General features: G+C 62.5%; 55 protein-coding genes and 1 riboswitch (2 of these 56 running past the window's edge). Of the genes, 30 read left to right on the top strand and 25 right to left on the bottom strand.

Annotated features, from left to right (window positions below; genetic code table 11):
- Nucleotides 1-225, top strand: the 3' portion of a protein-coding gene (locus tag J3456_RS11620; protein WP_349580388.1) for an ABC transporter permease. Its footprint begins 2307 nt before the window's first position; only the last 225 of its 2532 coding nucleotides appear in the window; the start codon falls outside the window, past its left edge; it ends in the stop codon at nt 223-225.
- A gap of 32 nt (nt 226-257) precedes the next feature.
- Here the strand turns inward: J3456_RS11620 and gcvP are convergent, their stop codons facing one another.
- The 3 genes from gcvP to gcvT all read right to left on the bottom strand — a co-directional run bounded on the left by gcvP (nt 258) and on the right by gcvT (nt 4730).
- Nucleotides 258-3104, bottom strand: a complete 2847-nt coding sequence (gene gcvP / locus J3456_RS11625) for an aminomethyl-transferring glycine dehydrogenase (protein WP_349580389.1) — start codon at nt 3102-3104, stop codon at nt 258-260.
- Between the two features lie 111 nt (nt 3105-3215).
- Entirely contained in the window at nt 3216-3575 is a 360-nt protein-coding gene (gene gcvH, locus J3456_RS11630) for a glycine cleavage system protein GcvH (RefSeq protein WP_349580390.1), read from the bottom strand.
- 21 nt (nt 3576-3596) lie between these two features.
- The gene (gene gcvT, locus J3456_RS11635; RefSeq protein WP_120350160.1) at nt 3597-4730 is read right to left on the bottom strand and encodes a glycine cleavage system aminomethyltransferase GcvT; all 1134 of its coding nucleotides are present in this window, start codon (nt 4728-4730) and stop codon (nt 3597-3599) included.
- A 150-nt stretch (nt 4731-4880) separates the two neighbouring features.
- Nucleotides 4881-4967: riboswitch (glycine riboswitch) on the bottom strand.
- 98 nt (nt 4968-5065) lie between these two features.
- Here gcvT and J3456_RS11640 point away from each other — a divergent pair.
- Nucleotides 5066-5656 carry a gamma-glutamylcyclotransferase family protein gene (locus J3456_RS11640; RefSeq protein ID WP_349580391.1) on the top strand — a complete coding sequence of 197 codons (591 nt, stop codon included), beginning with the start codon at nt 5066-5068 and terminating at the stop codon, nt 5654-5656.
- Nucleotides 5657-5728: 72 nt separating this feature from the next.
- Here J3456_RS11640 and gltX read toward each other — a convergent pair whose 3' ends face one another.
- Nucleotides 5729-7066 carry a glutamate--tRNA ligase gene (gene gltX / locus J3456_RS11645; RefSeq protein WP_349580392.1) on the bottom strand — a complete coding sequence of 446 codons (1338 nt, stop codon included), beginning with the start codon at nt 7064-7066 and terminating at the stop codon, nt 5729-5731.
- A 65-nt stretch (nt 7067-7131) separates the two neighbouring features.
- Complete coding sequence (locus J3456_RS11650; RefSeq protein WP_349580393.1) at nt 7132-8742, bottom strand: MORN repeat-containing protein; 1611 nt, start codon at nt 8740-8742, stop codon at nt 7132-7134.
- Nucleotides 8743-8946: 204 nt separating this feature from the next.
- Between J3456_RS11650 and J3456_RS11655 the strand changes: the two genes are divergently transcribed.
- From J3456_RS11655 to J3456_RS11665, 3 genes are all read left to right on the top strand, one after another.
- Entirely contained in the window at nt 8947-10419 is a 1473-nt protein-coding gene (locus tag J3456_RS11655; protein ID WP_349580394.1) for a nitrilase-related carbon-nitrogen hydrolase, read from the top strand.
- Nucleotides 10420-10652: 233 nt separating this feature from the next.
- A complete protein-coding gene (locus tag J3456_RS11660) occupies nt 10653-11333 on the top strand; it encodes a DUF1236 domain-containing protein (protein ID WP_349580395.1) in 681 nt (226 codons plus the stop codon).
- 103 nt (nt 11334-11436) lie between these two features.
- A complete protein-coding gene (locus J3456_RS11665; RefSeq protein WP_349580396.1) occupies nt 11437-11802 on the top strand; it encodes an antibiotic biosynthesis monooxygenase family protein in 366 nt (121 codons plus the stop codon).
- A 13-nt stretch (nt 11803-11815) separates the two neighbouring features.
- Here J3456_RS11665 and J3456_RS11670 read toward each other — a convergent pair whose 3' ends face one another.
- A complete protein-coding gene (locus J3456_RS11670) occupies nt 11816-13342 on the bottom strand; it encodes a cryptochrome/photolyase family protein (protein WP_349580397.1) in 1527 nt (508 codons plus the stop codon).
- Nucleotides 13339-14007, bottom strand: a complete 669-nt coding sequence (locus J3456_RS11675; RefSeq protein ID WP_349580398.1) for an SDR family NAD(P)-dependent oxidoreductase — start codon at nt 14005-14007, stop codon at nt 13339-13341. The genes J3456_RS11670 and J3456_RS11675 overlap by 4 nt, the downstream gene beginning before the upstream one ends.
- Before the next feature lie 299 nt (nt 14008-14306).
- Here J3456_RS11675 and J3456_RS11680 point away from each other — a divergent pair, with 299 nt between their 5' ends.
- Nucleotides 14307-15875: a 2-isopropylmalate synthase gene (locus J3456_RS11680; RefSeq protein ID WP_349580399.1), complete on the top strand. Its 1569-nt coding sequence runs from the start codon at nt 14307-14309 to the stop codon at nt 15873-15875.
- A gap of 232 nt (nt 15876-16107) precedes the next feature.
- Here J3456_RS11680 and J3456_RS11685 read toward each other — a convergent pair whose 3' ends face one another.
- A complete protein-coding gene (locus tag J3456_RS11685) occupies nt 16108-16689 on the bottom strand; it encodes a VOC family protein (RefSeq protein ID WP_349580400.1) in 582 nt (193 codons plus the stop codon).
- A gap of 179 nt (nt 16690-16868) precedes the next feature.
- Here J3456_RS11685 and J3456_RS11690 point away from each other — a divergent pair, with 179 nt between their 5' ends.
- The 6 genes from J3456_RS11690 (at nt 16869) to J3456_RS11715 (ending at nt 23468) form a co-directional block, all read left to right on the top strand.
- Nucleotides 16869-17915: a rod shape-determining protein gene (locus J3456_RS11690; RefSeq protein WP_040700660.1), complete on the top strand. Its 1047-nt coding sequence runs from the start codon at nt 16869-16871 to the stop codon at nt 17913-17915.
- Nucleotides 17916-17986: 71 nt separating this feature from the next.
- Nucleotides 17987-18889, top strand: coding sequence for a rod shape-determining protein MreC (gene mreC, locus J3456_RS11695; RefSeq protein WP_120350151.1), 903 nt, complete (start codon nt 17987-17989; stop codon nt 18887-18889).
- A complete protein-coding gene (locus tag J3456_RS11700; RefSeq protein ID WP_259947465.1) occupies nt 18886-19425 on the top strand; it encodes a rod shape-determining protein MreD in 540 nt (179 codons plus the stop codon). The genes mreC and J3456_RS11700 overlap by 4 nt, the downstream gene beginning before the upstream one ends.
- A gap of 15 nt (nt 19426-19440) precedes the next feature.
- Complete coding sequence (gene mrdA / locus J3456_RS11705; protein ID WP_349580401.1) at nt 19441-21390, top strand: penicillin-binding protein 2; 1950 nt, start codon at nt 19441-19443, stop codon at nt 21388-21390.
- Entirely contained in the window at nt 21387-22526 is a 1140-nt protein-coding gene (gene rodA, locus J3456_RS11710) for a rod shape-determining protein RodA (protein WP_067916467.1), read from the top strand. Before mrdA ends, rodA begins: the two co-directional genes overlap by 4 nt.
- Before the next feature lie 3 nt (nt 22527-22529).
- A complete protein-coding gene (locus tag J3456_RS11715) occupies nt 22530-23468 on the top strand; it encodes a 2-hydroxyacid dehydrogenase (protein WP_349580402.1) in 939 nt (312 codons plus the stop codon).
- Nucleotides 23469-23488: 20 nt separating this feature from the next.
- Here the strand turns inward: J3456_RS11715 and J3456_RS11720 are convergent, their stop codons facing one another.
- The 5 genes from J3456_RS11720 to J3456_RS11740 all read right to left on the bottom strand — a co-directional run bounded on the left by J3456_RS11720 (nt 23489) and on the right by J3456_RS11740 (nt 29202).
- Nucleotides 23489-25501 carry a M3 family metallopeptidase gene (locus J3456_RS11720; protein ID WP_349580403.1) on the bottom strand — a complete coding sequence of 671 codons (2013 nt, stop codon included), beginning with the start codon at nt 25499-25501 and terminating at the stop codon, nt 23489-23491.
- Nucleotides 25502-25549: 48 nt separating this feature from the next.
- A complete protein-coding gene (locus J3456_RS11725) occupies nt 25550-26587 on the bottom strand; it encodes a HesA/MoeB/ThiF family protein (RefSeq protein ID WP_349580404.1) in 1038 nt (345 codons plus the stop codon).
- Nucleotides 26587-27039 (bottom strand): dUTP diphosphatase, encoded by a 453-nt coding sequence (gene dut / locus J3456_RS11730; protein ID WP_349580405.1) that lies wholly within the window; start codon nt 27037-27039, stop codon nt 26587-26589. The genes J3456_RS11725 and dut overlap by 1 nt, the downstream gene beginning before the upstream one ends.
- 9 nt (nt 27040-27048) lie before the next feature.
- Complete coding sequence (gene coaBC, locus J3456_RS11735) at nt 27049-28242, bottom strand: bifunctional phosphopantothenoylcysteine decarboxylase/phosphopantothenate--cysteine ligase CoaBC (RefSeq protein WP_349580406.1); 1194 nt, start codon at nt 28240-28242, stop codon at nt 27049-27051.
- Nucleotides 28243-28323: 81 nt separating this feature from the next.
- Entirely contained in the window at nt 28324-29202 is an 879-nt protein-coding gene (locus J3456_RS11740; RefSeq protein ID WP_349580407.1) for an RNA polymerase factor sigma-32, read from the bottom strand.
- 98 nt (nt 29203-29300) lie between these two features.
- Here J3456_RS11740 and cobU point away from each other — a divergent pair, with 98 nt between their 5' ends.
- The 4 genes from cobU to J3456_RS11760 all read left to right on the top strand — a co-directional run bounded on the left by cobU (nt 29301) and on the right by J3456_RS11760 (nt 32737).
- Complete coding sequence (cobU, locus tag J3456_RS11745) at nt 29301-29822, top strand: bifunctional adenosylcobinamide kinase/adenosylcobinamide-phosphate guanylyltransferase (protein ID WP_349580408.1); 522 nt, start codon at nt 29301-29303, stop codon at nt 29820-29822.
- Nucleotides 29819-30400 (top strand): histidine phosphatase family protein, encoded by a 582-nt coding sequence (locus J3456_RS11750; protein ID WP_349580409.1) that lies wholly within the window; start codon nt 29819-29821, stop codon nt 30398-30400. The genes cobU and J3456_RS11750 overlap by 4 nt, the downstream gene beginning before the upstream one ends.
- A 57-nt stretch (nt 30401-30457) precedes the next feature.
- The gene (locus tag J3456_RS11755) at nt 30458-31150 is read left to right on the top strand and encodes a glutathione S-transferase (RefSeq protein ID WP_349580410.1); all 693 of its coding nucleotides are present in this window, start codon (nt 30458-30460) and stop codon (nt 31148-31150) included.
- A 69-nt stretch (nt 31151-31219) separates the two neighbouring features.
- On the top strand, nt 31220-32737 hold the full coding sequence (locus tag J3456_RS11760) for a YifB family Mg chelatase-like AAA ATPase (RefSeq protein ID WP_349580411.1): 1518 nt from the start codon (nt 31220-31222) through the stop codon (nt 32735-32737).
- Here J3456_RS11760 and J3456_RS11765 read toward each other — a convergent pair.
- From J3456_RS11765 to rsmI, 4 genes are all read right to left on the bottom strand, one after another.
- Nucleotides 32700-33560 carry an alpha/beta hydrolase gene (locus J3456_RS11765; protein WP_349580412.1) on the bottom strand — a complete coding sequence of 287 codons (861 nt, stop codon included), beginning with the start codon at nt 33558-33560 and terminating at the stop codon, nt 32700-32702. The genes J3456_RS11760 and J3456_RS11765 overlap by 38 nt on opposite strands.
- 53 nt (nt 33561-33613) lie before the next feature.
- A complete protein-coding gene (gene gshB, locus J3456_RS11770) occupies nt 33614-34549 on the bottom strand; it encodes a glutathione synthase (RefSeq protein ID WP_349580413.1) in 936 nt (311 codons plus the stop codon).
- Nucleotides 34550-34655: 106 nt separating this feature from the next.
- The gene (locus tag J3456_RS11775) at nt 34656-35033 is read right to left on the bottom strand and encodes a YraN family protein (RefSeq protein ID WP_349580445.1); all 378 of its coding nucleotides are present in this window, start codon (nt 35031-35033) and stop codon (nt 34656-34658) included.
- A gap of 46 nt (nt 35034-35079) precedes the next feature.
- The gene (gene rsmI, locus J3456_RS11780; RefSeq protein ID WP_349580414.1) at nt 35080-35937 is read right to left on the bottom strand and encodes a 16S rRNA (cytidine(1402)-2'-O)-methyltransferase; all 858 of its coding nucleotides are present in this window, start codon (nt 35935-35937) and stop codon (nt 35080-35082) included.
- Between the two features lie 87 nt (nt 35938-36024).
- Between rsmI and J3456_RS11785 the strand changes: the two genes are divergently transcribed.
- From J3456_RS11785 to murJ, 4 genes are all read left to right on the top strand, one after another.
- On the top strand, nt 36025-37206 hold the full coding sequence (locus tag J3456_RS11785) for a penicillin-binding protein activator (protein WP_349580415.1): 1182 nt from the start codon (nt 36025-36027) through the stop codon (nt 37204-37206).
- Between the two features lies 1 nt (nt 37207).
- Complete coding sequence (locus J3456_RS11790) at nt 37208-39988, top strand: [protein-PII] uridylyltransferase (RefSeq protein WP_349580416.1); 2781 nt, start codon at nt 37208-37210, stop codon at nt 39986-39988.
- A gap of 128 nt (nt 39989-40116) precedes the next feature.
- Nucleotides 40117-40668, top strand: coding sequence for a CHAP domain-containing protein (locus J3456_RS11795; RefSeq protein ID WP_259947436.1), 552 nt, complete (start codon nt 40117-40119; stop codon nt 40666-40668).
- A gap of 111 nt (nt 40669-40779) precedes the next feature.
- Nucleotides 40780-42321 carry a murein biosynthesis integral membrane protein MurJ gene (gene murJ, locus J3456_RS11800; protein WP_349580417.1) on the top strand — a complete coding sequence of 514 codons (1542 nt, stop codon included), beginning with the start codon at nt 40780-40782 and terminating at the stop codon, nt 42319-42321.
- Here the strand turns inward: murJ and J3456_RS11805 are convergent.
- Nucleotides 42318-43004 (bottom strand): rhomboid family intramembrane serine protease, encoded by a 687-nt coding sequence (locus tag J3456_RS11805; protein WP_349580418.1) that lies wholly within the window; start codon nt 43002-43004, stop codon nt 42318-42320. The genes murJ and J3456_RS11805 overlap by 4 nt on opposite strands.
- 75 nt (nt 43005-43079) lie before the next feature.
- Between J3456_RS11805 and trpS the strand changes: the two genes are divergently transcribed.
- The 5 genes from trpS (at nt 43080) to J3456_RS11830 (ending at nt 47246) form a co-directional block, all read left to right on the top strand.
- Complete coding sequence (gene trpS / locus J3456_RS11810; RefSeq protein ID WP_349580419.1) at nt 43080-44096, top strand: tryptophan--tRNA ligase; 1017 nt, start codon at nt 43080-43082, stop codon at nt 44094-44096.
- A 105-nt stretch (nt 44097-44201) separates the two neighbouring features.
- Nucleotides 44202-44672 (top strand): VOC family protein, encoded by a 471-nt coding sequence (locus J3456_RS11815; RefSeq protein ID WP_349580420.1) that lies wholly within the window; start codon nt 44202-44204, stop codon nt 44670-44672.
- Nucleotides 44673-44832: 160 nt separating this feature from the next.
- On the top strand, nt 44833-45939 hold the full coding sequence (locus tag J3456_RS11820) for a histone deacetylase-like amidohydrolase (protein ID WP_349580421.1): 1107 nt from the start codon (nt 44833-44835) through the stop codon (nt 45937-45939).
- A gap of 9 nt (nt 45940-45948) precedes the next feature.
- Nucleotides 45949-46521 (top strand): nitroreductase family protein, encoded by a 573-nt coding sequence (locus tag J3456_RS11825; protein ID WP_349580422.1) that lies wholly within the window; start codon nt 45949-45951, stop codon nt 46519-46521.
- Nucleotides 46512-47246 carry an EI24 domain-containing protein gene (locus J3456_RS11830; RefSeq protein ID WP_349580423.1) on the top strand — a complete coding sequence of 245 codons (735 nt, stop codon included), beginning with the start codon at nt 46512-46514 and terminating at the stop codon, nt 47244-47246. Before J3456_RS11825 ends, J3456_RS11830 begins: the two co-directional genes overlap by 10 nt.
- Here the strand turns inward: J3456_RS11830 and J3456_RS11835 are convergent.
- Together J3456_RS11835 and mce are read right to left on the bottom strand one after the other, a co-directional pair.
- On the bottom strand, nt 47179-47472 hold the full coding sequence (locus J3456_RS11835) for a DUF1467 family protein (RefSeq protein WP_349580424.1): 294 nt from the start codon (nt 47470-47472) through the stop codon (nt 47179-47181). The two genes, J3456_RS11830 and J3456_RS11835, sit on opposite strands and share 68 nt — an antisense overlap.
- Before the next feature lie 2 nt (nt 47473-47474).
- A complete protein-coding gene (mce, locus tag J3456_RS11840; RefSeq protein WP_067623753.1) occupies nt 47475-47879 on the bottom strand; it encodes a methylmalonyl-CoA epimerase in 405 nt (134 codons plus the stop codon).
- 126 nt (nt 47880-48005) lie between these two features.
- On the opposite strand from mce, the gene J3456_RS11845 reads away from it, so the two are divergent.
- The gene (locus J3456_RS11845) at nt 48006-48731 is read left to right on the top strand and encodes a response regulator (RefSeq protein WP_349580425.1); all 726 of its coding nucleotides are present in this window, start codon (nt 48006-48008) and stop codon (nt 48729-48731) included.
- Between the two features lie 21 nt (nt 48732-48752).
- Here J3456_RS11845 and J3456_RS11850 read toward each other — a convergent pair whose 3' ends face one another.
- Entirely contained in the window at nt 48753-49475 is a 723-nt protein-coding gene (locus J3456_RS11850) for a GNAT family N-acetyltransferase (RefSeq protein ID WP_259947417.1), read from the bottom strand.
- A 151-nt stretch (nt 49476-49626) separates the two neighbouring features.
- Here J3456_RS11850 and J3456_RS11855 point away from each other — a divergent pair, with 151 nt between their 5' ends.
- The 4 genes from J3456_RS11855 to J3456_RS11870 all read left to right on the top strand — a co-directional run bounded on the left by J3456_RS11855 (nt 49627) and on the right by J3456_RS11870 (nt 51796).
- Nucleotides 49627-49800, top strand: coding sequence for a hypothetical protein (locus tag J3456_RS11855; RefSeq protein ID WP_349580426.1), 174 nt, complete (start codon nt 49627-49629; stop codon nt 49798-49800).
- Between the two features lie 59 nt (nt 49801-49859).
- On the top strand, nt 49860-50336 hold the full coding sequence (locus J3456_RS11860) for a hemerythrin domain-containing protein (protein ID WP_349580427.1): 477 nt from the start codon (nt 49860-49862) through the stop codon (nt 50334-50336).
- 112 nt (nt 50337-50448) lie between these two features.
- Complete coding sequence (locus J3456_RS11865; protein WP_067623744.1) at nt 50449-51081, top strand: MT-A70 family methyltransferase; 633 nt, start codon at nt 50449-50451, stop codon at nt 51079-51081.
- Nucleotides 51065-51796: a BglII/BstYI family type II restriction endonuclease gene (locus J3456_RS11870; RefSeq protein WP_236627484.1), complete on the top strand. Its 732-nt coding sequence runs from the start codon at nt 51065-51067 to the stop codon at nt 51794-51796. The genes J3456_RS11865 and J3456_RS11870 overlap by 17 nt, the downstream gene beginning before the upstream one ends.
- 29 nt (nt 51797-51825) lie before the next feature.
- Here J3456_RS11870 and aspS read toward each other — a convergent pair whose 3' ends face one another.
- From aspS to urtC, 4 genes are all read right to left on the bottom strand, one after another.
- Entirely contained in the window at nt 51826-53601 is a 1776-nt protein-coding gene (gene aspS / locus J3456_RS11875; protein ID WP_349580428.1) for an aspartate--tRNA ligase, read from the bottom strand.
- Nucleotides 53602-53759: 158 nt separating this feature from the next.
- Nucleotides 53760-54455 carry an urea ABC transporter ATP-binding subunit UrtE gene (urtE, locus tag J3456_RS11880; RefSeq protein WP_349580429.1) on the bottom strand — a complete coding sequence of 232 codons (696 nt, stop codon included), beginning with the start codon at nt 54453-54455 and terminating at the stop codon, nt 53760-53762.
- Nucleotides 54442-55197 carry an urea ABC transporter ATP-binding protein UrtD gene (gene urtD / locus J3456_RS11885; protein ID WP_349580430.1) on the bottom strand — a complete coding sequence of 252 codons (756 nt, stop codon included), beginning with the start codon at nt 55195-55197 and terminating at the stop codon, nt 54442-54444. The genes urtE and urtD overlap by 14 nt, the downstream gene beginning before the upstream one ends.
- Nucleotides 55194-56138, bottom strand: partial view of an urea ABC transporter permease subunit UrtC gene (gene urtC, locus J3456_RS11890; RefSeq protein ID WP_259947403.1) — the 3' portion only. It continues 237 nt past the right edge of the window; 945 of the gene's 1182 nt are visible here — the last part of the coding sequence; its start codon lies beyond the right edge, outside the window; the stop codon is at nt 55194-55196. Before urtC ends, urtD begins: the two co-directional genes overlap by 4 nt.

Raw genomic sequence — 56138 nt, forward strand, 5'->3', positions numbered from 1 at the left:
GCGGCCCTGCTGGGTCTCTTTGCCGGGGGTGTCGCGCTGTTGGCAGGCATCGCCGGGGGCTGGGCGGTGAGCCATTACGTGATGGAGACCGATTTCACCGTGGTCTGGCCCAATGCGCTGATGATCATCGCAGGCGGGGTGCTGGCGACGGTCTTGGCGGGCTTGGGCTTTGCACTGAAGGCGCTGAACGCCCGGCCTGCGGATATGCTAAGGGCGCAGGAATGATCCCGCGCCCTTTGGCTGTCTTGGTGGTCTGATCACTCCGCCGCTTCGGCGTAGTCCTCCAGCGGTGGACAGGTGCAGATCAGGTTGCGGTCGCCGTGCACGTTGTCGACGCGGTTAACCGGCGGCCAGTATTTGTCGACCCGGAAGGCCCCCGGAGGGAAGCAGCCCTGCTCGCGGCTGTAGGGCCGGTCGCCCCATTCCACCACCAGATCCTCCACCGTATGCGGCGCGTTTTTCAGCGGATTGTTGGCGCGGTCCATCCGGCCCTCTTCGATCTCGCGAATCTCTTCGCGGATCGCCAGCATGGCGTCGCAGAAACGGTCCAGCTCGGCCTTGGTCTCGGACTCCGTTGGCTCCACCATCAGCGTGCCCGCGACCGGCCAAGACATCGTTGGCGCGTGGAAGCCGCAATCGACCAGACGTTTGGCGACATCTTCGTTGGTGATGCCCGCGGTTTCCTCATAGGGGCGCACGTCGATGATGCACTCATGCGCCACCCGACCGCTCGGCCCTTTGTAAAGCACGTCATAGGCCCCTTCGAGACGCTTGGCGATGTAGTTGGCGTTCAGGATTGCGGCGCGGGTCGCCTGCGTCAGACCGTCACCGCCCATCATCAGGCAGTAAGACCAAGAGATCGGAAACAGCGAGGGCGAGCCGTAAGGCGCCGCCGAGACCGCGGCCCCCTCTTCGTTCGGGTGGCCCGGCAGATGCGCGATCAGATGCGATTTCACACCGATGGGCCCCATGCCGGGGCCGCCGCCGCCATGCGGGATGCAGAAGGTCTTGTGCAGGTTGAGGTGGCTCACGTCGCCGCCCAGATCGCCGGGGCGCGACAGGCCCACCATGGCGTTCATATTCGCGCCGTCGATATAGACCTGACCGCCGTGGTCATGGGTGATCTTGGTCACCTCATGCACGGTTTCCTCGAACACACCGTGGGTCGACGGGTAAGTGATCATGCAACCGGCAAGGTTTTCGCTGTGCTGCTCGGCTTTGGCGCGGAAATCGTCAAGGTCGATGTCGCCATTCGCGGCGGTCTTGATGACCACGACCTTCCAGCCCACCATCTGCGCGGAGGCCGGGTTGGTGCCATGGGCGCTCATCGGAATAAGGCAAATGTTGCGATGCCCCTCACCCTTGGCGCGGTGATAGGCGGCGATCGTCAAAAGCCCCGCATATTCGCCCTGCGCGCCTGAGTTCGGCTGCATCGAAATCGCGTCATAGCCGGTGATCTCGCACAGTTTGTCCGAGAGATCGTCGATCATTTCCTGATAGCCAAGCGCCTGATTGGCGGGCACGAAGGGATGGATCAGCGAGAATTCACGCCACGTCACCGGCATCATCTCAGCCGCCGAGTTCAGCTTCATCGTGCAAGACCCCAACGGGATCATCGCCCGATCCAGCGCCAGATCACGGTCCGCGAGGCGGCGCATGTAGCGCATCATCTCGGTCTCGGCCCGGTTCATGTGGAAAATCGGGTGCGTGAGGTAGTCGCTCGTGCGGACCATCGCGTCGGGCAGGCGGTACTCAGGCGTAAAATCATCATCCGCCTGACGGATGCCAAAGGCACGCCAGACCGCTTCGATGGTGTCGGGGCGGGTGCGCTCGTCCAGCGTGATGCCAACCTTGGTCCCGCCCACACGGCGCAGATTAATGCCTTCGTCCACGGCGGATTTCATCACCGCGGCCTGCAAGGGGCCGACCTCGACGGTGACCGTGTCGAAATAGCTCTCGGGCTGCACGTCAAAGCCAGCGGCCTCTAGGCCCCTCGCCAGACGCACTGTCTTGCGGTGGATGCGCTGCGCGATGGCTTTCAAGCCTTCCGGCCCGTGGAACACGGCATACATCGACGCCATGACGGCCAGCAGCGCCTGCGCGGTGCAAACGTTCGAGGTCGCCTTCTCGCGGCGTATGTGTTGCTCGCGGGTTTGCAGCGACAAGCGGTAGGCGCGGTTGCCATGGGCGTCGATGGACACCCCAACAATCCGCCCCGGCATCGCGCGCTTCATGGAATCCTTGCAAGCCATATAAGCAGCGTGGGGGCCGCCATAGCCCTCGGGCACGCCAAAACGCTGCGTGCTGCCCACGGCGATGTCGGCCCCCATCGCGCCCGGCTCTTTCAGCAGGGTCAACGACAATGGGTCGGCAGTGACGATGCCCACGGCTTTGGCCTCATGCAGGGCCGCCATGTGATCGGTGAAGTCGTGCACATGGCCGTAGGTGCCCGGATACTGGAAAATCGCGCCAAAGACCTTCTCGGCGTCCATCTCCTCGGGCTCTCCGACGATCACCTCAATGCCTAAGGGCTCGGCGCGGGTCCTCATCACGGCGATGTTCTGCGGGTGGCAATTGCTGTCGATAAAGAAACCCTTGGCCTTGGATTTCGAACTGCGCTGCGCCATGGTCATCGCCTCGGCGCAGGCGGTGGCCTCATCCAGAAGCGACGCATTGGCGATTTCCAACCCGGTAAGGTCGCTCACCATAGTCTGGAAGTTAAGCAACGCTTCCAGACGGCCCTGCGAAATCTCGGGCTGATAGGGCGTGTAGGCGGTGTACCATGCGGGGTTCTCAAGAATATTCCGCTGGATCGCCGGAGGCGTGACGGTGCCGTGATAGCCCTGCCCGATCAGGCTGGTGAGCACCTTGTTCTTGCCCGCAACCTTGCGCATGTGCTCAAGCACTTCGCGCTCGCTCATCGCCTTGCCGAAATCAAGCGGCTGTTTCGCACGGATCGCCTTGGGCAGCGTGTCGTCGATGAGCGCATCAAGGCTTTCGGCGCCCACGGTGTCGAGCATCTGCGACATTTCGGAAGGGGACGGGCCAATGTGACGCCGGTTGGCGAAATCATAGGGCAGATAATCGGTGGGCTTGAAGCTCATGTCGGGTTCCTCGTCACGGCGCGGCAGGGCGCCCCCTGTTTGTGGCGCGCCGCCCAAAGCGGGCGACGCAGGTGATCAGCCGCGCACCGGTCCCCCGGCACGCGCGGCGGTTTAGCCGATGAATTTCTGGTAGGCGGCTTCGTCCATGAAGTCGTCCATCTGGCTGGCATCGGTGACCTTCATCTTGAAGAACCATGCATCGCCCTGCGGGTCATCGTTGACCATGCTGGGGTTGTCCGTGAGCGTGCTGTTGACCTCGGTGATCTCACCGTCGATCGGGGCGAGGATGTCCGACGCCGCCTTGACGGATTCGATCACGACAACTTCGTCATCCTTGCTCACGGTGGTGCCTTCGTCGGGCAGTTCCACGAATACAACATCGCCCAACTGCTCGGCGGCGTGCGTGGTGATGCCCACGACCACTTCGTCACCCTCGACGCGCAGCCATTCATGTTCTTCGGTAAATTTCATATCGGATTTCCCTGTGTAGATTCAGCGTTTGAAGTTCGCCGCAACGAACGGCATTTTCGTGACAGTCAGTGGCAAGCGCTTGCCGCGTACCTCGCCCCAAAGCGGCGTATCGACCTTCGCATGCTCGGCGCTGACATAGCCCATGGCAACCGGGCCGCCAACCGTCGGACCAAAGCCGCCAGAGGTCACTGTGCCAACCTCGTTGCCGCCCTCGGCGGCATCGAAAATCGCCACCCCTTCGCGCATCGGCGCCCGGCCCTCGGGCAGCAGCCCCACCCGCTTGCGCGGCGCCCCATCGGCCAGTTGCTGCAAGATCACGCCCGCACCCGGAAAACCGCCCGCACGCTCGCCGTCATTGCGCCGCACCTTTTGGATCGCCCAGTTCAGCGCCGCCTCAACCGGCGTGGTGGTGGTGTCGATGTCATGACCATAAAGGCACAACCCGCCCTCCAACCGCAGACTGTCACGCGCGCCCAGACCGATGGGCTCGACCTCTTCCAGCGCCAAAAGCTTGCGCGCCAAGGCCACGGCATCTTCATTCGCGACCGAAATCTCGTAACCGTCTTCGCCCGTATAGCCCGAGCGCGACAGGGTGACGGTGATCCCGTCAATGTCGACATCCTTGGCCACATCCATAAATTTCATATCCGCCACCAAGGGCTGCAACCGGGCCAGCGCCGCTTCGGCTTGCGGCCCCTGCAATGCCAGCAGCGCACGATCTTCGAGCACTTCGATCTCACAACGATCCGACAACGCCTCTTTCATCAGGGCGATGTCATCATCCTTGCACCCGGCATTCACAACAACGAACAGATGATCACCCAGATTGGCCAACATCAGATCGTCCAAGATACCACCCGTGGCATCCGTAAACATCGCATAACGCTGGCGCATCTCGGCAAGCCCCAGCACATCAACCGGCACGAGGCTCTCCATCGCCAAGGCCACATCCTCATAGCTGCCCGACTTGGCCCGCAGCACGACTTGCCCCATGTGGCTCACATCAAACAACCCGGCGGCGGCGCGGGTGTGCAGATGCTCTTTCATCACGCCAAGAGGGTATTGCACGGGCATCGAATAGCCCGCAAAGGGCACCATCTTGGCCCCCAGTTCCACATGCAAATCATGCAATGCCGTCTGCTTGAGATCGCTCATCCGGTTCGCCTTTCCTGTCGCTTCCGGATGACCTTTTGACCATGCCGGCACCTCTGCGCAGCGTCTGCCGCGCATGATGCCCCCTCTGTCCTTCCGCCTGAGATCGTTATCCCTTCGGCGTGCGCATCCGCGCATCTCTCCAGAGTTTTTGGTCACGTCGCGGTCCTGGGGCCTGAGAGTTTCCGGGGCGGTTGCTCCTTCGGCATCGGCGTTAACCGATTCTCCCGTGACGATTGGGCCTTTCGTATGCCGCCGCATACCTCTGCGTCAAGCATGGTTGTAGCCGGATACGACACATGTTTTGGTGCGCGCGACAAATACAGGACCTTTCGCGCATGACTCCCTATTTTTTCGGCTACGGCAGCCTTGTGAACCGCAATACCCACACCTACCCCGACGCCCGGCCCGCGCGCCTCGACGGCTGGCGGCGCAAATGGGTCCGCGCCGAAGGGCGCGACATCGTATATCTCAGCGTTGTTCAGGATCAAAGCACCCGCATCGACGGGCTCATCGCCGCCGTGCCGGGCGCGGATTGGGCGGCGCTGGACCAGCGTGAATACAGCTACGAACGCCATGCCTCAGGCGGCGCCGTGGTCCATGATATCGTCCCCGCGCCCGACATCGCCCATTACGCCATCCCGCTTGAAATCACGGTCGACCACGGCGATCACGTGATCCTGCTCAGCTATCTTGATGTCGTGGTCCAAGGCTTCTTGCGTGAGTTCGGCACCGATGGCGCGGCGCGCTTCTTTGACACCACCGAAGGCTGGGACACACCTATCCTGAACGACCGCGCAGCGCCCCTTTACCCGCGCCACCAGACCCTAACGCCAGAAGAAACGGCCGTGGTCGATCACCACATCGACCGCTTGTCGCTGCAGGTGAAATCACGCGACGAAGTCCCCTTCACAAAGAAGAACTTCTAACCGGTTCATTCATCCTTTTTCAAATACCCGCGGGGGTCCGGGGGCAGCGCCCCCGCCTGCCCTCGGCCCGCCTCAGCCGCGTGCTTTCACGGTCTGCAACAGCGGCATAACCTGCGCCATCTCCGGCCCGTGTTCCTGCCCCGTCAGCGCCAAACGCAGGGGCCGGAACAACCCGCGCCCCTTGCGCCCGGTGGCCTCTTTGACCGCGGCAGTCCAGCTTGACCACGTCTGCTCATCAAAGGGCATCTCCGGCAGCAGCAGCATGGCCTGAGCCACGAACTCGCGGTCTTCCTCGGCAATCACCGGCTCGGCCCCGTCGCGGAACATAACCCACCACGCATCAAGGTCTTTCAGCGTCGAGATATTTTCTCGCGTGACGGCCCAGAACTGCCCCGCCTGATCTTCAGGCACGCCAATGGCTGTGATGTCGTCTTTCACAGCCTCAAGCGGCAGCTGCTGCAAATAGCGCCCTGTCAGCGGGAAAAGATCTTGAACGTCAAACTTCGTGGGGGCCGACCCAAAACGGTTAATGTCGAACCCATCGATCAACTGCGCCATCTCGGTGCGCAGTTCCACCGGATCGGACGACCCCAACCGCGCCATGAGGCTTAGCAGCGCAAAAGGCTGAACCCCCTGCTCCCGCAGATCACGTAGGGCCAATGTGCCCAAGCGTTTGCTTAGCGCTTCACCCTGCGGACCGGTCAGCAGTGAGTGATGCGCAAAGGACGGCACAGCGCCGTTGCCCAGCGCCTGCATGATCTGAATTTGCGTCGCGGTATTGGTCACATGGTCCGATCCGCGCACCACATGGGTCACGCCCATATCAGTGTCGTCGACAACACTCGCCAGCGTATACAAGATTTGCCCATCTCCGCGGATCAACACCGGGTCACTGACCGATGCCGCGTCGATAGAGATGTCGCCCAGAATACCGTCGTCCCATTCGATCCGCTGGTGATCAAGCTTGAACCGCCAAACACCATCGCCACGCTCGGCGCGCAGCGCGGCTTTCTCATCGTCGGAGAGATTCAGCGCGGCGCGGTCGTAGACCGGCGGCTTGCCCATGTTGAGCTGTTTCTTGCGCTTGAGGTCCAGCTCTGTCGGCGTCTCGAACGCTTCATAGAAACGGCCCTTGGCGCGCAGGTCTTCGGCGGCGGCGTGGTAGCGGTCCAACCGTTCGGACTGGCGCTCAACTCGGTCCCATTCCAAGCCCAACCATTCGAGGTCTTGCTTGATCCCGTCGACATATTCTTCGCGGCTGCGCTCGGGATCGGTGTCGTCGATGCGCAGGATGAAAGTGCCGCCCGCCTTGCGCGCGATGAGGTAGTTCATCAGCGCGGTGCGCAGGTTGCCCACGTGGATATAGCCAGTGGGGGACGGGGCGAAACGGGTGATCGTTGGGTTGGACATCTGGCGTACTCCTGTTGCGCGCGGGCTTGCCACAGGGCGCGGGCGTTGTCCAGCAAAGGCGGGGGTCAGCCGCCGCCTGCTGCGGTGCCGGTCGGGGCGGGCACAACCTCGGAGGTGTCGGCGTCGGTGCCGTCGTCTGAGACGCCCTCATCGGGGGCGTCTTCCTCAGCGCCGGTCGCTGCCGGTGCCGCATCTGCGGGCTGTGCGTCGTCGGCAGGGGTCTCCGCCGCGGCGCCGGAGTCGGTGTCGGCTGCGGGATCGGCTGCGGTGTCGGCTGCCGCCCCCGCGGTTCCATCGCTCAACGCGCCGTTCTCCCAATCGCCCGAGGCTTCCTCGCCGCTGGCATAGCGCATGGTGCCGCTGCCCTGCCGCTTGCCCGCCTTGAACGTGCCCTCATAGACATCGCCATTGGCATAGGTCGCCACGCCTTGCCCTTCGATCTCTCCCTCGGTCCACTCGCCTTCGTAAACGAAACCGCTGGCCATTGTGATCTTGCCCTGACCGTGACGCTGCCCATTCCTGAACGCACCTTCATAGACCGTGCCGTCGGGATAGGTCGCCTTGCCCTGACCGTGGCGCTGACCGTCCTGCCAGCCGCCCTCATAGCGGTAGCCGTCGGCATAGGTCATCACCCCTTGGCCATGGTTGCGGGCATCTTTGAATTCGCCCTCATAGACCACGCCATTGGTATAGGTCGCGATGCCTTCGCCTTCGATCACGCCTGCCACCCAAGCGCCCTCATAGGTCGATCCATCGGGGTAGGTGATCTTGCCCGTGCCATCGGCCAGATCATTGCGGAAGGTGCCAACGTAAACCGATCCGTCGGGATAGGTCACCTGACCCTCCCCTTCGATCTGCCCGGCGACCCAAGAGCCGGTGTAGACATAGCCATCGGTGCCAGTGAACGTGCCCTGCCCGTCGCGGCGGTCATCCTTGAAGTCGCCTTCATAGGTGTCGCCGTTTTCATAGGTGACCTTGCCCTTGCCTTCACGGCGGCCCGCGACCAGCGTGCCTTCGTAGATATCGCCGTTGGGTTGGGTCAGCGTGCCGGTCCCGTCGATCTGGCCGTCTTTCCACAGGCCCACATAGACCAACCCGTCGGGCATGGTCAGCGTGCCCTCGCCACTGCGCTTGCCGCCTTCGATCTCGCCTTCATAGACGGCGCCATCGGGATAGGTGATCGTGCCAACGCCCTGTTTGACGCCATCGACCCAATCGCCCTTGTATTCATAGCCGCCGGGGCTTTGCATCACGCCCTTGCCGTGATGTTTGGCATTGCGGAACTCACCCTCATAGCGCACGCCATTGGCGTAGATCGCCACGCCTTGCCCCATGATCGCGCCCGCTTCCCATTCGCCCTCATAGGTGCCGCCATCGGCAAAGGTGATCTTGCCCAGACCGTCCGGTTTGCCCTTGGCGAAATTACCCTCATAGACCGAGCCATTGGGAAAGCGCGCGACGCCTTCGCCCTTGATCTCACCCTCGACCCATTCGCCGGAATATTCATAGCCATTGGGCAGCTTATAGGTGCCGGTGCCATGCTGAAGGCCGCCTTGAAACGTGCCCTCATAGATGCCGCCGTCGTCATATTCCTTGGTCAGCACCTGCCCGTCCTGCGCCGCAAGCGGCGTGGCCAGAAGAGCGATCAGACAGAGGGGCAAGCTGCGGTGCAACATGGGCGGAATTTCCCGATCTCGTTAGGTGTCATTTGCCCTGAGGTTACGGGTGATAGAGGGCAGAGGCAACGTGTTTGCAGGACAGGCGTGCCGGTTTCGGCGGATCCCGCGCACCCGGTGCGGCGGGCCAGCCTGCGCGCAGGGGTTTCGCCCTGGGCCCGATCTGCTACATCCAACCCACACCAGCCAGCCCGGAGCTTTTGCATGTCAGACCGTTTTCGCCTCACCCTCGGGCAATTGAACCCGACCGTCGGCGACCTGCCGGGGAACGCGGCACTGGCGCGCGCGGCATGGCAGGCCGGGCGCGACGCGGGCGCGCAATTGGTCGCCCTGCCCGAACTGTTCCTGACCGGGCATGATGCGAAAGCGCTGCTGCTCAACCCGGCCTTTCAACGCGATGTCGTGACCCATCTTGAGGCGCTCGCCGCCCATTGCGCCGATGGCCCCGCCTTGGCGCTTGGCGCGCCTTGGGTCGAGGGGGCGAAACTTCATAACGCTTATCTCATCCTACAGGGTGGCAAGGTCGCCCAACCGGTGCTTCAACACGGCCCCGCGCGGCACTCTCACTTTGACGCAGGCCCGATCAGTGGCCCCTATGCGGTTGAGGGGCTGCGCATCGGCTCCCCCATCGGGGCGGATGGCTGGACTGGCGATGTGGCCGAGACGCAGGCCGAAACGGGGGCCGAATTCCTTTTGATCCCAAATGCGGCACCCCACCTGCGCGGCGCGATGGACCGGCGGCTGAATCATATGGTCGCGCGGGTGATCGAGACGGAGTTGCCGCTGATCTACCTCAATATGGTCGGAGGGCAGGATGAGGCGGTTTATGACGGCTCCTCTTTCGCGCTGAACCCCGGCGGCCAGCTTGCGCTTCAACTGCCCGCCTTTGACAGGGCCATCACTCATGTCGATCTGGAACGGGCCCCGGAGGGGTGGCAGATCGTGGTCGGAGACCTTGCATCACAGCCAAGCGCGCTGGAGCGGGATTACCGTACTTTGGTTGTCGGCCTGCGCGATTATGTCGCCAAAGCCGGAGCCTCCAAAGTGCTGATCGAACAGACCGAAGGGCGTGATGCCGCGCTGGCCGCGACGATCGCGGGCGATGCTTTGGGGCCCGAGAATGTCCGCCAGATCGCGGTCCCGGTGGGGGGTGATCTACAGTCCACACTGCACGCCCGCCTCGCAGGGCTCGGCGCGACGGTCAATGCAGATGGCCTCGCCCTCGCCCTGCGCGGCCTGATGCTCCGCGCTTTGGCGGAGGACGCAGGAGAGTTGCTGCTCACGGCACAGAACAAATCTGCAGCCGCCATGGGACAGAGCACAGTACCAAGCGATTTCAACCCGATCAAAGACCTGTACCAGACCGAAGTGCTTGCCCTGTGCCAATGGCGCAACGCCACCCACCGCGCGTGGATGCGAGGCCCGGCCTCTGCCGCACTTCCGCAGCGGGGACACTCTCAAGAGGAAGGCGCAGTGGACGACATCCTGCGCATCTTGGAGGGCAAGAACGGCAGTGTGGGGGACTGCGTAGCGGGGGGCTTTGACCAGCGGACCGCCCAAGAGGTCGCGGCGCGTCTTCTCAGCAACCAGCCGCAGAAAAATCGCTCCGCTCCCGGCCCGCGCGTCACGGCATTGCGGCCGGAGCACCCCTACCCCGCCCACTGGCGCGACGGCTGATAACGCCTAGATCACACCATAGGTTTCCCACCTTCCCCAGAGCGCCAGAGGCAGGCGATTTCCCGCCACCTTCCAGCAGCTTACCGCCCAATTTGTAAGCGATGAGAGCCCAAAAACCGGGCGCGCCGCAAGTCATAGGGAACGAACCCTTCCCGCCACAGTTGTCCAAACACCACCAACAACGGCGCCGGATTTCCCGCAGGGCACTCCCGCCGAACAGAAAGGGTTAAGAGATGAATATCGTTAAACTTGGAATGGTATCTGCCATCGCTTTGGGTGCCGCTGCACCTGTCTATGCACAGTCTGCCGAAGCCTATGCCGCAACCGATCTCAACATCCGTTCGGGCCCCGGCCCGCAGTACGACATCGTCGGTGTCATCCCCGGTGGCGAAGCCACTATGGTCGAAGGCTGCCTTGACGGCCAATCTTGGTGCCGGGTCAATTTCGGCGACACAATGGGCTGGTCCTCTTCTGATTACCTTGCCGTTGACGTCGAAGAGCAGGCCGTGGCCCTGACCACCCGCCCCGCGACCGTTGAAGTGGGCACCGTGACCTATGAAGACCCCGATGGCACCGCCGAGAATGAGACCGAAGGCGCTGCTGCCGGTGCAACCCTTGGCGCGCTGACGGCCTATGCCGTTGGTGGCCCGATTGGTGGCATCATTGCCGGTGGCATCGCAGGTGGTGCGGCAGGTTCCGCCGCTGCTGAGCCCGAAGAGTCCACCATCACCTACGTCCGCGAGAACCCGGTTGATACCGTGTACCTCGACGGTGAAGTGGTTGTCGGTGCGGGCATCCCCACGACCGTGACCACTTATGAGGTGCCGGAAACCACATACCGCTATGTCAACATCAACGGCGCGACCGTGATCGTTGACAACGAGACGAACCTGATCGTCGACGTCGTGCGCTAAGCTGCCATAGACTTGAAAAAAGAGGGCTCGGAGAGTAATCTCCGGGCCTTTTCTTTGTCCGAAAACTAGGGCTAGCATGGGGCAGCAACCGCAGGGAGCCAACATGATCGCCGTTATTTTCGAAGTCTTCCCCCACCCCGACCGCCGCGAGGAATACCTCGATGTTGCGGCCAAGATGCGGCCCCTGCTAGATGAGGTGGATGGCTTCATCTCTGTCGAACGGTTCCAAAGCCTCACCAACCCCGAAAAGCTGCTTTCACTCTCTTTCTTTCGCGATGAAGAGGCGGTGCAGAACTGGCGCAAGCTGACCGCGCACCGCGGCGCGCAGGCAGCAGGGCGTGAGGGGATCTTTACCGATTACCACCTGCGCATCGCCCATGTGATCCGCGACTATGGTATGTTCGACCGCGCCGAGGCGCCACAGGACAGTCAGGAAATCCATCCGCCACGGCCCAGTCCCGAAGGCTGAAGGCTGACCGGGACTAGACCGTTTCCCCCGCCTCCAAACGCCGCAACCAGTTGCCCGCATCGCGCAAGACCGCCTCACGGCGGTCGGCATCCATGCGGTCCCACGTGGCATACATGTTTCTCATGCGCGCATTGCCCTGAAACCGTTCTCGGTGCCGGTCAAGAAAGTGCCAGTAAAGCAGGTTGAACGGGCAGGCTTTCTGTCCCGCCTTCGCAGTGACGCTGTAGCTACATCCTTTGCAGTAGTCCGACATGCGATTGATGTAAGCCCCGGAAGAGACATAGGGTTTCGAGGCGATGACCCCGCCATCGGCGAATTGGCTCATGCCGACGGTGTTGGGCGCTTCGACCCATTCATAGGCGTCGGCGTAGACCTCTAGATACCATTCATGCACCTGATGCGGATCAATCCCGGCCAGCAGGGCGAAATTGCCCGTCACCATCAACCGCTGAATGTGATGCGCATAGGCGTATTTCTGCGTTTGCCCGATGGCTTGGCGCAGGCAATTCATCTGCGTGTCGGCACCCCAGAAAAAGGCAGGCAAGTCGCGGTCGTGTCGCAGCACGTTGCGCGCCACATACTCCGGCCCCTCAAGAAAATAGATGCCCCGCACATATTCGCGCCAACCGAGGATTTGGCGGATGAACCCTTCGGCGGCGTTGATCGGCACGTCCCCCTGCTGCCACGCCTTTTCGGCGGCCCGGCAGACCTCCATCGGATCGAGCAACCCAAGGTTCAGATAGGGAGAGATCAGCGCGTGAAAGAGATAGGGCTGCCCTTCCAGCATCGCGTCCTGATAATCGCCAAATCGCGGCAGGGCGTGGGTGATGAAATGCGCCAAGACCTGCAGGGCCTCCGCACGCGTGGTGGCAAAGTCAAAGGGGAGCAGATCACCGAAGTTGTCCCCATAACGCGTCTCCACGAGGGCCAGCACCGCTTGGGTCTCAGCATCAGGCGCAAAGCTGAGCGGCTGGGGGATGTTCAGCCCCTCCTTAGGGGGTTTGCGGTTGTCGTGGTCGAAATTCCATTTGCCCCCTGCGGGATCGTCGCCCTCCATCAGCAGGCCGGTCTCGCGGCGCATCTCGCGGTAGAAATACTCCATCCGCAGCGCCTTGCGCCCCTCGGCCCAATCTTCGAACCGTTTGCGGCTGGCGATAAAGCGGTCATCCGGCAAGAGATGCGTCGGAAACGGCGCATCGGTCAGCGTGTTAAGCAGCCGCCACTCCCCCGGCTCTGTCACGATCACCTCGCCCGCGCCGGTCTCCTCCGCCCGGCGGAGCAGTTCGCCGACGAGAGAGCCTGCGTTTTCGGGATCGTCCAGCCGAGTATAGCGCAAGCTCCAGCCGTCATCCTCCAACAGGCGGGCAAATTTGCGCATCGCGGCAAAGACCAGTGCGATTTTCTTGGGGTGGTGACGGACATATTCCGCCTCTTGCGCGACTTCGGCCATGACCACCACATCGCGCGCCTTGTCGGCCTCGCGCAGCGATGACAGGTTTAGGGAGAGTTGATCGCCCAGAACCAAGATCAAACGGCTCACCACGGCACCGCCTTTCCGGCCCAGTCGAAGAACCCGCCACTATTGTCCGGGGTCAGCCCGTCGATCACCCGCAGCAGATTGTCCGCAGCCTCCCCCGGCGGCACCGCCGGATGGCGGCCCAGATATTTTTCGGTAAAGGGTGTTTCCACGGTGCCGGGATGCAGCGCCACGCAGATGCTTTGCGGATGGCTGCGGCTGAGCTCAATCGCGGCGGTGTGCACGATCTGGTTCACCGCTGCCTTGGCGCTGCGGTAGCTGATCCAGCCGCCCAAACGGTTATCCCCGATAGAGCCCACCCGTGCCGAAAGGACGGCGAACACCGACCGCCTGTCGCACGGCAGGAGCCGCGCCGCGTGACGCAGGATCAGCGCAGGGCCAATGGCGTTCACGGCGAACTGGTCCATCATCGCCTTCTGCGTGATCGCGCGGAGCGATTTTTCCGGGGCCGCCCCATTGATCTCCAAAGCGCCGGTGGCGACGATCACCGCGTCAAAGGGGCCGCTCAGCCCCTTTAGCGTCGCATTGACCGAAGCCTCATCCGTTACGTCAAACCCATCCGCCGCGCGCGACAGCGTGGTCACTTCCGTATCCCGCGCCCGCAGAGCCTCGGTCAGCGCCGCGCCAATCCCGCCGCTGGCACCGATCACAAGCACCCGCGCGCTCACGCTGCCGCCTCTCGTGGTATCGCTTGTCGCCGCATCCGCATCTCCCTTGCTCATAGGCAGATAGGCGGCGCTGACGCGGGGGCAAACAAAAGCCGCAACACCCCCTTTCCATTTGAAAACGGGTGCGTATAACTATCCGCATGACACAGGCCGTCCATATCCCGACCCTGCCGCGCCGCTGCGCGGGCCTGCTGCGCGCCAACTTGCTGCACCTAATTCGCCTCTGAGCGTGCCCTTCGGCGCGCCCGCTCAGAGGGATGTGTCGCGCGCCAAGGATACCAGCAAAGAAAGAACCCAGGATGACAGATATGACGAAACAGGACCGTGTGCTGATTTTTGACACAACCTTGCGGGATGGCGAACAATCCCCCGGGGCGACGATGACCCATGCTGAGAAGTTGGAGATCGCGCAGCTTTTGGATGAGATGGGCGTCGACATCATCGAAGCAGGCTTCCCCATCGCTTCGGAAGGCGACTTTAACGCGGTGAGCGAGATTGCGCGCCAATCGCAAAACGCCGTGATCTGCGGCCTTGCCCGCGCCCAATTGGGCGACATCGACCGCTGCTGGGAGGCCGTGAAACATGCCCGTCAGCCGCGCATCCACACCTTCATCGGCACCTCGCCCCTGCACCGCGCTATTCCGAACCTGACCCAAGACGAGATGGCCGACCGCATCCATGAAACCGTGACCCATGCGCGCGATCTGTGTGACAATGTGCAATGGTCGCCAATGGATGCCACGCGGACGGAACTTGATTACCTCTACCGCGTTGTCGAGATCGCCATCAAAGCCGGGGCCACCACGATCAACATCCCCGACACCGTGGGCTATACCGCCCCGCGCGAAAGCGCCGATCTGATCGTCAAACTGCTCGAAAACGTGCCCGGCGCGGATGAGATCATCTTTGCCACGCACTGCCATAACGATCTGGGCATGGCGACGGCCAACAGCCTTGCCGCGGTTGAAGCAGGCGCGCGGCAGGTGGAATGCACCATCAACGGTTTGGGCGAACGCGCGGGCAACACGGCCCTCGAAGAGGTCGTCATGGCGCTGAAGGTGCGCAATGACATCATGCCTTACGAGACGCGCATCGACAGCACCAAGATCATGAACATCTCGCGCCGAGTTGCGGCGGTCTCGGGCTTTGCGGTGCAGTTCAACAAGGCGATTGTGGGCAAGAACGCCTTTGCCCATGAGAGCGGCATTCACCAAGACGGCATGCTCAAGAATGCCGAAACGTTTGAGATCATGCGCCCGGAGGATGTGGGTCTGACCGAGACCAATATCGTGATGGGCAAACACTCTGGCCGCGCGGCGCTGCGGTCTAAGCTGGAAGACCTCGGGTTTGAGCTGGGCGACAACCAGCTGAAGGATATCTTTGTGCGGTTCAAGGAATTGGCCGATCGTAAAAAGGAAATCTACGAGGACGATCTGATCGCGCTGATGCGCACCGCGACCGACCCCGAGGAAGACCGCATTCGGCTCAAGTCCCTTAAAGTGGTTTGCGGCACCGATGGCCCGCAGACTGCTGACATGGTACTTGAAGTGGACGGTGCTGAGCAGTCCACCAATCAAACGGGCGATGGCCCCGTTGATGCTGCGTTCAACTGCATCAAGGCGCTGGTGCCGCATACCGCGCGCTTGCAGCTGTATCAGGTGCATGCCGTGACCGAAGGCACCGACGCACAAGCAACGGTTTCCGTGCGGATGGAGGAAGAGGGCCGGATCGTGACGGGGCAATCTGCCGATACCGATACCGTGGTGGCGAGTGTGCGGGCCTATATCCACGCGCTGAACCGCCTGTTGGTGCGGCGCGAGAAGGGCGGCACGGACAAGCGTGAGATAAACTACAAAGATGTGAGCTGAACGGCGGGGCGGGGGTAAGACCCCGCCCCTTGTTACATGTGCAGTATGGAAGTAGGGCATCGCCTGCCCGCGGGGTGGCGAACCAAACCTTAGTTCATACCACTTTATTGATCAGCCATGGCGTACCCTCAAAGTGGCATACCCAGCGTCAAAAAATCGCCTCCCCGTCCGGGCGGGCAGGCGATGCCCGGCGCCTGCGGCTTGATTCCGGGCCCGGGTGGCACACTCACCCTCAATAAGGGTTCTTCGCCCCGCGATCCGCACTCAGCGACGCCTGCCCCCGCTCCACAATCATCACCACCGCATCCGCCAGATGCTGCCGCTGGATATGATCGTCCCCCGCCGCAACCCGCAGCTTATGCGCCTCCAGCATCACCTCAGCATGGCTCGACCCACGCGGCGGGATGAAGGTGTAGCAGGCCAGTTCAATCAACTGCCCCAGCGGATCCTTGAAATAGATCGAATGCATAAAGCCCCGGTCTTTCACCCCCGAATGCCCGATGCCCCGCGCCTCTAAACGCTCGGGGATTTGGTCAAACATCGCGCGGTCCACCTCGAACGCCAAATGATGCACGCAGCCGGGGTCCATCGGCGTGCGGTTGTGCACCCTCTTGCGGGTCTCATTGGTAAAGATCGTGATCAGCCGCCCGTCGCCGGGATCAAAATAGAGATGCCCCTCATCCGGGTCATCCAAATTGGGCTGGTCAAAGATGAAAGGCATCCCCAAAACCCCTTCCCAGAAGTCGATCGAGCTTTGCCGATCCGCCCCGGTTAGGGTGATGTGATGCACCCCAAGTGTCTGTATCTTTTGCATGGTATCGCTGACCTCCGCCCTAAATATACCGCTCTATGATAGCGCGGCGGCAATATCGCGCCACCTTTGCGGTCTTGCCCCTTTCGCCCTGACCCCGTGCGCCCTATAAGAGCCAGTAGCCCGCGCGTGGTCCCATGCAGGCGGGCCTGTCCGAATATTTGCAAGGCTCCGCTACTGTTATGTCCATCCTCGATCAATTCCGCGGCCTGTTCTCCTCCGATATGGCGATCGACCTCGGCACCGCGAATACGCTGGTTTACGTCAAGGGTAAGGGCATCGTTCTCAGCGAACCTTCGGTTGTCGCCTATCATGTTAAGGATGGCGTCAAGAAGGTGCTCGCCGTGGGCGAAGACGCCAAGCTGATGCTGGGCCGGACGCCCGGCAGCATTGAGGCGATCCGCCCGATGCGTGAAGGAGTCATTGCCGATTTCGACACCGCCGAGGAGATGATCAAGCACTTCATCCGCAAGGTGCACAAGCGCTCGACCTTCTCCAAGCCTAAGATCATTGTCTGCGTGCCGCATGGGGCGACCCCGGTTGAGAAACGCGCGATCCGCCAGTCAGTGCTGAGCGCTGGTGCGCGCCGTGCAGGGCTGATCGCCGAACCAATTGCCGCGGCCATCGGTGCGGGCATGCCGATCACCGATCCGACGGGCAACATGGTCGTCGACATCGGCGGCGGCACGACCGAAGTTGCGGTGCTGTCTCTGGGCGACATCGTCTATGCGCGCTCTGTTCGCGTCGGCGGCGACCGCATGGACGAAGGCATCATCAGCTACCTGCGCCGTCAGCAAAACCTGCTGATCGGTGAAACCACAGCTGAGCGGGTCAAAACCTCCATCGGTACGGCGCGGATGCCCGACGACGGGCGCGGCACCTCGATGCAGATCCGGGGCCGTGACCTGCTGAATGGTGTGCCGAAAGAAATCGAAGTGACCCAAGCGCAGATCGCCGAGGCACTGGCCGAACCGGTGCAGCAGATTTGCGAGGCGGTGATGACCGCGCTTGAAACAACCCCGCCCGACCTTGCCGCCGACATCGTCGACCGTGGCGTGATGCTGACCGGCGGCGGCGCGCTGCTGGGTGATCTTGATCTGGCGCTGCGTGAACAGACCGGCCTTGCGATCTCGGTCGCGGATGAGCCGCTCAACTGTGTGGCCCTCGGCACCGGCAAGGCGCTGGAATACGAGAAACAACTGCGCCACGCGATCGACTACGACAGTTAACACTGGCAAGTTAGCCAGACCCGGCACGCGGCGACACCGCCCCGCCTGACCGGGTGGGAGTTTCGGCACAGATGCCCAAAGACCGTTCCAGTTCCAGCGATTTCACCGGCCCTCTGCGCCGGTTGCTGCTGGCTGTGCTGGTGTTGGCACTGGTCGGAATTTTCCTGCTCTGGCGCATCGACAGCCCCCGCGTTGAACGCTTTCGCGCGCAGGTAACCGATCGTTTCGTCCCGAACCTCGATTGGGCCATGGCCCCGGTGACTGGCACCATCAATCTGCTGCGCGATTTCCAAAGCTACCAACGTCTGAGCGAACAGAACCGCGAGCTGCGCTCGGAACTGCGGCAGATGCAGGCGTGGAAAGAAGCCGCCCTTCAGCTAGAGCAAGAGAACGCCCGCCTGCTGGATCTGAACAACGTCCGGCTCGATCCGCGCCTCACATTCATCACCGGCACGGTGCTGGCCGACAGCGGCTCGCCCTACCGCCAATCGGTGCTGCTGAACGTCGGCGCGCGCGATGGGCTGGTCGAAGGCTGGGCCACGATGGACGGTATCGGCCTTGTGGGCCGCATCGCCGGTGTGGGCAAAAACACCGCGCGTGTGATCCTGCTCACCGACGCTTCCAGCCGCATTCCGGCGACGATCCAGCCTTCGGGCCAGCGGGCCATCGTGGCGGGCGACAACAGCGCCGCGCCCCCCTTGGACTTCATCGAGAACCGTGAATTGGTCCGCCCCGGTGACCGGGTGATCAGCTCGGGCGATGGTGGCGTGTTCCCGGCGGGCATCCTGATCGGTCAGGTCGCCGCTGATCCGGGCGGGCGTCTTCGCGTTAGGCTGGCGGCGGATTACGAGCGGTTGGAGTTCCTGCGCGTGCTGCGTCACCATGGCAATGAAACCGTGCCGGACACCGCCCATGTCATCACCTCCGATGGCCCCTTGGCCGACCCGGCGGCGCCGGTCGGGGTGCAGCCATGACCGATCTGTCGCGCAGCCGCCTCTGGGTCATGCGCCTGAGCTTTGTTGCGCTGGCGCTGGTGATCTTGTTCTTCCACCTCCTCCCGCTTGAAACGACCCCGCGGGCTTGGGCCGGGCCGGACCTGCTGCTGGGCTTTGCCTGCGCTTGGGGTCTCCGGCGGCCTGAATATGTGCCCGCGCTTTTTCTGGCCTTGATCTTTTTGCTGACGGATCTGTTGCTACAACGCCCGCCCGGCCTTTGGGCGGTGCTGGCCTTGCTCGGGGTCGAGAACCTGAAATCGCGGGGGCGGCATTTGCGAGATGCAAGCTTTGCCGCCGAATGGCTGACCGTGGCGGTGATCCTGACCATGGTGATCTTTGCCAACCGCATTTTGCTGAGCCTTGCACTGGTGCCCACGCCCGCCATGACGCTGAACCTCACGGAATTGGCACTGACGATGCTCGCTTATCCCCTGATCGTGGCGGTGACCCATGGTATCATGGGCGTGCGCAAGACCGCGCCGGGCGATCTGGACGCGCTTGGCAAACGGGTGTGATCGGGGAGCGATGAGATGAGACGTAGCCGCGCCGACAATGATGCAAACCACACACGCCTGACCCGGCGCGCTGCCCTTTTGGGCGGTGCGCAACTGCTGTTCATGGGCGGGCTGGCGGCGCGGATGCGCTACCTACAGGTTGATCAAGCCGACCAATTTCGCCTGCTCGCCGAAGAGAACCGCATCAACATCCGCCTGATCCCGCCCTCCCGCGGTGAGATTTTCGACCGCAACGGCGTACAGCTTGCCGATAACGTGCCCTCCTACCGGATCGTCATAGTGCGCGAAGACGCGGGCGACGTGGCGGCGGTGATGGAACGTTTGGCCCAAGTTATCGAAATTGACGACGAAACCCGCGAACGCGCCATGACCGAGATGGCCCGCTCCGCGCCTTTCCTGCCCGTCACCATCGTCGATGACGTCAGTTGGGAGGTCGTGAGCAAGGTCAGTGTCAACGCCCCAGCGCTGCCCGGCGTCACCCCCGAAGTGGGCCTGACCCGCGTCTACCCCCGCGGCGCGGATTTTGCGCATGTGGTGGGACGCGTGGGCCGGGTGAGCCAAGCCGATCTCGACGCGCTGGAAAACCCCGATCAGGTGCTGCGCATCCCGCGCTTTCAAATCGGCAAGATCAACGTCGAAGCCCGCGCCGAGAACCTGCTGCGCGGCGCGGCGGGCACCAAACATGTAGAGGTGAATGCCACAGGCCGCGTGATGCGCGAGTTGGAGCGGCGCGAAGGTCAGGCCGGGGCGGATCTGCAATTGACCGTGGACGCCAATCTGCAACGCTATGTGCAGGCCCGTCTGGGCGAAGAAAGCGCCGCCGTGGTCATCATCGACTGCGAGAATGGCGATCTGGCCGCACTCGCCTCATCGCCCAGCTATGACCCGAACCTCTTTATCGGCGGCATCTCTTCGGCGGACTATAACCCGCTGCTAAATTCCAAATACCGCCCGCTGGTGAACAAACCCGTGCAGGGCACCTACCCGCCCGGCTCGACCTTCAAGATGATCGTGGCACTTGCCGCCATCGAAGAGGGCATCGTCGCCCCCGATGAGACAGTCTATTGCCCCGGCCATCTGGAGGTCGCGGGGCGGCGGTTCCACTGTTGGAAACGCGCAGGCCATGGCTGGGTCGACCTTCAAGATTCGCTCAAGCAATCCTGCGACGTTTACTACTACGATCTCGCCGTGAAGGTGGGCATCGAAAAGATCACCGCCATGGCGAACCGCTTTGGCCTTGGGATCAAACATGATCTGGCGCTGTCTTCGGTCGCGGGCGGGCTTGCGCCGACCAAACAGTGGAAACGCTCAGCCCGGGGCGAGGATTGGGTCGTGGGCGACACGGTCAACGCCTCCATTGGGCAGGGCTTCACCCTGTCCTCCCCACTGCAGCTGGCGGTGATGAGCGCGCGGATCGCCACCGGACGCGCAGTGACGCCACGGCTGATCAAATCCATCGACGGGGTGGAACAACCCAGCGGCGCGGGCGAGCCGATGGGCCTGAACGAAAACAACCTGCGCCAATTGCGCAAAGCGATGTACGACGTGGTCAACGACCGCCGCGGCACCGGCTATCGCAGCCGCATCATCGACGACACCATGCGCATGGCAGGCAAGACCGGCACCAGTCAGGTCCGTAACATCACCGCTGCCGAGCGCGCCCGTGGTGTGACCAGCAACGCCGACCTGCCGTGGGAGCGCCGCGACCACGCGCTGTTCGTGTGCTTCGCGCCCTACGACAAACCCAAATACGCGGCCTGCGTGCTGGTGGAACACGGGGGGGGCGGGTCAACCGCCGCCGCCCCGATTGCGCGCGACGTGATGTTACAGGCCATGGCCGGGGGCGAGCCGCCGCTCGAAGCCTACCCCAAGTCCGACCGGGGCCGCATCGCCACCCAGCAAGAAGAGCTGCGCGACACCGCACCGGAAACCTCGGCCAGCGTAGCGGGAGACGATCAGGCATGAGCTATCTTGAGCATACGGTCAAATCCGTCCCCACGGGGCTGCGCAAGATTCTTTTCATGAATTGGCCGCTGGCGATCCTGTTGACCAGTGTTGCGGGCGTGGGGTTCTTGATGCTCTATTCGGTCGCGGGCGGGTCATTCTCCCCTTGGGCCGAACCGCAGATGAAGCGTTTTGGCATGGGCATTGCGATCATGTTCACCGTGGCGATGGTGCCGATCTGGCTCTGGCGCAACCTGTCGGGCGTGGCCTATGGGGCGACCTTGGTGCTACTGGTCGCGGTCGAACTCTTTGGCTCTGTCGGCATGGGCGCGCAGCGTTGGATCGACATCGGCTTCATGCGGCTGCAACCGTCGGAGTTGATGAAGATCACGCTGGTGCTGTTTCTGGCCGCCTATTACGACTGGCTGCCGGTCAAAAAGGTGTCGCGTCCCTTTTGGGTCCTGCTGCCGATCCTGATCATCGTGGTCCCCACCGCTTTGGTCCTGAAACAGCCCGACTTGGGCACCTCGATCCTGCTTTTGACCGCCGGGGGCGGGCTGATGTTCCTTGCAGGTGTGCATTGGGCCTATTTCGCCGCCGTCATCACCGCCGCCATCGGGCTGGTCACCGCCGTCTTCCAATCGCGCGGCACCCCGTGGCAACTGCTCAAAGATTACCAATACCGCCGCATCGACACCTTTCTCGACCCCAGCCAAGACCCGCTTGGCGCGGGCTACCACATCACCCAATCCAAGATCGCGCTCGGCTCGGGCGGCTGGTCTGGGCGTGGCTATATGCAAGGCACCCAGTCGCGGCTGAACTTCCTGCCCGAGAAACACACCGACTTTATCTTTACCACGCTGGCCGAAGAGTTCGGCTTCGTCGGCGGCGTCTCACTGCTGGGGCTTTATGCGCTGATCATTCTGTTCTGCGTGGCCTCGGCGGTGAAGAACAAAGACCGGTTCTCAAGCCTTCTGACACTGGGCATCGCGCTCAACTTCTTTCTCTTTTTCGCCGTTAACATGTCGATGGTCATGGGGCTGGCCCCTGTGGTCGGCGTGCCGCTGCCGATGGTGAGCTATGGCGGCTCGGCCATGCTGGTGCTGCTGCTGGCCTTTGGGCTGGTGCAATCGGCGCATGTTCATAGACCGAGGTAATTCATGACGATCAATATTCTCTTCGCCGCCAAAGCCGAACGCTGGAATGGCTACGAAAAACCGTTGAACGACGCGCTGCGCAAGGCCCTGCCGGGGCGGGATTTCACACTTGCCACCGACCTGCCGCCCGAGGATGTCGATTATATCGTCTATGCCCCGAACAGCGACTTGCAGGATTTCACCCCCTACACCCGCGCCAAAGCGGTGCTGAACCTCTGGGCCGGGGTGGAGGCGATCACCGGCAATGAGACCTTGAATATCCCGCTGACACGGATGGTCGATTTCGGCCTGACCCACGGCATGGTCGAATGGGTCGCGGGCCATGTGCTGCGCCATCATCTGGGGATGGATGCGGACATTCTGCGCAAGGACGCCAAATGGGAGCCGCGCACCCCGCCACTGGCACGCGAACGGGGCGTGGCGGTGCTGGGCATCGGTGCGCTCGGCCAAGCGGTGGCCGCGGCGTTGGTGGGTCTTGGCTTCGACGTGACCGGCTGGTCGCGCAGCGAAAAGCAGATTGAGGGCGTGCGCTGCCTGCATGGCGACGACGGCCTGACAGAAACGCTGAAACGGGCCGAGATCGCCGTGCTGCTGATGCCCGACACCCCCGCCACGCGAGACGTGCTGAACGCCGAAACGCTGGCGCAGATGCCCAAAGGCGCGTTTATCATCAACCCCGGTCGTGGCCCGCTGATCGATGATGACGCCCTGCTTGCCGCGCTCGACAGCGGGCAGATTGCCCACGCCACGCTGGATGTCTTCCGCGTGGAACCGCTGCCCGAGGATCACCCCTATTGGGCGCATCCGCGCGTCACCGTGACCCCGCATCTCGCGGCGGCCACGCGCAATGAGACGGCCTCGGAAGTCATCGCCGAGAACATCCGCCGCAGCGAGGCCGGAGAGCCTCTGCTACATCTGGTAGACCGCGACCGGGGGTACTAACCCCCCGGCCGCGTCAAGGCTCAGGCCGCCAGCCCGCGCCCTTTGAGCAGCGCCTCGACCCCCGGCAGACGCCCCCGGAACGCGGTATAAAGCTCTGCCGGATCGCGGCTGCCGCCGGTCGACAGGATGTGGGTCTCCAACGCCTCGGCGCGCTCCGCATTAAAGGCGCCGCCCGCTTCTTCAAAGGCGGCGAAGGCGTCGGCGTCCATCACCTCGGACCACATGTAGCTGTAATAGGCGCTGGAATATCCGTCGCCCGAGAAGACATGCGCGAATTGCGGCGTGGCGTGGCGCATCCGGATCGCCTGAGGCATGCCGATGCTGCTGAGCACCTCGGCCTGTTTCACCATCGGATCGGCGGGCGGGGCACCGTCGTGGAACTCCAGATCGACGAGGGCCGATGCGATATATTCCACCGTCTGGAACCCCATGTCGAAGGTCGACGCCGCCAGCACCTTGTCCAGCATCTCACGCGGCATCGGCTGGCCCGTCCGGGCGTGGGTGGCAAATTTCTGCAAGACCTCGGGCTGGTCCAGCCAATGCTCATAAAGCTGGCTGGGCAATTCCACAAAGTCCCGCGCCACCGACGTGCCGCTGACGCTTTCATAGGTCACGTCCGACAGCATCTGGTGCAGCGCATGGCCGAACTCGTGAAACAGCGTGCGCGCGTCGTCATAGGACAGCAGCGCCGGGTCGCCCTTGGCGAAATTGCAGACGTTGATCACCACGGGTGCCTGCGCGCGGGGGAACTTCGCTTGGCTCCGCATCGCCGAACACCATGCGCCCGAACGCTTCGAGCCGCGCGCGAAGTAATCGCCGATGAAGACCGCCACATGCTTGCCGTTCCGCGTCACCTCCCACGCCCGGCAGTCGGGGTGGTAGAGCGGCACGTCGAGCGGCGCGAAGGCCAGCTCGAACAACCGGTTGGCACAGTCAAACGCCGCGTCGATCATCCGGTCGAGCTGAAAATAGGGCTTCAGCGCTGCCTCATCGAGGTCATGCTCTGCCGCGCGGCGTTTTTCGGCGTAGTAGCGCCAGTCCCATGGCTCCAGCGCCCCATTCACACCATCCTCGCGCATCAGCGCGGTCAGCACCTCGGCATCGGCGTCGGCCTGCGCCTTGGCCGGTTTCCAAACCGACATCAGCAAGTCGCGCACGGCATCCGGCGTCTTGGCCATTTCGGTTTCCAACTTGTAGGCGGCGAAATTTTCATAGCCCAGAAGTTCCGCCCGCTCCTTGCGCAGGGCCAGCGTTTCGGCAGCGATGTCGCGGTTGTCGGTTTCCCCGCCATTCGCACCGCGTGCTTCCCACGCACGAAACGCCTGTTCGCGCAGGTCGCGACGGTCTGAGAATTGCAGGAAGGGTGTGATCAGCGACCGCGACAGCGTGACCACCGGGCCATCCGCGCCCTTCTCCTTGCCCGCCGCGCGGGCGGCGTCGACCGCGAAATCCGGCAGGCCGGTCAGATCGCCCTCCGACAGTGGCATGAACCAGTCCCGCTCATCGGCCAGCAGGTTCTGCGTGAACTGCGTGCCCAGCACCGCCAGCCGCGCCTTGATTTCTTTCATCCGCTCGGCGGCGGCCCCGGTCAAGGCCGCGCCAGAGCGGACGAAGCCGCGATGTGTCAGCATCAGCACGCGGGCCTGCTCCTCGGTCAGATCGAGCGTGTCGCGGGCCTCCCAGATGGCAGCGATGCGGGCAAAGAGCTTGGCGTTGCCCGAGATCGCCGATTGATGCGCGGCGAGCTTGGGCGAGAAATCGCGCTGCAACGCCTCGCGCGCGCCGTTGCTGTCGGCCCCCGCGACGGTGAAGAACACGCTCAGCACCTTGTCGAGCGCGTCGCCGGATGCTTCGAGCGCCTCGATCGTATTGGCAAAGCTAGGCGCCTCGGGGTTCTCGGCGATGGCGTCGATCTCGGCCCGGTGGGCGGTCAATGCCTCCTCAAGCGCGGGGGCGAAATCATCGTCTAAAATGCGGTCAAAGGGGGCGATGCCGAAGGGGGTGTTCCAGTCAGCGAGCAGCGGATTTGTCATGTAAATCTCCTTTGCGCTCCAGATGGGGCGCGGGGAGGAGACTTGCAATCACCCGCCGCAGGTTTCGCAGCCCACCCGCCGCTTAAGCCCGATCTTGCGGGTCTCACCGTAAAGCCCGTCGTAGATCATCATCTCGCCGCGCAGCACGCTGCCCGCGCCGGTGATCAGCTTCACCGCCTCAAGCGCCATCATCGTGCCGATCACGCCGGGCAGCGGCCCGATCACCCCGGCCTCGGCACAGGAAGGTGCCAGACCCGCGGCAGGCGCTTGCGGAAAGATACAGCGATAGCAGGGCGCACCGCGCGCGGGATCAAAGATGCTGAGCTGCCCCTCCCACTGGCTGAGCGCGCCTGAAATCAGCGGCTTACCAGCCGCGACACAGGCGGCATTTACCCGGTAACGGGTGTCGAAATTATCGGTCCCGTCGAGCACGAGGTCATAGTCGGCCACCAGTTCGGCGGCGATCTCGTCGCTGAGGAGACGGTGGTAGGGGCGCACGGTGATATGGGGGTTTTGCGCCAGCATCTCGGCTTGAGCCGAGAATACCTTGGGCGTGCCGATGGCCGCGTCTTTGTGGATTACCTGCCGTTGCAGGTTCGCGTTCTCGACCGTGTCGTCGTCGATCACCCCGATGGTGCCGACGCCCGCCGCTGCGAGATACTGCAGCGCGGGCGCGCCGAGGCCACCCGCCCCCACGACAAGCACCTTGGCGTTTTTCAACGCCTTTTGCCCGGCCCCGCCGACCTCGCGTAGCACGATATGGCGGGCATAGCGGTTGAGTTCACTGTCCGAAAAACGGCCCGAGGTCTGGGGCGCCGTCGGTTCGCGCGGTGTGGCGCGGGCGCGCAGGGTTGCCAGCCCCTGCCGGTAGAGCATCACCAGCGCAACGAAGCCGCCCAGCAGCAGCCAAGGCGCGGCGCTGCCGCCGGTGGCCAACCGCAGCGGATGCGTGGCCGGGAAGACCAGATGCAGCCCTACCAAAGCCAGATACATAACCACGACCAGCCCCGCACGCAGCCCGCGCGGCAGGCCAAGAAACCCGCCGCCAAACCAAAGAGCGGCAGCGATGATCAAAACCGCCAGCATCAGTGCGCCCCCGTCGAGCCGAAACCGTCCGCGCCGCGCGGGGTTTCATCAAGGCTGTCGGCCAGATCGAACCCCGCCTGCACCACCGGGGCCACGACCATCTGCGCGATGCGCATGCCGTGTTCGACGGTAAACGCCTCCTGCCCCATATTGCCCATGATCACCCCCACGATGCCGCGATAATCGCTGTCGATGGTGCCGGGGCTGTTGATCAAGGTGATCCCATGTTTCAGCGCAAGACCCGAGCGCGGGCGGATCTGCACCTCGAATCCCTGCGGGATCGCCATATGCAATCCGGTCGAGATCAGCGCCCGCGCGCCGGGGGCCAGCGTGACCGGACCTTCGGGCAAGTTGGCCCGCAGGTCCGCGCCCGCCGCGCCTGCGCTTTCATAGGCAGGCAGTGGCAGGCTGCGGTCCGCGCCCTCGGCCCAGCAGAGTTTGATCGTTGTCATAGCGTCCCCTTAGGCAAGTGCTGCGGCAATGCGTTCGGCCAGACGGGCGGCCACCGCATCCTTGCCCATGCGCGGCCAGTCCTCTGCGCCCGCGTCGGTGATCAGCGTCACGGCATTCTCGCGGCCGCCCATGATGCCGGTGGCGGGGGAAACGTCGTTGGCGACGATCCAGTCACAGCCCTTGCGCGCGCGTTTCGCGGTGGCATGGGCCAGCACATCGTCGGTCTCTGCCGCGAAGCCCACGACGAGCGCGGGGCGGCCTTCGTTGCGCTGGCTGATGGTTTTCAGGATGTCGGGATTTTCCGCGAATGTGAGACTGGGCAGCCCGTCTTTGGATTTCTTCAACTTGCGGTCCCCTGCCCCCTGCACGTGCCAATCGGCCACCGCAGCGGCAAAGACGGCGGCATCGGCGGGCAGTGCGGCGTCTACCGCCTGCATCATCTCTTGCGCCGTTTGCACGGGCACCACCCTGACCCCCTCGGGCGGCGCGACCTCTGCCGGGCCGGTGACAAAGGTCACCTCTGCCCCCAAAGCGCGGAGGGCGCGCGCGATGGCCGTGCCCTGCGCGCCGGAAGAGCGGTTGGCGATGTAGCGCACCGGGTCGATCGGCTCATGAGTGGGGCCGGAGGTAACGAGGATGCGTTTGCCCTTGAGGGGTCCGTTGCCAAGCTGCGCCTCAACAGCGGCGATGATCTCAAGCGGTTCGGCCATCCGCCCCGGGCCGAATTCACCGCAGGCCATGTCACCGTCATTCGGGCCCACCATGGTGATGCCATCGCCGCGCAACGTGGCGATGTTGCGCTGTGTCGCGGGGTGCTGCCACATGCGCACATTCATCGCAGGCGCCAGCAATACCGGCGTGTCGGTGGCCAACAGCAGGGTCGAGGCCAGATCATTCGCCGCACCCTGCGCCATCTTGGCCATCAGATCAGCCGTGGCGGGGGCGACCACCAGCACGTCTGCCGCGCGGCTAAGTTGGATATGGCCCATCTCGGCCTCATCCCCCAGGTCGAAAAGATCGCGAAACACCTTCACCCCGGTTAGGGCAGAGACGGAAAGCGGGGTGACAAACTCTTCGCCTGCGCGGGTCAAAACCGGGGTCACCTTGGCCCCGCGTTCGCGCAGGCGGCGGATCAGATCGAGGGATTTATAGGCGGCGATGCCACCGCCGATAATCAGCAGAATATGTTTGCCCGACAGCATAAAGGCCCCCCGTTTGCGTTCGGGAGACCTTAATCCGGGGCGGCGAAATCTGCCAGCCCCGGCGGGCATCGCTGTAGGGGGTCAGACGAGAAAGGCGAAAACCTCACGCGATTGCAGTTCAAGCGACTTGCGCATTTTGCCAAAGGCCGCGGCCTCAAGCTGGCGCACCCGCTCTTTGCTGAGGCTCAGCTCATCACCGAGGCTTTCCAAGGTGCGCGCAGGGTCGCGCAATTTGCGCTCGCGCACGATGAACTGCTCCCGTTCGGACAGCCCCTGCATCGCCGTCAGCAGCCAGTTGCGCAATTGCGCGGTGTCGTGGCTTTCCTCGACACGTTCCGCAGCCTGCGCGCTTTCGTCAGCCAGCGCTTCGATCCACTCGCGGCCCTCGTCCTCAGCCGATTGAGTGGCGTTCAGCGAATAGTCAGAGCCCGACAGACGCCCTTCCATCATCTCGACATCATGCAACGGCACGCCGATCTCGGTCGAGATCATCTGGCGCAGCTGGTGTTTGTCCAGCGTCTCGCCCATTGCCGTGGCTTCGCGCTCTAGCCGGGCCTGCACGCGGCGCATGTTGAAAAACAGGGATTTCTGAGAGGAGGTCGAACCGGTCCGTACCATCGACCAGTTGCGCATCACATGATCTTGGATGCTCGCCTTGATCCACCAAACCGCATAGGTCGAGAACCGCACGCCCCGGTCGGGGTCGAATTTGTCGGCGGCTTTCATCAGGCCCAAACCGGCCTCTTGGATCAGATCGTTCATCGGCGCGCCGTAGCGCTTGAACTTGCCCGCCATTGAGATTGCCAAACGCATGTAGGCGGTGATCAAACGATGCAAGGCGGCCTCATCCCGCTGATCGCGCCACGCGTAGGCCAATTCCAACTCTGTCTCGGCGTCGAGCAATTCGGCCTTCATTGCGGTGCGGGTGAGTGAAAATTCGCGAGCGGTCTGCAATGACATTTGGTATCCCCCTTGAGAAATGCGTGGCGCACCTTGTGATGGGCCGTTGGTGGAGATACGCAGAGACATGCCATTTGGTTCAAATATTTGGTGAGAAGATGTTGCCTAGAACTACCTTTGCCCTAGGCGGGGCGGCCTCGGGCAAGTCGGAATGGGCTGAGAGCCTCGTAAATTCCTGCGGTTTGCCAAAGACTTACCTTGCCACCGGACGCATTTGGGATGACGAAGTTCAAGAACGCGTGAAAAAGCATCAAGCAAGACGTGATGCAGGATGGCGCACCGTTGAATGCCCGCTCGATCTGGCCGAACCGCTGGCAGAATTGCCCGCAGGCGAAATCGTGCTGATCGACTGCGCGACCATGTGGCTTAGCAATCATTTGATGGAAAACAGCGATCTAATGGCCGCGCAGGCACAGCTTTTGACGGCTCTGCGAGCCTGTGCCGCGCATTGGGTCATCGTCTCGAACGAGGTCGGCCAAGGCATCGTGCCCGACAACGCTTTGGCGCGGCAGTTCCGCGAGGCGCAGGGGCGGCTCAACATCGCCTTGGCCGCCGAGGCGGACACCGTGGTGCAGGTCGTCGTTGGCCTGCCGCAACTGCTGAAAGGGGAAATGCCGTGACCCTCTGGCACTGGGTGCGCCATGGCCCGACCCATGAGAAGAACTTTGTCGGCTGGCGCGATGTCCCGGCGGACCTTTCCGATGCCCCCCGTCTGGCACGTTTGAACCTGCACCTGCCTGATGACGCGCTGCTTGTGTCCTCGGACTTGATGCGCGCGGTGCATACGGCCGATGCGCTGGCCCTGCCCTCTCGTCGCCGCTTGCCCCATGAACACGGGCTGCGCGAACTGCATTTCGGCGCTTGGGACGGGCTGCATTTCTCCGAGGTTGCCGCGCGCGACCCCGACCTCAGCCGCGCCTATTGGGAGACGCCCGGCGATGTCGCGGCACCCGAAGGGGAAAGCTGGAACCAGACCAAGGCCCGCGTCGACCGGGTGGTGGCACGGATCAACGCGGCCCACCCCAACGCCCATGTGATCGCCGTGGCGCATTTCGGCGTGATCCTGACGCAGGTCCAACAGGCCCAAGGCGGCGGCCCGCTTGAGGCGATGGCCCATAAGATCGACAACCTCTCGGTCACGCATTTGGTACATGAAAGCGGCACTTGGCGGATCAACGGCATTAATCACACGCCCTAGCCTGCACCGCCGTACAAAAGGCTTTTCTTGCCGGCCCGCTTCTGCCTAATTTCGCCTATGACATATGATCTTTATATCGGCGATCGCACCTTCTCCAGTTGGTCCCTCAGGGGGTGGCTGATGCTTGAGAAATTCGGTCTGCCCTACCGCGCGCATCTGGTCGGCCTCTACAGTGGGACCATGGCCCAAGAGCTTGCCCCCCTCGCTCCGGCGCGGTTGGTGCCTGCCTTGCGCCTGCCCGACGGCACCGTGGTGGGAGAGACGCTGGCCATGGCCGAAACGCTGGCCGAACGGCATCCCGATGCCGGGCTCTGGCCCGCCGATCCTGCCGCCCGGGCCACGGCGCGCTGGCTATGTGCTGCGATGGCTTCCGGCTTCGGCGCGCTGCGCAGAGCCTGCCCGATGCAATTGCAACATGTGTGGGAAGGGTTCGACCCGGATGCCGACACCCGGCAAGACCTAGAGCGCATCGAAGACCTGTGGCGACATGCCCGCAGCCAATCGCGCAGCGCAGGGCCGTGGCTTTTCGGGGCCTACTCGCTCGCTGACGTATTCTATGCCCCGGTTGCCGCGCGGATCGTCGGCTATGACCTGCCTGTCTCGGCGGATGCGCGGGCCTATTGCGACGCCACAATCCATGATCCGGCCTTCAAAACATGGCGCGCTGCCGGGTTGGAAACCGCGTATGAGCCGTTCCCCTATGAGCTTGGTTTGCCCAAACGGGACTGGCCCGTCGCCAAGGCGGCCTAAGAGCTGCATTAACCATTCCTAAACCCGTCTTGCCTACCGATTAACCATAGCAAGGCGGGAGAGTGGGCAATGGTATCGCGGGCCTATACGGTCGCATTTCAGGGGATTGAGGCGCGCATTGTCGAGGTGCAATGCGCGGTCACGGCGGGCTTGCCCGGCTTTTCCATCGTTGGACTGGCGGACAAGGCCGTGTCAGAAGCGCGCGACCGGGTGCGTACCGCGCTCAGCGCCATGGCCATCGCCTTGCCGTCAAAACGCATCACCGTGAATCTCTCTCCAGCAGACCTGCTCAAGGAGGGCAGTCACTTCGATCTGCCCATCGCACTGGCACTTCTGTCAGCGCTCGACATCCTGCCAGAGGACATCACCCAGAATGTGGTCGCCTTGGGAGAGCTTTCGCTCGACGGTACGCTGATGCCGGTCGTCGGCGCCCTCCCCGCGGCGATGGCTGCCGCCACCCAAGACCGCAGCCTCCTATGCCCCGCAGGATCGGGCGCAGAGGCCGCTTGGGTCGGCAACACACAGGTCATCGCTGCGGCCAATCTAGGCGACGTTGTTCGCCACTACACAGGCCAAGTGCCGATCACGCCCGCAGAACCGGGGGAGGTGCCATTGACCGCAGCAGGCCGCGATCTGCGCGACGTCAAAGGTCAGGAACGCGCCAAACGCGCGTTGGAAATCGCCGCCGCCGGACGGCACCATTTGATGTTGGTCGGCACGCCGGGTTCGGGCAAATCCATGCTGGCCGCACGGCTGCCGGGCATCCTGCCGCCTCTCACCGCGACCGAGGCGCTGGAGACGTCGATGATCCACTCCCTCGCCGGGCTTCTGGATGAGGGGGGCATTTCCCGCAGCCGCCCCTTTCGCGAGCCGCATCACACGGCCTCGATGGCCGCGATCATCGGCGGCGGACGCCAAGCGCGACCGGGTGAGGCATCCCTCGCGCATAATGGCGTGCTGTTCATGGATGAATTTCCAGAGTTCAATCGCACGGTCCTCGAAACCCTGCGCCAGCCGATCGAGACTGGCGAGGTCATGATCGCGCGCGCCAACGCTCATGTGAAATACCCCTGCCGCTTCATGCTGGTGGCCGCAGCAAACCCGTGTAAATGCGGATATCTGCCCGATCCGGCCCGCGCCTGCGCCCGCGTTCCGGCCTGCGGCGAAGACTACCTAGGCCGCATTTCGGGCCCGCTAATGGACCGTTTCGACCTGCGTGTCGACGTGCCGCCCGTCAGCTACAGTGACCTCAACCTGCCCGCCAACGGCGACACATCTGCCGAGGTTGCGGCAAGGGTCGCTGCCGCGCGGGCGCTCCAATCAACCCGCTACGCCCAGCATGACGGCATATCGGCCAATGCCGACGCGGCGGGGGAATTGCTCGAAACCATTGGCAGCCCGGATGCGGACGCGCGCGACCTGCTGCTGCGTGCGGCTGAACGGTTTTGCCTCTCCGCGCGTGGATATCACCGGGTCATGCGCGTGGCCCGCACCATCGCCGATCTCGAGGGCGCGGCCGAGGTGCGCCGCCCCCATATGGCCGAAGCCATCAGCTTTCGCCTGCCCGACCCGGCGGCAAGGCGTTGATCCACGCGGCGAGGGTCGCAAGGGTCTCCCGCGCTTCTGGCAGGTGGTTCTGGAACAGCGGCCAAACATGTGGCAGATCATGGACCTCTTGAAAGGTGACCGGCACCTGCGCGTCGCGCAAACGGGCCGCAAAGCGGCGGCTGTCGTCACGTAGAATTTCGCTGTCACTCACGGTAAGCCAGACCGGCGGCGCTCCTTTGAAATCCGCGAGGATCGGACTTGCCCGCGGGCTCTCTGCGCTCTGCCCCCGAAGATATAGCCGCGCCATCTCTGCCGCGCGGGCGGCGGGCAACAACACGTCACTTTCGGCATTCTGCGTGAAGCTCGCGCCGGAAAAGGTCACGTCCAACAAGGGGGAAAGCCCGAAGACGCCCGCAGGCTGCGCCGCGCCTTCGCGGCAAAGCTCCGCCAAAAGGTCAAAGACCAAAGCACCGCCCGCGCTGTCGCCACCAATCACGATGTCCCGCGCGGCGATGCCCGTCTGACACAGCGCGTCCCAAGCCACGCGAACGTCTTCCGCAGGTTTGGGAAAGGCTGCCTCCGGCACCCGCGCATAGCGCGGCAGCACCGCCTGCGCGCCCGTCAGCAGCGCCAAACGCGCGACCATGGCACGGTGGGTTTCCGGGCTGCCGAAGACAAATCCGCCGCCATGGATGTAGAGGATCACGCGACCATTCGAAGGGCCCTGCGGCGTAAGCCAAAGCGCCGATCCCGTCCCCGGCAAGCCCCGCCATTCGGCGGAGACATCGCGCGGCCCTTTAAAAAAGAGCCGCGCCTGCATCTCCATCGTGGCCCGCAGCATTTGAGGGTTTGCGCGCGCCAACAAAGGCTTCTCTGTCAGACGCAGGCAGCGGTTCAAAAGATGCTGGCGCAGGCTCACCCGCGGCGGGCCTCAATCGCCTCCCAAATCTTGCCGGCGATATTCTCACCGTCGAACCGTTCCAATTCCTGAATGCCGGTGGGAGAGGTCACGTTGATTTCGGTCAAATAGTCGCCGATGACATCGATACCGACGAAGATTTGCCCCTTTTCTTTCAGCAATGGACCAATGGCGGCGCAAATCTCCAGATCGCGCTCGGTCAACCCGACCTTTTCCGGCCGCCCGCCGACATGCATATTCGACCGCGTCTCGCCCTCTGCCGGTACACGGTTGATCGCGCCTACGGGTTCCCCATCCACAAGGATGACGCGCTTGTCGCCTTTCGACACGGCGGGCAGGAATTTCTGAACGATCAGCGGTTCCCGCGAGAAACCGGTGAACAGTTCATGTAATGAGGTGAGGTTGCGGTCATTGGCGTCCAGCCGGAACACCCCGGCGCCGCCATTGCCATAAAGCGGCTTCAAGATAACATCGCCGTGCTTCGCCTTGAAGGCTTTGATGGTCGATAGATCCCGCGCAATCGTGGTGGGCGGCGTCAGGTCGGGAAAATCGAGAACCAAAAGTTTCTCGGGATAGTTGCGCACCCAGAAGGGATCGTTGACCACCAATGTGGTGTCTTTCAGCCGGTCCAGCAAATGTGTCGAGGTAATGTAATGCATGTCGAAAGGCGGGTCTTGGCGCAGCCAGACCACGTCGAAATCGGCCAGATCAACCTCTCGCTCCTCTCCGAACTGGGCATGGTCGCCCTGCACGCGCTGCACGGTAAAATCATAGCCCCGCGCGGTGATCCGCCCCTCTTGGTACGCCAGATGATCGGGTGTGTAAAAGAACAGCTCATGCCCCCGCGCCTGCGCTTCTTCGGCCAGCCGAAAGCTGCTGTCGGCGTTGATGTTCACGTCCCCGATCGGGTCCATTTGAAAGGCAATTTTCATCGGCGTCTCCCCGCTGCTAACCTTTATCGTGATCCGACCCGGACCGACGGTGCAGGCTTGTGGGATCGCTTCTTAGATGGCGCAGCAGGGGCCTATACGCAATGGGTCAGCCGTGGCCAAAAGCGTTTTCAATGATTTCCGTGGCTCCCTGCCCATTAACAAGCGCCACGTCAAAGCGCACTTCGGTCAGGCTGCCAGCAGGTTCACCGGCAAGGAATTCTTCGGCAGAGCGGTAAATGCGCTGGATCTGTCGGGCAGAGAGGCTTTCAGCGGCACGCGCGAAACTTCGGCTTTGCTTTACTTCGACAAAGATCAGGGCAGCCCCATCGCGCAGGATCAGGTCAATCTCTCCGGCGCGGCCACGCCAGCGGCGGCGCGCGATGGCAAAGCCGCGTCTTTCGTAGTCTTGCGCGATCCTATTTTCGGCTGCGATCCCGGCATGATAGGCCATGCGGCCCCGCTGGCGTTTGGCCGTAGTTCGCATCATTCCTGTGTCACCCTGCGCCATGTTCGTTACTCCGACCGTTGTCCTAACCTTTGCCAAGCGCCAATGCCGCCTGATAGACTTGCCGCCGTGGCAGGCCATGGGCCTGCGCCACCAAATCGACAGCGTCACGCATCGACATCTCTTTAAGCGCCCGTTGCAAATCTGTTTCTAGGTCAAGGTGATTAACAGACTCTGAACGGCTTCGATCAATAAGAACGACCACTTCGCCTTTTGGCGTTTGGGCCTGATAGGTCTCTGCAAGGCTTTCAAGCGTATCGCGTTGAATCTCCTCGAACTTCTTGGTCAACTCGCGGCACATGGCTGCTTTGCGCCCCGCGCCCAGCGCGGTTGCCGCATCGCGCAGCATGGCCCCAAGCCGTTTGGGTGATTCGTAAAATACCAAGGTTCCCGGCACGTCGCGCAGCTTTTCCAGCGCCGCGATCCGTGCGGATTTACTATTGGGCAGGAAGCCTGCGAAGAAAAACGCATCCGTCGGCAGGCCGCCCAGCGCCAGCGCGGTCAGCACCGCCGAGGGCCCCGGTGCGCAGGTCTGCATCACCCCCGCCTCGGCGGCAGCACGGCTAAGCTCGAAGCCCGGATCGGCGATCAGGGGCATGCCTGCCTCTGACGCGTAGGCGACAGATTTGCCCTCACGGACCGCCCCGATAAGCCGCTCTTGCACGGATGTGCCGCTGTGGTCGTGCAGGGCGATCACCTTGCGTCCATTGAGCGGCACCCCGTGGATTTCCATAAGCCTGCGCAGGCTGCGCGTGTCTTCTGCCGCCAGCAGATCCGCCGCGGCGAGCGTGTCCAGCGCGCGCAGCGTGATATCGCGTGCAGTGCCGATCGGGACGCCCACGAAATAAAGTCCCGGGGCTAGCTCTGTCTTGAGGAATTTCAACGCTGGACCCGCCTTTCGCAGTGACTATGATCGCGGCCATGTTCCGGCGACCGTCGTCGTCTTGCCACCACCGGGGAGTGAATACAAATGATTGCCTGTTTCCGAGCCTTCCGCAAGAAGATGCACCTGCTCTTATTGCCTCTATTCGCGGTCCTGCTGGCGGCCTGTCAGCCCGTCGCCATCGGCGGCGCCAATTCCGGCGGCCCGCGCATTGACCCCTCTGCCCCCGTTCCTGTCGCGCTTTTGGTGCCGCGCGGCGGTTCTGCCAGCGATGAGTTGCTGGCCAAAAACCTTGAGAACGCCGCGCGTCTTGCAATGCGTGACCTTGGCGGCGTTGAGATTGACCTGCGCGTCTATGGCACCGCGGGCAATGCCAGCAAAGCCGCTGCCGCTGCCTCTCAGGCGGTGAATGAAGGGGCCAAGATCATCCTCGGGCCGGTTTACGGCGAGGCGGCCAATGCGGCCGGCGTGGCGGTGGCCTCTTCCGGGGTCAATGTGATCTCTTTCTCGAACAACCCGACCATCGCGGGCGGCAATGTCTTCGTGCTTGGGCCGACCTTTGCCAATACCGCCAACCGTTTGGTGAGCTTTGCCAAGCGCAATGGCAAAGACAAAATGGTCGTGCTGCATGGCCAGGACCTTGCCGGTCAACTGGGCCGCGATGCGATCGTTCAGGCGATCAGCGCCAATGGCGCGACGCTGGCGGGCACCGTGGATTACGCGCTGAGCCAAGAGTCGGTCGTGGCCGCCGTGCCGCGGGTCAAGGCGACGATCGAAGGCAGTAGCGCAAATGCGCTGTTCCTCACCACGTCTTCGGCCAGTGCCCTGCCGCTTTTCGCAGAGCTGCTGCCCGAAGCTGGGATCCAATCGGCGACCACACAATACGTCGGCCTGACCCGTTGGGACATCCCGCAGCAAACGCTGGCCCTGCCCGGCGTGCAGGGCGGCTGGTTTGCCCTGCCCGACACAGCGGCAAGCGGTGCCTTCTCCAACCGCTACAAAGCGGCCTATGGCAGCGACCCCCATCCTTTGGCCGGGCTGGCCTTTGACGGGATCGCGGCGATCGGGTCTTTGGTGAAGGGCGGTAAGTCCAACGCGCTTTCCGGTGCGGCCCTCACCCAAGGGGCGGGTTTCCAAGGGGCCAGCGGCATCTTCCGTCTGCGCCGCGATGGCACCAATGAACGTGCGCTGGCCGTGGCCACGATCCGCAACAACCGGGTTGTCGTGCTAGACCCAGCGCCGCGCGGCTTTGGCGGGGCTGGTTTCTGAATTGGACCTCGCGAAACCGACAACAACATCAGGCGCGCGTCGACACCCGCGCCTGATTTGCGCGCCCGAACAAATCTTTGACGATACAGCCGTCTGGCAGGCCCTTTCGCAACGCGACAGCACGTTGGAAGGTGCCGCGCTGCGGGCCGAGATCGTCCCCCTTATCCAAGAAGCCCAGCGGGCGGGCCGCAAGGCAATCGCCGCGGGTTTTGCGGAATCGCCCTTTGATGCGCGGGCGATGACCTCTTCCTACACCTATCTCACCGACCAACTGCTGCGCTGCGTCTTGCAGATTGCCACGCAGGTTCTGCACCCCAATCCGAACCCGACCGAGGGTGAACGGCTCGCCATGATCGGCGTGGGTGGCTATGGCCGGGGAGAGATGGCGCCCTTTTCCGATGTCGATCTGCTTTTCCTCATCCCCTACAAGGCCACCGCTTGGTCGGAGAGCGTGATTGAATCGATGCTCTACATCCTGTGGGATTTGAAGCTGAAGGTAGGTCACGCCACCCGCACCATCGAAGACTGCCTACGGCTTGGGGCCGATGACTACACCATTCAGACCGCTCTGCTGGAAAACCGGTTCATCGATGGCGACCTCACACTTGCCCAAGAGCTTTCCGAACGGCTTAAGAACGACCTCTTTTCGGGCGCCGGGAAGGATTTCATCGAAGCCAAGCTGGAGGAGCGCGACAACCGCCACCTGAAACAGGGTGAGCGCTATATGGTCGAGCCCAACGTCAAGGAAGGCAAAGGCGGGCTGCGCGATCTGCATTCACTCTTTTGGATTGCCAAGTTCATCCATGACGTGGACCGGGTCGCCGATCTGGTCGATCTCGGTGTCTTTCGCGCCGATGAATACGACACCTTCCGCGAGGCCGAGGCCTTTCTCTGGGCCGTGCGCGGGCATCTTCACCTGATTGCAGGTCGCGCGACGGAACAGTTGACCTTTGACATGCAGGTGCAGGTTGCCCAAGCGATGGGCTATCAGGATATCGGGGGCCGGCGGGGCGTCGAGATCTTCATGCAGGCCTATTTCCGCCACGCAACGGCAGTGGGGGATCTGACCCGTATCTTTGTGAGCGGGCTTGAAGCATCACACATGAAGGCCGAGCCGCTGCTGGAGCGCATCTTTCGCCGCCGCCCGAAAATGCGCGAAGGGTTTCAGGTGGTCCACAACCGCATCGCGGTGAAGGACGACCAAGAGTTTCTACAAGACAAGCTGAACCTGTTGCGCATCTTCGAAGAGGCCCTGCGCACCGGCATGCTGATCCATCCTGACGCGATGAGGCTGATCAAAGCCAACCTCGCGCTGATCGACGATGACATGCGCCGCACACCCGAGGCGCGGCGCATCTTTCTTGATCTGCTGTTGAAACACGGCAATCCCGAACGCTCCCTGCGGCGGATGAACGAATTGGGCGTCTTGGGCGCCTTCATCCCCGAGTTCGAGCCGATCGTCGCGATGATGCAGTTCAACATGTACCACTCCTACACGGTGGACGAACACACCATCCAGTGCATTGCCAACCTCGCCCGGATCGAAAAAGGCGAGTTGGAAGAAGAACTGCCCGTTGCCTCTTCGATCCTAAAGCGCGGGGTCAATCGCAAGGTGCTTTATGTGGCACTGCTGCTGCATGACATCGGCAAAGGACGGCCCGAGGATCACTCAATCATCGGGGCGAAACTCGCCCGGCGCATCGGCCCGCGGCTGGGGCTGAAACGCGATGAGGTCGATACCGTCGAATGGCTGGTGCGCTATCACCTGCTGATGTCTGACATGGCCCAAAAACGCGATATCGCCGATCCGCGCACGGTGCGTGATTTTGCCAAGGCGGTGCAGACGGTCAAACGGCTCGACCTGCTTTGTGTGCTGACGGTCTGCGACATTCGCGGCGTGGGGCCGAACACCTGGAATAATTGGAAAGCGGTGCTGATCCGGGCCCTCTATCGCCAGACCGAACGGGCGCTGGAAACCGGGCTCGAAGACCTCAACCGCGAGAACCGTGGCGCTGAGGCCAAAAAGGCCCTGCGCGCCGCGCTCTCCGATTGGCCGCGCAAACTCTTGCAACGCGAGACGGCCCGCCACTACCCGCCCTATTGGCAGGGTCTGCATGTCACTGCCCATGTCGCTTTTGCGGAACTGCTGCGCGATATCGGCAACGATGATATCCGCATCGACCTGCACCCCGACGAGGATCGCGGCGCCACCCGTGCCAGCTTTGTCATGGCCGATCATCCGGGCATCTTTGCCCGGCTTGCGGGGGCGCTTGCACTGGTCGGAGCCAATGTCGTCGACGCGCGCAGCTATACCACCAAAGACGGTTTCGTGACCGATGCCTTCTGGATTCAGGACAGCGAAGGCAACGCTTATGAGGCTTCGCGTTTGCCGCGCCTGCGCGACACGATCGAAAAGACCCTGCGCGGTGAGATCGTCGCCCGCGATGCGCTGAAATCGCGCGATAAGGTCAAGAAACGCGAACGCGCTTTCAAGGTGCCGACCCATATCACTTTCGACAACGAAGGCTCGGAAATCTATACGATCATCGAGGTCGACACCCGCGACCGACCCGGCCTTCTTTATGATCTGACCCGCACCTTGGCCGGCTCAAACGTCTATATTGCCAACGCCGTGATCGCGACCTTCGGCGAGCAGGTGGTCGATACCTTCTACGTCAAAGACATGTTCGGCCTGAAATATTACACCGAGGCCAAGCAGCGCACCTTGGAAAAGCGCCTGCGCGAAGCGATTACGGCAGGGGTTGAGCGAGCCGAGGGCTAGGGTTCCTTCGGCACGCTTTGACCGGCAAAATCCCGCCACCCGGCATTTCCGCGCTTTGCTTTTGACATCGGATCCTCAAAATCCCTTTCAACCCGGCAGAAGCGCGGGATTCCATGAATGAGGGACATATGAGCGTCACACGCGCAGCACTGCCGAACCGGGGCCTGATGGCCCTTTGCGCCACACTTCTTTTGACGGCAGCCTGCGCCAAAGCGCCTGACATCCCGCAGTCCTATGATTTCTCTGGAATAGATCCGCAGCGCCATTTCATGGCCGTGCAGACTGCCCAAGACATGCGCGCCAAGGGCCAGCGCGTTTGGTGCGTGCCCTTTGCCCGCAATGTCAGCGGCATCCAGATTCGCGGCAATGCAGAGACATGGTGGGGCAAGGCCAAAGGGCTTTATCCGCGCGGCAATGAGCCTGTGGTCGGTGCCGTTATGGCCTTCAGCGCGACCGGGTCCATGCCCATGGGGCATATCGCTGTGGTTTCCGATGTTGTCTCACCGCGCGAAATTCGGGTGGATCACGCCAATTGGAAACGCAATCAAGTCTCGCTCAAGATGGCGGTGATCGATGTATCCAAGGCCAACGACTGGTCTGCCGTGCAGGTCGAAAGCCAGCCCGGCGCCTTTGGCAGCACCTATCCGATCAATGGGTTCATCTACCCCACCGGGGGATAAGCGCCACCTTGCCAAAGCCGAGGGGCCAGCCTTTCGGCACCGCTCACCGCGATTGCACCGGGTAAGCGCCCGCGCTAGGGATCACCTCAGCGCAATTTAAGGCACCTTTTGATGAAACCTATCCGTCTAATGTCCGGCTTTTTCACTGTCGGTGTCTGGACCCTGCTCAGCCGTGTGCTCGGTTTCGCGCGTGAGGTGTTGTTGCTGTCGCTTATCGGCCCCGGTCCGGTGATGGACGCCTTCGTCGCCGCCTTCCGCCTGCCCAATATGTTCCGCCGTTTCTTTGCCGAGGGCGCGTTCAACGCCGCCTTCGTGCCGATGTTTGCCAAAAAGCTGGAGGGCGAGGAAGGCGCTGGCAAATTCGCCCGCGATGCCTTCAACGGATTGGCGCTGGTGGTGCTCGCGCTGACCGCCTTGGGCATGATCTTTATGCCCGGGTTGGTCTGGCTGACCGCCGAAGGCTTTGTCGGCGACCCCCGGTTCGACATGACGGTCGCCTTTGGCCGCATCGCCTTTCCCTATATCCTGTGCATGTCACTCTCGGCGCTGTTTTCCGGCATCCTCAACGCCACCGGACGCTTTGCCGTGGCCGCCGCCGCGCCGGTGTTGCTGAACATCTTCGTCATCGCCGCCATGACCTTTGCCGCGCTCACCGGGGGCGAGGTGGCGCTTTGGCTGATCTGGTCAATCCCGGTGGCTGGCGTGGCGCAGCTTGCCCTTACATGGCGCGCCGCGGCCCAAGCGGGCTTCCCCCTGCGCCCCTCGCGGCCCCGCTGGACCCCTGACATGCGCGCGATGATCGTCATCGCCCTGCCCGCCGCGCTGGCCTCGGGCGTGATGCAGATCAACCTTGTGGTGGGACAGTTGGTCGCCAGCCAATATGACAAGGCCGTCTCATGGCTTTTCGCCGCCGACCGCCTTTATCAACTGCCCTTAGGCGTGGTGGGTATCGCTGTGGGCATCGTGCTGCTGCCCGACCTCTCGCGCCGCCTGCGCGCCGGAGACGACGACGGCGCGCAAACTGCGCTAAGCCGCGCCGCCGAAATCTCACTCGCCCTGACGATCCCCTCGGCAGTGGCGCTGATGGTGGTGCCCTTCGCACTGGTCACGGTGCTGTTCGAACGCGGTGCCTCGGGCGTCGATGACACCGCGGCGATTGCAACGGCGGTGATGATTTACGGCCTCGGCCTGCCGTCCTTCGTGCTGCAAAAAATCCTGCAACCGGTCTATTTCGCCCGCGAAGACACCCGCCGCCCCTTCCACTTCGCCGTGGTCGCCATGGTGGTGAACGCAGCCCTCGCGGTGGGCCTTGCGCCCTTTATCGGCTGGATCGCCCCGGCGGTCGCCACGACGCTGGCAGGCTGGACGATGTTTGCTTGTCTGGCCATTGGCGCGCGGCGTTTCGGCGCTGCGGCCAAGTTCGACGCACGGTTCCACAAGCGCATCTGGCGCATCCTCATCGCCTCTGCCGCGATGGGCATGGCGCTCTGGTTGGGCAACGCCGCCCTGCAACCGATGCTGGGCCTGCCATGGTGGCGCGGGCTGGCGCTGGTGCTGCTCATCGTCATCGGCGCGGTCAGCTACTTCGGCATCGGCCAATTGATCGGCGCCTTCCGATTGTCCGAGTTCAAATCCGCGATGCGGCGCGGTTAACGTTGCTGCAACCGTGCTCTCAGTCGCGCCCATTCACCGGGCGCGACCAAAAAGCTCAGGCCAAAACCACAAAAGAACCCGGCCAACTCGGCGACCCACAAAAAGCCGGTCTCAAAAAAGATGCCCCAAAACAGCTGAAGCCCCATCAGCAGCGCGATCAGCGTGAACGCCTGATACTGCGGCCCGCCTGAGCCCAGCAGCCGCCGCCACATCACAAAACTATAGCCGCCGATCAGCCCGTAGACATTGGGATAGGCCCCGGCGAGCCAGACCGGATCGTTCAACAGCGCCCCATAAACCAGCGCCCCGCCGATCCCCGACAGCACAAAGATCACCAGAAAGGCCATCTGCCCCATCGCCTCGGCCACCAACTTGCCCAGCGCCAACAGCAGCACGACGGCAAAGATCGCATGGGTAAAGCCCAGATGGATGAACGGATAGGTCACCACCCGCCAGATATGCTCAATCGGGTACTGGCCCGCCCCGATCATCGCGTCAAAGATCAGCCCCGAAAAGCCAAAGTCGCGCATCAGCGCCAGCCGCCAGCCTACGGCAGCGGGGCCACCGACCAGCCCAGCCTCTGCCAAGGACAACACCCCCTCAACGCCAGTAATGGCTAAAAACAACACGACAACCACTGGCGGCAGCGGGTTCACGGGGGGCTGGATATCAGGGTCTTGCATGGGCGCTCCTTGACGGGGTTCGCGGCCAGAAGTAAGCCTGCCGCGCAAGACTTTCCAGCCCAGAGGTGCCGCCCGATGTCCGAGACCCAATTCACCCCGCGCGTGTTTTCCGGCATTCAGCCCTCGGGCGACCTGCATCTGGGCAACTATCTCGGCGCGCTGAAACGCTTCGCCGATGCACAGGAAAAGGGCGTGCAGTCGATCTATTGCATGGTCGACCTGCACGCGATCACGGTCCCGCAAAAGCCCGAAGACCTCAAACGCAGCACCCGCGAACTTTGCGCCGGCTTCATCGCTTCAGGCATCGACCCGGAAAAGTCCATCCTGATCAACCAAAGCCAAGTGCCCGAACACGCGCAACTGGCTTGGGTCTTCAACTGCGTCGCGCGCATGGGTTGGATGGGCCGCATGACCCAGTGGAAGGACAAGGCCGGTAAGAATGCCGAGGCCGCCTCGCTGGGCCTTTTCGCCTACCCCGCGCTGATGGCCGCCGACATCCTGATCTACCACGCCACCCATGTGCCGGTGGGCGAGGACCAGAAACAGCACCTTGAATTGACCCGCGACATCGCGGCCAAGTTTAACCACGACTATGGCGTCGATTTCTTCCCCCTCACCGAACCAGTGATCGAAGGCGCGGCCACCCGCGTCATGTCCCTGCGCGACGGGTCCAAGAAAATGTCGAAGTCCGATCCTTCGCCCGCCAGCCGCATCAACCTCACCGACGATGCCGACACGATCGCCAAGAAGTTCCGCAAGGCGAAAACCGACCCCGACGCTCTGCCGTCCGAGGCCGAGGGCCTGAAGGACCGCCCCGAAGCGCGCAACCTCGTGAACATCTACGCCGCCCTCAGCGACCAGACCATCGATCAAGTCTTGGCCGAAGTCGGCGGCCAGCAGTTCGGCACCTTCAAACCCGCGCTGGCGGAACTGGCTGTATCCAAAATGGGCCCGATCACCACCGAAATGCAGCGCCTGATGGCCGATGAGACTGAGATCGACCGCATCCTCGCCCGCGGCGCGGAACAGGCCCGCGAGATCACCGCGCCGATCCTCAAACGCACCTATGAGATCGTCGGCATGGTCGGCTGACAGAGCGGGGCTGCGCGCAATGCCGCACAGCCCCCCTGCTCTCCTGCGCAATTGCGCCTGCCCCCTCTCGCTGCCATCTTGATCGGAAAGCGAAAGGACCTAGCGATGAACCACGCAACCGTTGGCCATGTACACCTCAAGGTCGCCGACCTTGACCGCGCCATTCATTTTTACGGCGACTTGCTGGGCTTTGCCGTGACCCAACGCTACGGCGATCAGGCCGCTTTTCTGGGCGCGGGCGGCTATCATCACCACATCGGGCTGAACACATGGGAAAGCGCGGGCGCCACGCCGCCGCCGCCGGGCCATACCGGCCTTTACCACAGCGCCTTTCTCTACCCCGACCGACAGCAGCTCGCGCGCGCCCTGCGCCGGGTGCTTGAGGCTGGCATCACATTGGACGGCGCCGCCGATCACGGCGTCAGCGAAGCGGTCTACCTGCGCGATCCCGACAACAACGGTGTCGAGTTGTACCGGGACCGGCCCCAAACCGAATGGCCACGCGATGCGCAAGGCGACCTCAAAATGGTCAACTCCCCCCTCGATGTCGCCGCCCTACTGGCCGAGGCAAACTGACCGCCACGCTGCTCAAAGAGCCCCCCTTCCCCCTTCATCCTTTTCCAAATACCGAATCCCGCCCCCACCCCGCACACCACCGCCCGTGTGGACCCTTCCCGCCATGGACAAACCCGCGGCCCTGCGCCACCTTCCCCGCAGGGATGAAGGGGATCACACGATGACCACAGGTTTTTTCTGGGACGAACGCTGTTTCTGGCACGCAGGCGGGAACTACGCCTTTACCATGCCGGTCGGCGGGCTGGTGCAGCCCCTCGCGGCGGGCGGCCTGCCGGAAAACCCCGAAACCAAGCGCCGCATGAAGAACCTCATGGAGGTGACGGGGCTATTCGCCGAACTCGACACCCGCAGCGCCGCCCCGGCCAGCCGCGAAGCGCTGGCACGGGTGCATCCCGAAAGCTACCTTGATGAATTCAAGCGTCTCTCTGATGCAGGCGGCGGAGACTTGGGCCATGCGGTCCCCTTTGCCCGCGGCGGCTATGAGCTGGCCGCGCTGTCTGCCGGGCTGGCCATCGCCGCGGTCGACGCCGTGGCACGCGGCGATCTCGACAATGCCTATGCGCTCAGCCGCCCGCCAGGGCATCACTGCCTGCCCGATCTGCCCAATGGGTTCTGCCTGCTGGCCAATATCGCTATCGCCATTGAGGCGGTGCAGGCCAAGGGACTGGCCAAACGGGTCGTCGTGCTGGATTGGGACGTGCACCACGGCAATGGGACAGAGGCGATCTATTATGACCGCGATGACGTGCTGACGATCTCTCTGCACCAAGAGGGGAATTACCCCATCGACACGGGCGCGCTGGCAGATCGCGGACGGGGTGCTGGCGAAGGCTATAACATCAACCTGCCGATGCACGCGGGCTCGGGCCATACTGCCTACCTCCACGCGATGGACCGCGTGGTGATCCCGGCGATTGAGGCTTTCGCCCCCGACATGATTATCGTCGCCTGCGGTTATGATGCGGCGATCGTCGACCCACTGGCGCGAATGCAGGCCACCGCAGCCACCTTTGCCGAAATGACCAAGCGCATCCGCAACACCGCCGACAAGCTCTGCAACGGCAAGCTCGTGCTGGTGCATGAGGGCGGCTATTCCGAGGCCTATGTCCCCTTCTGCGGCCATGCCACGATCGCCGCGCTTGCGGGCAGCAGGATCGACGCGCCGGACCCGATGGCGCGGTCCCTGCATGCCCGCCAACCCTCGCCCGCCTTTGATGCCTTCCTGCGCCAGTCGATTGACGATATGGCGCAGCAACTGGACCTGTAAGAGACCGCAATGCCCGTAGCTGACCCTTCCGCCCTCGCCTTTTTGCAAAACCGCCGCTCGCGCCCGGCCAAGACCCTCGGACTGCCGGTGCCCGATGCCGAGGCTCTGCGCCCGCTTCTGACCGCCGCCGCCCGCACGCCGGATCATGGCAAGCTGGAGCCTTGGCGCTTCGTGGTCATTGACCGCGCGGCGATGGCGCGATTGGCCGAAGTGGCTGAGAAACGCGGCGCGGCCCTTGGCCTCACGCCAGAGGATACCGCCAAGGGACGTGGCCAGTTCGATCAAGGCAACCTCGCCGTGGCGGTGATTGAAGTGCAAAAACCCTCGCCCAAGATCCCACCCTTAGAGCAGACCTATTCCGCTGGGGCCGTCTGCCTTGCGCTGCTCAATGCCGCTCTCGCCGCCGGTTGGGGCGCGAATTGGCTCAGCGGTTGGCCTTCTCATGACCGGGGCTTCATGGAGGAAGGCTTTGCCCTCGCCCCGCATGAGCGTATCGCGGGGATCATCCATATCGGCACCGAAACCGCCGCCCCGCCCGAGCGCCCGCGCCCTGACATCGACGAGATCACGACATGGCTGTAAGCGCGATCCTGCGGTCCTTTACCCGCGCGCTTGGCCAATTGGGCGATGCGCGCTTTCGCAATGTGGTCCTGCTCGGCGTTGGCCTGTCGCTGGCGCTGCTGGTCGCCGCGACAGCGGGCTTTGCCTATCTGGTGGATTGGGTCACGCCCGAAGACGCTTGGCTGCCGGTATTGGGCGAGGTCAACTGGCTCGACGATCTGCTGAGTTGGAGCGCGCTGATCCTGCTGATGGTCCTCTCGGTCTTTTTGATGGTGCCCGTCGCCTCGGCGATTACCTCAATGTTTCTAGATGACGTGGCCGATGCGGTGGAAGAGGTGCACTACCCAGATTTGCCGCCCGCCCACCGCGTCGGGATGGGCGATGCGATCCGTGATACGGTTAACTTCATGGGCGTGCTTGTGGGGGCAAACCTGCTAGCGCTGATCCTATACCTGCTCTTCGCCCCGGCGGCGCTGTTCATCTTTTGGGGGCTGAACGGGTTCTTGCTGGGGCGCGAATATTTCACCCTCGCCGCGCTGCGCCGACATGGGCGGGACGAGGCGAAACGCCTGCGCCGCCGCCATGCGGGCACGATCTGGCTGGCCGGGGTGCTGATGGCGGTGCCGCTGTCGGTGCCGCTGCTGAACCTGCTGATCCCGATCCTAGGGGCGGCGACCTTTACCCACCTGTACCATGCGTTGGTGCCGCATTCGGATGCAGCCAGCCTTCGATATCCGCCACGCTGATCCAGCCCGACAGGATGATCGTGGCACTGATCGCCCAAATGATTGCGGCCACCAGCGTGGTCCAAAGCGCCTTGCGCCCCAGATGATGCTGCGCCGGCGCCCCCGCATGAGTGCCGGGCACGACCTCGCCTGCGTCCCCTTGGGTTTGCACCCGAATCGGCATGGCGACCATGAATGTCATCGACCAGATGACGGCAAAGAGCACGAGGCCCGAAACGATCCCCATGCTCAGACCTCCTCAAGCTCGACGAGCGCGCCGTTGAAATCCTTGGGATGCAGGAACAGCACCGGCTTGCCATGGGCGCCGATCTTGGGCTCGCCCGAGCCCAGCACCCGTGCGCCGGTGGATTTCAGGTGATCGCGCGCCGCGATGATGTCGTCAACCTCATAGCAGATATGGTGGATGCCACCCGCCGGGTTCTTTTCTAGAAAGCCATTGATCGGGCTGTCATCGCCTAAAGGATGCAGCAATTCGATCTTGGTGTTGGGCAGTTCGATAAAGATCACGGTCACCCCGTGATCCGGTTCGGCCTGCGGCGCGCCGACCTTTGCGCCAAGCGCGTGGCGATACTGATCCGCCGCCGCATCGAGATCCGGCACGGCGATGGCCACATGGTTAAGACGTCCGATCATCTTGGGTGCTCCTCGTGATTTGCCTGCTTTATGCCTGCCCGCCTGCTGAACAACAATGCGTCACGTTAACGCGTCGTTAGCCAACGCGGCGTATCGATAGCGTAGCAGATGTTGTTGGAGGCGATCATGGACGACACCGACCCTTTTGAAAGAACCACCCCCACCCCCACCCCCACGGCGGAGCGACCGCTGCTGGGCCTCACCGTTTTGGTGGTGGAAGACAGCCGTTTCGCTTGCGAGGCGATGCGCCTGCTCTGTCTACGCTCTGGCGCGCGGATCAGGCGGGCAGATAGTTTGCGCTCTGCCCGGCGCCATCTACAGGTCTATCGCCCCGCCGTGGCGCTGGTCGACCTTGGCCTGCCCGACGGCAGCGGTCTGGACCTGATCGCCGAACTCACACAAAGCACGCCACGAGTGGAAACGATCATCGCCATCTCTGGCGACAGCCATATGGAGCCTGATGCCCGCGCGGCCGGGGTCGATGGGTTTATCGCGAAGCCGATTACATCACTGTCATCCTTCCAGCAGGCCATTCTGAAAACCCTCCCCGAAGAGCGTCGCCCCGTGGGCCTGCGCGCCCTTCCGGATGAAGATGTCTCCCCGGACCGAATCGGCTTTCAAGATGACATTGCCCATATCGCTGGCGTGCTCGGCGGCGAACCGGATGAGCCCACGCTTGATTATGTCGCGCAATTTCTCTGCGGCGTTGCCCGCTCCGCGAATGACCTTAGGCTGGAAGAGGCGGCAAGGGCTTTGGCCCATAAACGCGCCCTCGGCCAACCCGCGGGACCAGAGGCCGCGACCATAGCCGGGATGATCCAGATTCGATTGACCGAAAAAATTGCGATTTAACCCATCCGGCAGGCAGGCCGCTTAAAGCATCGGGTCGCTCGTTACACGAACAAGGCGGGTCAGATCACCAAGCCGTTCCTTTTGTTGCCCCTGCCCGTCAAAGTTACTGGGGGACAGCCAAGCTTCAAACGCTTCTTTCAGCGCGGGCCATTCCGTGTCGATCGCGGCGAACCAAGCCGTGTCGCGGTTGCGCCCCTTGACGATGGTCGCTTGCCGAAAAACACCCTCATAGCTCAGCCCCAACCGCTGCGCGGCGCGGCGGGACGGACGGTTGAGCGCGTCGCATTTCCACTCGAACCGTCGGTAGCCCGCCTCAAAGGCCCATTGCATCATCAGGAATATCGCCTCGGTCGCCGCGGGGGTGCGCTGTAGGGCGGGGCTGAAGTTGATGTGGCCCACCTCGATACTGCCTGCCTCGGGCTTGATCCGCAGAAAACTTGCCACGCCCACCCATTGATCCCGCGCGCGGTCTTTCACTGCCATGAAATACGGATCAACCTGCGCCGCGCTATCGCGCACCCAGCGGTGATACTGCGCCGCCGAAGAGAATGGCCCGTAGGGCAGATAGTCCCAAACGTGGTCCTCCCCCACATAGGCGGGGTAGAGCAGCGCGGCGTGTTTCTCTGCCGAAAGCGGCTCCAACACGACATGGCGCCCGGTGAGCACCTCACCGGCAGGCCGTTGGGGCTCGGCCCAATTCTCAATCGTGGGCCCGACAGGGCGCGGGTCTGATCTGCTGTTCATAGCAAAGTTATGCACCGCGCTTATCGGGCCGCCAAGATGAATAAACTTGAAATAATCCCATCAGACCCCAGTCTTGGCATCCGAGCTACACATTCATGCCACATTCAGCCTGCAGCATTACGCTAAACGCCAGCGACCCCCGGAGGGTGAGATGACCCAGCACCACGCCAAGGACAGCGCCAAACCCGCAAAGCCGGTCGATTGGATCGTTGTGGGCGCGAATGTTCTGGGGCTGGTAATCGTTACTTTGGCGGCATTTCACGCCCAAACAGGCGGGCTGTTCCAACAGGTCGCCAGCCAAGCGGCGAATGGTGCGGTCTTCTAGGGCGGGAACCTGCCGGTGGCTTCGGCGTTAGCCACAGGTAACACCAAAGGATTTTTCCCATGCCCTCTATCTATGACACGATCAAAGAAGATCATGATGAACACCGCGCCTTGCTCAACACCATTGCCGACACCGAAGGCGACAGCGCCGAACGCCGCAAGGCTTGGGACCGTTTTTACCATGACGTGAAATCCCATGCCGCCGCCGAGGAAGAGACCTTTTATTCCACGCTGATGTCAGAAACATGGGGCCAAGATCACGCGCGCCATTCGGTCCACGAACACCAGCAGCTTGACGATATCATGGAAGAGCTGCGCGAAACCGATATGTCTTCTTCTGCTTGGCTGACTCGTTTCAAGCAACTCAAGCATGACTACGAACATCACATGGACGAGGAAGAAGACGAGCTTTTCACCCGCGCCAAGAAGGTCATCGGCGAAGAGCAGAACGACGCCTTCGGCGACAAGTTCCTGAAGCGTAAGGAAAAGGAAGCCAAACTCATCGAGGAAAAGCGCGAAGACAGTCTTGAGGATTGACCCGAGCCGCTCTTGCCTGATAAACGTGTTCTCTTAACGTTCTTGTGGATATCCAGCCCCTCTGGGCAGGTAGCGGTTGCAAGAAAGCCCGAGGAAACGCAATATATTGGATATGAGCGATAATCCATCACAAGACCTACGCGACTTTCTGGGCAAAGACCGGTTTGGATGCGTCATGGCGGACCCGCCGTGGCGCTTCACCAACCGCACCGGCAAGGTCGCACCAGAGCATAAGCGCTTGGCCCGTTATCCCACGATGACGGTGGATGACATCTGCGCCCTGCCCGTGGCCGATCACCTCGAAGATCGCGCGCATTGTTACATGTGGGTGCCGAACGCGCTGCTGCCCGAGGGGCTGCAGGTGCTCAAGGCTTGGGGATTTGAATATAAATCCAACATCATTTGGCACAAAATCCGCAAAGACGGTGGCAGTGACGGGCGTGGCGTTGGGTTCTATTTCCGCAATGTGACCGAAATTTTGCTGTTCGGCGTGCGCGGCAAGAACGTGCGCACCTTGGATGCCGGGCGGCGCCAGGTGAACATGATGCAGACCCGCAAGCGGGAGCATTCGCGCAAGCCGGATGAGCAATATGACCTGATCGAAAGCTGTTCTTGGGGCCCCTACCTCGAACTGTTCGGGCGCGGTGTCCGCGAGGGCTGGACCGTTTGGGGCAATCAGGCCGAGGCGGATTACAAGCCCGATTGGAAGACCTACAGCTACAATTCCAGTGTCGCGGCTGAGTAATCTGGCGCGGCGCATCGACGACGCGGTTTTCGACGATGAAAGGCTTGTCGAAGACCTGCTGCCCGTCGATCTGCGCGACCGCTATTCTGTTACCAGCTACCGCAGCGCCGCCGCCGTACTGCAACAGCGCGCGCCCGAGGAATTGGCCGCGATCATCCGCGTGCTGCGGCAGTTCACAATCAGCCGCAATGAAATCCGCGCGCCGGGGGGCAATCGCATGTCGGCCACCACCCGTTTCGCGCAATATGCGGCGGCCGAGAATTTCCACGAAGAAGTGCGCATCAAGGCCGATCTGTTGGTGCAACTTACCGCTGGCAAGGGCGACAGTGCCCCCGAGGTCGACCGCATCATCCGCGAGGACTTCATCCACAACCATATGGTCGACTTTTGGCGCAGCCGCGTGGCTTTCGACTATGAGTGGAACAGCAAAGACCAGACCTACGACCGTGACCTCTATGCCTTTCGCAGCTTTTTCGAAGCGGGGGTGATCGACGTTGGCGTCATCGTGACACGCGAACTGTCGAACGGGTTTTTCAAATCGCTCGGCAATTGCTTGGATAAATTCGGCAATGAGACCGACAAGACCGTAGCCGCGAAGTTCGGGGCCAGCACCACCGGCACCCATAAGCTTATCAGCCGCATCGCCGCCGGGCGCAGCGGCGGCTGCCCGGTTCTGGTGCTGGGCATCCTACCGGGCAATATCACCCCCGACTGAGCCGGGGATGACGCTTCATTCAGACAGGATCACTCCTGCGGGATGACCCGCAAGCCCAGTTCCATCAGCTGATCGCTGGTGGGTTCAGAGGGCGCGTTCATCATCAGGTCTTCGGCACGCTGGTTCATCGGGAAGAGGATGACTTCGCGGATGTTCTGCTCTTCGGCCAGCAGCATGACGATCCGGTCGATACCGGCGGCACAACCACCGTGGGGCGGGGCGCCGTATTGGAAGGCGTTAACCATACCGCCAAAGCGCTTGCGCACCTCGTCTTCGCCATAGCCTGCGATCTCAAACGCCTTGAACATGATCTCGGGCTTGTGGTTCCGGATCGCACCCGAGACCAGCTCATAGCCGTTGCACGCGAGGTCATATTGATAACCCAGCACCTTGAGCGGGTCGCCCTGCAGGGCCTCCATCCCGCCCTGCGGCATGGAGAAGGGGTTGTGTTCAAAGTCGATCTTACCGGTCTCTTCGTCGCGCTCGTAGATCGGGAAATCCACGATCCATGCAAAGGCGAAACGCTCCTTGTCGGTAAGGTTCAGCTCCTCGCCAATCACGTTCCGCGCGCGGCCTGCGACTGCTTCAAACGACTTCGGCTTACCGCCGAGGAAGAAGGCCGCATCGCCGACACCTAGGTCCAACTGCTGGCGGATCGCCTCGGTGCGCTCGGGGCCGATGTTTTTGGCCAGCGGGCCAGCCGCCTCCATCCCGTTGCCCTGATCGCGCCAGAAGATATAGCCCATGCCGGGCAGACCTTCTTTTTGAGCAAAGGCATTCATGCGGTCGCAGAACTTGCGGCTGCCGCCCTTGGGCGCGGGGATCGCGCGAATCTCGGTGCCGTCCTGCTCCAGCAACTTGGCGAAGATCGCAAAGCCGGAATCGCGGAAATGCTCCGAGACCACCTGCATCTTGATCGGGTTGCGCAGGTCGGGCTTGTCCGAGCCATACCACAGCGCGGCGTCTTTGTAGGAAATCTGCTCCCAGGTCTCATCGACCTTTTTGCCGCCGCCAAACTCTTGGAAAATGCCTGCGATCACCGGCTGGATCGTGTCGAAAACGTCCTGCTGGGTGACAAAGGACATCTCCATGTCGAGCTGGTAGAAATCGGTGGGCGAGCGGTCGGCGCGCGGGTCTTCATCGCGGAAGCAGGGTGCGATCTGGAAATATTTATCAAAGCCCGAGACCATCAGCAGCTGTTTGAACTGCTGCGGCGCCTGTGGCAGGGCGTAGAACTTGCCCGGGTGCAGACGGCTGGGCACGAGGAAGTCGCGCGCGCCTTCGGGGGAAGATGCGGTGATGATCGGCGTCTGGAACTCACGGAAGTTCTGATCCCACATGCGCTTGCGGATGGAGGTCACAACGTCGGAGCGCAGCGCCATGTTCTTTTGCATCTTCTCGCGACGCAGGTCGAGGTAGCGATAGCGCAGGCGCGTCTCTTCGGGGTATTCCTGCTCGCCGAAGACCTGAAGCGGCAGTTCAGCGGCGGAGCCCAGCACTTCGATGTCGCGCGCATAGACCTCAATCTCGCCGGTGGGCAGCTTGGGGTTCACAAGGCTTTCGTCCCGCGCCTTTACGGTGCCATCAATGCGCACGCACCATTCCGCACGGACTCTTTCCATCTCGGCGAAGGCCGGGCTGTCAGGGTCGCAGATGACCTGAGTGATCCCGTAATGGTCGCGCAGGTCCAAAAACAGCACACCGCCGTGGTCCCGCACCCGGTGCACCCAGCCGGACAGGCGCACAGTGTCACCCTTGTTCTCAAGGCTCAGATCGGCACAGGTATGGCTGCGATAGGCGTGCATGATGGTCCCTTCCTAGGGCTATTTCAGGTTTCGCGCAGGTACACCGTTTGACGGTCGGGAAGTCAAGACTTTGCTGCCCCGCCGCTTCACAATAATAGAAGGGTTTTGCGCCTTGCGGGCAAGCCGGGCCTGCGCGCAAGGCAGGCAGCAACGGTCACTTATAGCGCAAGCGCGTCCAAGAGTTGCGCGCGTTGGGCTTCGGATTTTGGGATCGATTGGGTGATTTTTCCGCGCTGCATGACGTGGAAATGATCGGCATTGAGGTAGGCAAATTCGAAATTCTGCTCCACCAACACGATGGCCAATTCCCCCCGATCCCGCAGAAGGCGAATGGTGTGGCCAATCATCTGGATGATATTGGGCTGAATTCCTTCGGTCGGTTCGTCCAACAGCAGCACCTTGGGGCGGGCGATAAGCGCCCGGGCAATGGAAAGCTGCTGTTGTTGCCCACCAGACAAGTCCCCCCCGCGCCGGGCCTTCATCTCAGCGAGGACCGGAAAAAGCTCAAAAATGTCGTCCGGGATCTTATGCTCGGATTTGGGAAGGCAGGCAAAGCCCGTTTCAAGGTTCTCTTGAACGGTCATCAAAGGAAATATCTCGCGCCCCTGTGGCACATATCCGACGCCCGCTTTGGCCGACAGGGCCGCACGGCCCGGGTGCAATTCCTCACCATCAAGCCTGATCCGCCCGCCCGAAAAAGGATGCCGCCCGGCGATGGCTTTCAGCAAGCTGGTTTTGCCGACCCCGTTGGTGCCCGTCACACAGGTCACCCGCCCCACGGGCGCGTTCAACGTAATCTCATGAAGTATCTGAGATTGCCCGTACTTCAGGTTTAGGTTCTCAATCTCCAGCATCGCTGCGCCCCAAATAAACGTCGATAACAGTCTGGTTGTTGGTGACATGATCCAGCGACCCTTCGGCCAGCACCGATCCTTCGTGCAACACGGTCACCTTGCAATTCAGCCGCCGTACGAACTCCATATCGTGTTCCACCACGATAACGGCGCGGGTCTCGGCGGCCTTTTTCAGAATGTCTGTGGTGTGTTCGCGTTCATGCGCCGTCATGCCTGCGGCGGGCTCATCCACCAGCAGCAAGCGGGGCGATTGCGCAAGCAGCATCCCGATCTCCAGCCACTGCTTCTGCCCGTGGCTTAACTCTCCGGCGGGGCGGGAGAGATGGGCGGTCAGGTTGATCTCGTCTGCGATCTTTTCAAGCCGCGCCGCCCCTTCCGAGGTCTTGCGGTGGAACAGGACCGAGAATGTGCCACGCGGGTTCTTTAACGCCATGGCAAGGTTTTCGCGCACGGTTTGCGCCTCAAACACGGTCGGCTTTTGAAACTTGCGCCCAATCCCAAGCATCGCGATCTGGCTTTCCGACATGCCAATAAGAGAGCGGCTGTCATCACCAAACAGAATATAGCCCTCATCCGGCTTTGTCTTGCCGGTGATGATGTCCATAAAGGTCGTCTTGCCCGCGCCATTGGGGCCGATCACCGCGCGCAATTCCGGTTCACCGATCTGTAGGCTAAGGTTCTTGATCGCCTGAAACCCGTCAAAAGATTTCGAGATTCCGGACATTTCCAAAAGAGAACTCATGACTTGCGCACCAGTTTGTCAAAGAGGCCGCCGATGCCCTTGGGCGCAAACAGCGTGATAAGTACAAAGCTCAGGCCAAGCAGCACCAGCCACCAATCGACCCAGTGGATCGTATAGACCCCCAGATTGATGCTGGGCGCGCCGCCGCCCGTAAACCAACTGGACAAAAGCGAGACCACTGCCGCACCGATCACCGCGCCGTATAGCCGGCCACGCCCGCCGATGGCGACCCATACCGCGAGATAGATCGACGCGATGGGGGCGATTTCAGCCGGGTTGATGATGCCCGCTTGCGGGTAATAAAGCGCACCGGCGATGCCTGCGACGATGGCGGTGATGGTGAAGACAAAGAGTTTATAGCTCTCTACATGGTAGCCCAGAAAACGAACGCGCGATTCATCGTCACGGATGGCTTGGATGACATTGCCCAGCTTGCTGTCGGTGATCCACGCGAAAAACAGATAGCCCAGAGCAAGCGCCAAGGCAGAGGCTAGGAAAAAGACGATGGAAACAGCGTCTTGGCCGCTTTCGGCGAAGCCGGGGATGTTTTGCAGGCCCGACAGACCGTTGTTGCCACGCAAACCGCTGTCGTTCTGAAACAGGTAGAGCGCGAGCGCCAGTGTCATGGCTTGGGTCAGGATCGACAGGTAAACGCCGTTGACGCGGCTGCGGAATGCAAGCCAGCCAAAGACCAGCGCAAGAGCGCCGGGGATCAGCACGACGAAAGCCAATTGGATAAAAAGGTTGTCCGCGAAGGCCCAGATCAATGGGAATTCCGATGAGCCGACGACACCGAAAATTTGGTTTCCGATGGCGTCTGAAATCTCTTGCGGGGTTGGCGGGATGACCTGACCTGCGAGGCTGTCCGCGACGATGTTTTCCGTACGCGCATACATGAGCCACATCCCGATGGCGTAGCCGCCGATCCCGAAAAAGGCGAA

It is taken from the genome of Sulfitobacter sp. NFXS29, assembly GCF_040148765.1.
Lineage (GTDB): Bacteria > Pseudomonadota > Alphaproteobacteria > Rhodobacterales > Rhodobacteraceae > Sulfitobacter.

What these genes read in the sequence shown, in the direction of transcription:
- mreC (WP_120350151.1), top strand. Translation starts at nt 17,987, where the DNA reads ATGCCCAAAGACCGTTCCAGTTCCAGCGATTTCACCGGCCCTCTGCGC.
- gcvT (WP_120350160.1), bottom strand. Translation starts at nt 4,730, where the DNA reads ATGAGCGATCTCAAGCAGACGGCATTGCATGATTTGCATGTGGAACTG.
- gshB (WP_349580413.1), bottom strand. Translation starts at nt 34,549, where the DNA reads ATGAAAATTGCCTTTCAAATGGACCCGATCGGGGACGTGAACATCAAC.
- J3456_RS11725 (WP_349580404.1), bottom strand. Translation starts at nt 26,587, where the DNA reads ATGCTGGCGGTTTTGATCATCGCTGCCGCTCTTTGGTTTGGCGGCGGG.
- J3456_RS11690 (WP_040700660.1), top strand. Translation starts at nt 16,869, where the DNA reads ATGTCCATCCTCGATCAATTCCGCGGCCTGTTCTCCTCCGATATGGCG.
- J3456_RS11755 (WP_349580410.1), top strand. Translation starts at nt 30,458, where the DNA reads ATGACATATGATCTTTATATCGGCGATCGCACCTTCTCCAGTTGGTCC.
- J3456_RS11815 (WP_349580420.1), top strand. Translation starts at nt 44,202, where the DNA reads ATGAACCACGCAACCGTTGGCCATGTACACCTCAAGGTCGCCGACCTT.
- J3456_RS11700 (WP_259947465.1), top strand. Translation starts at nt 18,886, where the DNA reads ATGACCGATCTGTCGCGCAGCCGCCTCTGGGTCATGCGCCTGAGCTTT.
- murJ (WP_349580417.1), top strand. Translation starts at nt 40,780, where the DNA reads ATGAAACCTATCCGTCTAATGTCCGGCTTTTTCACTGTCGGTGTCTGG.
- J3456_RS11805 (WP_349580418.1), bottom strand. Translation starts at nt 43,004, where the DNA reads ATGCAAGACCCTGATATCCAGCCCCCCGTGAACCCGCTGCCGCCAGTG.
- J3456_RS11775 (WP_349580445.1), bottom strand. Translation starts at nt 35,033, where the DNA reads ATGCGAACTACGGCCAAACGCCAGCGGGGCCGCATGGCCTATCATGCC.
- J3456_RS11835 (WP_349580424.1), bottom strand. Translation starts at nt 47,472, where the DNA reads ATGGGGATCGTTTCGGGCCTCGTGCTCTTTGCCGTCATCTGGTCGATG.
- J3456_RS11845 (WP_349580425.1), top strand. Translation starts at nt 48,006, where the DNA reads ATGGACGACACCGACCCTTTTGAAAGAACCACCCCCACCCCCACCCCC.
- rodA (WP_067916467.1), top strand. Translation starts at nt 21,387, where the DNA reads ATGAGCTATCTTGAGCATACGGTCAAATCCGTCCCCACGGGGCTGCGC.
- J3456_RS11685 (WP_349580400.1), bottom strand. Translation starts at nt 16,689, where the DNA reads ATGCAAAAGATACAGACACTTGGGGTGCATCACATCACCCTAACCGGG.
- J3456_RS11760 (WP_349580411.1), top strand. Translation starts at nt 31,220, where the DNA reads ATGGTATCGCGGGCCTATACGGTCGCATTTCAGGGGATTGAGGCGCGC.
- dut (WP_349580405.1), bottom strand. Translation starts at nt 27,039, where the DNA reads ATGACAACGATCAAACTCTGCTGGGCCGAGGGCGCGGACCGCAGCCTG.
- gltX (WP_349580392.1), bottom strand. Translation starts at nt 7,066, where the DNA reads ATGTCCAACCCAACGATCACCCGTTTCGCCCCGTCCCCCACTGGCTAT.
- J3456_RS11720 (WP_349580403.1), bottom strand. Translation starts at nt 25,501, where the DNA reads ATGACAAATCCGCTGCTCGCTGACTGGAACACCCCCTTCGGCATCGCC.
- J3456_RS11665 (WP_349580396.1), top strand. Translation starts at nt 11,437, where the DNA reads ATGATCGCCGTTATTTTCGAAGTCTTCCCCCACCCCGACCGCCGCGAG.
- J3456_RS11680 (WP_349580399.1), top strand. Translation starts at nt 14,307, where the DNA reads ATGACAGATATGACGAAACAGGACCGTGTGCTGATTTTTGACACAACC.
- gcvH (WP_349580390.1), bottom strand. Translation starts at nt 3,575, where the DNA reads ATGAAATTTACCGAAGAACATGAATGGCTGCGCGTCGAGGGTGACGAA.
- J3456_RS11795 (WP_259947436.1), top strand. Translation starts at nt 40,117, where the DNA reads ATGAGCGTCACACGCGCAGCACTGCCGAACCGGGGCCTGATGGCCCTT.
- J3456_RS11740 (WP_349580407.1), bottom strand. Translation starts at nt 29,202, where the DNA reads ATGTCATTGCAGACCGCTCGCGAATTTTCACTCACCCGCACCGCAATG.
- J3456_RS11820 (WP_349580421.1), top strand. Translation starts at nt 44,833, where the DNA reads ATGACCACAGGTTTTTTCTGGGACGAACGCTGTTTCTGGCACGCAGGC.
- mrdA (WP_349580401.1), top strand. Translation starts at nt 19,441, where the DNA reads ATGAGACGTAGCCGCGCCGACAATGATGCAAACCACACACGCCTGACC.
- mce (WP_067623753.1), bottom strand. Translation starts at nt 47,879, where the DNA reads ATGATCGGACGTCTTAACCATGTGGCCATCGCCGTGCCGGATCTCGAT.
- J3456_RS11855 (WP_349580426.1), top strand. Translation starts at nt 49,627, where the DNA reads ATGACCCAGCACCACGCCAAGGACAGCGCCAAACCCGCAAAGCCGGTC.
- J3456_RS11850 (WP_259947417.1), bottom strand. Translation starts at nt 49,475, where the DNA reads ATGAACAGCAGATCAGACCCGCGCCCTGTCGGGCCCACGATTGAGAAT.
- cobU (WP_349580408.1), top strand. Translation starts at nt 29,301, where the DNA reads ATGTTGCCTAGAACTACCTTTGCCCTAGGCGGGGCGGCCTCGGGCAAG.
- J3456_RS11715 (WP_349580402.1), top strand. Translation starts at nt 22,530, where the DNA reads ATGACGATCAATATTCTCTTCGCCGCCAAAGCCGAACGCTGGAATGGC.
- J3456_RS11825 (WP_349580422.1), top strand. Translation starts at nt 45,949, where the DNA reads ATGCCCGTAGCTGACCCTTCCGCCCTCGCCTTTTTGCAAAACCGCCGC.
- J3456_RS11865 (WP_067623744.1), top strand. Translation starts at nt 50,449, where the DNA reads ATGAGCGATAATCCATCACAAGACCTACGCGACTTTCTGGGCAAAGAC.
- coaBC (WP_349580406.1), bottom strand. Translation starts at nt 28,242, where the DNA reads ATGCTGTCGGGCAAACATATTCTGCTGATTATCGGCGGTGGCATCGCC.
- urtE (WP_349580429.1), bottom strand. Translation starts at nt 54,455, where the DNA reads ATGCTGGAGATTGAGAACCTAAACCTGAAGTACGGGCAATCTCAGATA.
- aspS (WP_349580428.1), bottom strand. Translation starts at nt 53,601, where the DNA reads ATGCACGCCTATCGCAGCCATACCTGTGCCGATCTGAGCCTTGAGAAC.
- urtD (WP_349580430.1), bottom strand. Translation starts at nt 55,197, where the DNA reads ATGAGTTCTCTTTTGGAAATGTCCGGAATCTCGAAATCTTTTGACGGG.
- J3456_RS11655 (WP_349580394.1), top strand. Translation starts at nt 8,947, where the DNA reads ATGTCAGACCGTTTTCGCCTCACCCTCGGGCAATTGAACCCGACCGTC.
- J3456_RS11785 (WP_349580415.1), top strand. Translation starts at nt 36,025, where the DNA reads ATGATTGCCTGTTTCCGAGCCTTCCGCAAGAAGATGCACCTGCTCTTA.
- J3456_RS11860 (WP_349580427.1), top strand. Translation starts at nt 49,860, where the DNA reads ATGCCCTCTATCTATGACACGATCAAAGAAGATCATGATGAACACCGC.
- J3456_RS11650 (WP_349580393.1), bottom strand. Translation starts at nt 8,742, where the DNA reads ATGTTGCACCGCAGCTTGCCCCTCTGTCTGATCGCTCTTCTGGCCACG.
- J3456_RS11830 (WP_349580423.1), top strand. Translation starts at nt 46,512, where the DNA reads ATGGCTGTAAGCGCGATCCTGCGGTCCTTTACCCGCGCGCTTGGCCAA.
- trpS (WP_349580419.1), top strand. Translation starts at nt 43,080, where the DNA reads ATGTCCGAGACCCAATTCACCCCGCGCGTGTTTTCCGGCATTCAGCCC.
- gcvP (WP_349580389.1), bottom strand. Translation starts at nt 3,104, where the DNA reads ATGAGCTTCAAGCCCACCGATTATCTGCCCTATGATTTCGCCAACCGG.
- J3456_RS11640 (WP_349580391.1), top strand. Translation starts at nt 5,066, where the DNA reads ATGACTCCCTATTTTTTCGGCTACGGCAGCCTTGTGAACCGCAATACC.
- J3456_RS11660 (WP_349580395.1), top strand. Translation starts at nt 10,653, where the DNA reads ATGAATATCGTTAAACTTGGAATGGTATCTGCCATCGCTTTGGGTGCC.